Origin of the sequence: Bacillus sp. DX4.1 (assembly GCF_030348195.1) — a bacterium.
In the GTDB taxonomy this organism is placed as follows: Bacteria; Bacillota; Bacilli; order Bacillales; family Bacillaceae_G; genus Bacillus_A.
In genome coordinates, this window is record NZ_JAUCFT010000008.1 from 2,117,490 (window position 1) to 2,175,160 (window position 57,671).

Annotated in this window: 57 protein-coding genes and 11 pseudogenes (1 of these 68 only partly in view); 62 read left to right on the forward strand and 6 right to left on the reverse strand. The window is 34.4% G+C overall.

Annotated features, from left to right (window positions below; translation table 11 throughout):
• On the reverse strand, positions 1–69 hold the start of the coding sequence (locus QUF99_RS13695; RefSeq protein ID WP_289370742.1) for an ABC transporter permease subunit. 828 nt of this gene lie to the left of the window's left edge; the window shows 69 of its 897 coding nt (coding positions 1–69); it begins with the start codon at positions 67–69; the stop codon falls past the left edge of the window.
• Between the two features lie 154 nt (positions 70–223).
• Between QUF99_RS13695 and QUF99_RS13700 the strand changes: the two genes are divergently transcribed.
• From QUF99_RS13700 to tnpC, 34 genes and pseudogenes are all read left to right on the forward strand, one after another.
• Complete coding sequence (locus tag QUF99_RS13700; protein WP_289370743.1) at positions 224–790, forward strand: GNAT family N-acetyltransferase; 567 nt, start codon at positions 224–226, stop codon at positions 788–790.
• Between the two features lie 65 nt (positions 791–855).
• Positions 856–957, forward strand: a pseudogene (locus QUF99_RS13705) (2'-5' RNA ligase family protein); the annotation flags it as partial.
• The gene (locus QUF99_RS13710; protein WP_289370745.1) at positions 954–1,439 is read left to right on the forward strand and encodes a GNAT family N-acetyltransferase; all 486 of its coding nucleotides are present in this window, start codon (positions 954–956) and stop codon (positions 1,437–1,439) included. The pseudogene QUF99_RS13705 and the gene QUF99_RS13710, both read left to right, overlap by 4 nt.
• Before the next feature lie 16 nt (positions 1,440–1,455).
• Positions 1,456–1,893: a GNAT family N-acetyltransferase gene (locus tag QUF99_RS13715; RefSeq protein ID WP_289374644.1), complete on the forward strand. Its 438-nt coding sequence runs from the start codon at positions 1,456–1,458 to the stop codon at positions 1,891–1,893.
• A gap of 249 nt (positions 1,894–2,142) precedes the next feature.
• The gene (locus QUF99_RS13720) at positions 2,143–2,439 is read left to right on the forward strand and encodes a WXG100 family type VII secretion target (protein ID WP_289370747.1); all 297 of its coding nucleotides are present in this window, start codon (positions 2,143–2,145) and stop codon (positions 2,437–2,439) included.
• A gap of 155 nt (positions 2,440–2,594) precedes the next feature.
• Complete coding sequence (gene esaA, locus QUF99_RS13725) at positions 2,595–6,260, forward strand: type VII secretion protein EsaA (RefSeq protein WP_289370748.1); 3,666 nt, start codon at positions 2,595–2,597, stop codon at positions 6,258–6,260.
• Complete coding sequence (gene essA, locus QUF99_RS13730; RefSeq protein WP_289370749.1) at positions 6,232–6,735, forward strand: type VII secretion protein EssA; 504 nt, start codon at positions 6,232–6,234, stop codon at positions 6,733–6,735. The genes esaA and essA overlap by 29 nt, the downstream gene beginning before the upstream one ends.
• Before the next feature lie 12 nt (positions 6,736–6,747).
• Entirely contained in the window at positions 6,748–6,999 is a 252-nt protein-coding gene (locus QUF99_RS13735) for an EsaB/YukD family protein (protein WP_289370751.1), read from the forward strand.
• Positions 7,000–7,275: 276 nt separating this feature from the next.
• Positions 7,276–8,478, forward strand: a complete 1,203-nt coding sequence (gene essB, locus QUF99_RS13740) for a type VII secretion protein EssB (RefSeq protein WP_289370752.1) — start codon at positions 7,276–7,278, stop codon at positions 8,476–8,478.
• 103 nt (positions 8,479–8,581) lie between these two features.
• Positions 8,582–8,866: pseudogene (locus QUF99_RS28715) on the forward strand (FtsK/SpoIIIE N-terminal domain-containing protein); the annotation flags it as partial.
• Positions 8,861–13,090: pseudogene (gene essC / locus QUF99_RS13745) on the forward strand (type VII secretion protein EssC); the annotation flags it as partial. The pseudogenes QUF99_RS28715 and essC, both read left to right, overlap by 6 nt.
• The gene (locus QUF99_RS13750; protein ID WP_289370756.1) at positions 13,087–13,932 is read left to right on the forward strand and encodes a DUF3952 domain-containing protein; all 846 of its coding nucleotides are present in this window, start codon (positions 13,087–13,089) and stop codon (positions 13,930–13,932) included. The pseudogene essC and the gene QUF99_RS13750, both read left to right, overlap by 4 nt.
• Positions 13,933–13,953: 21 nt before the next feature.
• A complete protein-coding gene (locus tag QUF99_RS13755) occupies positions 13,954–15,756 on the forward strand; it encodes an alpha/beta hydrolase family protein (RefSeq protein ID WP_289370758.1) in 1,803 nt (600 codons plus the stop codon).
• Positions 15,757–15,820: 64 nt separating this feature from the next.
• The gene (locus QUF99_RS13760; protein ID WP_289370759.1) at positions 15,821–16,081 is read left to right on the forward strand and encodes a hypothetical protein; all 261 of its coding nucleotides are present in this window, start codon (positions 15,821–15,823) and stop codon (positions 16,079–16,081) included.
• Position 16,082: 1 nt separating this feature from the next.
• Positions 16,083–16,421 (forward strand): DUF4176 domain-containing protein, encoded by a 339-nt coding sequence (locus tag QUF99_RS13765; protein ID WP_289370760.1) that lies wholly within the window; start codon positions 16,083–16,085, stop codon positions 16,419–16,421.
• 372 nt (positions 16,422–16,793) lie between these two features.
• Positions 16,794–16,904 (forward strand): annotated as a pseudogene (locus tag QUF99_RS13770) (DUF5085 family protein); the annotation flags it as partial.
• Between the two features lie 68 nt (positions 16,905–16,972).
• The gene (locus QUF99_RS13775; RefSeq protein ID WP_289370762.1) at positions 16,973–17,431 is read left to right on the forward strand and encodes a hypothetical protein; all 459 of its coding nucleotides are present in this window, start codon (positions 16,973–16,975) and stop codon (positions 17,429–17,431) included.
• Between the two features lie 110 nt (positions 17,432–17,541).
• Positions 17,542–18,336, forward strand: a complete 795-nt coding sequence (locus tag QUF99_RS13780) for a hypothetical protein (RefSeq protein WP_289370764.1) — start codon at positions 17,542–17,544, stop codon at positions 18,334–18,336.
• Positions 18,337–18,420: 84 nt separating this feature from the next.
• The gene (locus QUF99_RS13785) at positions 18,421–18,699 is read left to right on the forward strand and encodes a hypothetical protein (protein WP_289370765.1); all 279 of its coding nucleotides are present in this window, start codon (positions 18,421–18,423) and stop codon (positions 18,697–18,699) included.
• A 419-nt stretch (positions 18,700–19,118) separates the two neighbouring features.
• On the forward strand, positions 19,119–19,658 hold the full coding sequence (locus QUF99_RS13790) for an STM3941 family protein (RefSeq protein WP_289370766.1): 540 nt from the start codon (positions 19,119–19,121) through the stop codon (positions 19,656–19,658).
• 423 nt (positions 19,659–20,081) lie between these two features.
• A complete protein-coding gene (locus QUF99_RS13795) occupies positions 20,082–20,927 on the forward strand; it encodes a DUF3952 domain-containing protein (protein ID WP_289370768.1) in 846 nt (281 codons plus the stop codon).
• Positions 20,928–20,948: 21 nt separating this feature from the next.
• Positions 20,949–21,140 (forward strand): hypothetical protein, encoded by a 192-nt coding sequence (locus QUF99_RS13800; RefSeq protein WP_289370770.1) that lies wholly within the window; start codon positions 20,949–20,951, stop codon positions 21,138–21,140.
• A 134-nt stretch (positions 21,141–21,274) separates the two neighbouring features.
• Entirely contained in the window at positions 21,275–22,300 is a 1,026-nt protein-coding gene (locus QUF99_RS13805) for an ADP-ribosylglycohydrolase family protein (protein WP_289370772.1), read from the forward strand.
• A gap of 369 nt (positions 22,301–22,669) precedes the next feature.
• Positions 22,670–22,867: a pre-toxin TG domain-containing protein gene (locus QUF99_RS13810; RefSeq protein ID WP_289370774.1), complete on the forward strand. Its 198-nt coding sequence runs from the start codon at positions 22,670–22,672 to the stop codon at positions 22,865–22,867.
• 153 nt (positions 22,868–23,020) lie between these two features.
• Positions 23,021–23,764: a siderophore biosynthesis protein gene (locus tag QUF99_RS13815; protein ID WP_289370775.1), complete on the forward strand. Its 744-nt coding sequence runs from the start codon at positions 23,021–23,023 to the stop codon at positions 23,762–23,764.
• Positions 23,765–23,955: 191 nt separating this feature from the next.
• Positions 23,956–24,120: pseudogene (locus QUF99_RS13820) on the forward strand (PH domain-containing protein); the annotation flags it as partial.
• 777 nt (positions 24,121–24,897) lie between these two features.
• Complete coding sequence (locus QUF99_RS13825; RefSeq protein ID WP_483298629.1) at positions 24,898–25,212, forward strand: DUF2085 domain-containing protein; 315 nt, start codon at positions 24,898–24,900, stop codon at positions 25,210–25,212.
• Positions 25,213–25,246: 34 nt separating this feature from the next.
• A complete protein-coding gene (locus tag QUF99_RS13830) occupies positions 25,247–25,471 on the forward strand; it encodes a hypothetical protein (protein ID WP_289370777.1) in 225 nt (74 codons plus the stop codon).
• A gap of 43 nt (positions 25,472–25,514) precedes the next feature.
• Positions 25,515–25,877: a hypothetical protein gene (locus QUF99_RS13835; protein WP_289370778.1), complete on the forward strand. Its 363-nt coding sequence runs from the start codon at positions 25,515–25,517 to the stop codon at positions 25,875–25,877.
• Positions 25,878–26,273: 396 nt separating this feature from the next.
• A complete protein-coding gene (locus tag QUF99_RS13840; RefSeq protein ID WP_289370779.1) occupies positions 26,274–26,441 on the forward strand; it encodes a hypothetical protein in 168 nt (55 codons plus the stop codon).
• Between the two features lie 165 nt (positions 26,442–26,606).
• Positions 26,607–27,056: an SUKH-3 domain-containing protein gene (locus QUF99_RS13845; RefSeq protein ID WP_289370780.1), complete on the forward strand. Its 450-nt coding sequence runs from the start codon at positions 26,607–26,609 to the stop codon at positions 27,054–27,056.
• A gap of 452 nt (positions 27,057–27,508) precedes the next feature.
• Complete coding sequence (gene tnpA, locus QUF99_RS13850) at positions 27,509–27,829, forward strand: IS66 family insertion sequence element accessory protein TnpA (protein WP_289370781.1); 321 nt, start codon at positions 27,509–27,511, stop codon at positions 27,827–27,829.
• Entirely contained in the window at positions 27,826–28,182 is a 357-nt protein-coding gene (gene tnpB, locus QUF99_RS13855; protein ID WP_289370783.1) for an IS66 family insertion sequence element accessory protein TnpB, read from the forward strand. The genes tnpA and tnpB overlap by 4 nt, the downstream gene beginning before the upstream one ends.
• A 39-nt stretch (positions 28,183–28,221) precedes the next feature.
• Positions 28,222–29,814: an IS66 family transposase gene (gene tnpC / locus QUF99_RS13860; RefSeq protein WP_289370784.1), complete on the forward strand. Its 1,593-nt coding sequence runs from the start codon at positions 28,222–28,224 to the stop codon at positions 29,812–29,814.
• Positions 29,815–30,301: 487 nt separating this feature from the next.
• Here tnpC and QUF99_RS13865 read toward each other — a convergent pair whose 3' ends face one another.
• Both QUF99_RS13865 and QUF99_RS13870 read right to left on the reverse strand, forming a co-directional pair.
• On the reverse strand, positions 30,302–32,119 hold the full coding sequence (locus QUF99_RS13865; RefSeq protein ID WP_289370786.1) for a hypothetical protein: 1,818 nt from the start codon (positions 32,117–32,119) through the stop codon (positions 30,302–30,304).
• 48 nt (positions 32,120–32,167) lie between these two features.
• A complete protein-coding gene (locus tag QUF99_RS13870) occupies positions 32,168–34,885 on the reverse strand; it encodes a hypothetical protein (RefSeq protein WP_289370787.1) in 2,718 nt (905 codons plus the stop codon).
• Between the two features lie 465 nt (positions 34,886–35,350).
• Here QUF99_RS13870 and QUF99_RS13875 point away from each other — a divergent pair, with 465 nt between their 5' ends.
• Positions 35,351–35,638 carry a hypothetical protein gene (locus QUF99_RS13875; RefSeq protein ID WP_289370789.1) on the forward strand — a complete coding sequence of 96 codons (288 nt, stop codon included), beginning with the start codon at positions 35,351–35,353 and terminating at the stop codon, positions 35,636–35,638.
• Between the two features lie 169 nt (positions 35,639–35,807).
• Here QUF99_RS13875 and QUF99_RS13880 read toward each other — a convergent pair whose 3' ends face one another.
• From QUF99_RS13880 to QUF99_RS13890, 3 genes are all read right to left on the reverse strand, one after another.
• Positions 35,808–36,128, reverse strand: coding sequence for a GrpB family protein (locus QUF99_RS13880; protein WP_289370790.1), 321 nt, complete (start codon positions 36,126–36,128; stop codon positions 35,808–35,810).
• A gap of 764 nt (positions 36,129–36,892) precedes the next feature.
• Positions 36,893–37,345 (reverse strand): CBO0543 family protein, encoded by a 453-nt coding sequence (locus QUF99_RS13885; RefSeq protein ID WP_289370792.1) that lies wholly within the window; start codon positions 37,343–37,345, stop codon positions 36,893–36,895.
• Between the two features lie 314 nt (positions 37,346–37,659).
• Positions 37,660–38,346: an IS6 family transposase gene (locus QUF99_RS13890; RefSeq protein WP_289368069.1), complete on the reverse strand. Its 687-nt coding sequence runs from the start codon at positions 38,344–38,346 to the stop codon at positions 37,660–37,662.
• A 320-nt stretch (positions 38,347–38,666) separates the two neighbouring features.
• Between QUF99_RS13890 and QUF99_RS13895 the strand changes: the two are divergent.
• The 27 genes and pseudogenes from QUF99_RS13895 to QUF99_RS14010 all read left to right on the forward strand — a co-directional run.
• Positions 38,667–39,674 (forward strand): annotated as a pseudogene (locus QUF99_RS13895) (N-acetylmuramoyl-L-alanine amidase); the annotation flags it as partial.
• A 51-nt stretch (positions 39,675–39,725) separates the two neighbouring features.
• Positions 39,726–40,607: a GW domain-containing glycosaminoglycan-binding protein gene (locus QUF99_RS13900; protein ID WP_483298630.1), complete on the forward strand. Its 882-nt coding sequence runs from the start codon at positions 39,726–39,728 to the stop codon at positions 40,605–40,607.
• A gap of 122 nt (positions 40,608–40,729) precedes the next feature.
• Positions 40,730–41,218 (forward strand): annotated as a pseudogene (locus QUF99_RS13905) (N-acetylmuramoyl-L-alanine amidase family protein); the annotation flags it as partial.
• Positions 41,175–41,882: pseudogene (locus QUF99_RS13910) on the forward strand (IS6 family transposase). The pseudogenes QUF99_RS13905 and QUF99_RS13910, both read left to right, overlap by 44 nt.
• A gap of 547 nt (positions 41,883–42,429) precedes the next feature.
• Positions 42,430–42,834 carry a DNA/RNA non-specific endonuclease gene (locus tag QUF99_RS13915; protein WP_289370794.1) on the forward strand — a complete coding sequence of 135 codons (405 nt, stop codon included), beginning with the start codon at positions 42,430–42,432 and terminating at the stop codon, positions 42,832–42,834.
• Entirely contained in the window at positions 42,827–43,288 is a 462-nt protein-coding gene (locus QUF99_RS13920; protein WP_289370796.1) for a DUF600 domain-containing protein, read from the forward strand. Before QUF99_RS13915 ends, QUF99_RS13920 begins: the two co-directional genes overlap by 8 nt.
• Positions 43,289–43,645: 357 nt before the next feature.
• Positions 43,646–43,972: a hypothetical protein gene (locus tag QUF99_RS13925; protein WP_289370798.1), complete on the forward strand. Its 327-nt coding sequence runs from the start codon at positions 43,646–43,648 to the stop codon at positions 43,970–43,972.
• A 429-nt stretch (positions 43,973–44,401) separates the two neighbouring features.
• Positions 44,402–44,560 (forward strand): hypothetical protein, encoded by a 159-nt coding sequence (locus QUF99_RS13930; RefSeq protein ID WP_289370799.1) that lies wholly within the window; start codon positions 44,402–44,404, stop codon positions 44,558–44,560.
• A gap of 79 nt (positions 44,561–44,639) precedes the next feature.
• Positions 44,640–44,837 (forward strand): zincin-like metallopeptidase toxin domain-containing protein, encoded by a 198-nt coding sequence (locus tag QUF99_RS28530; protein ID WP_483298631.1) that lies wholly within the window; start codon positions 44,640–44,642, stop codon positions 44,835–44,837.
• The gene (locus QUF99_RS28535) at positions 44,821–45,042 is read left to right on the forward strand and encodes a zincin-like metallopeptidase toxin domain-containing protein (protein WP_353958425.1); all 222 of its coding nucleotides are present in this window, start codon (positions 44,821–44,823) and stop codon (positions 45,040–45,042) included. The genes QUF99_RS28530 and QUF99_RS28535 overlap by 17 nt, the downstream gene beginning before the upstream one ends.
• Positions 45,043–45,585: 543 nt before the next feature.
• Positions 45,586–45,906: a helix-turn-helix domain-containing protein gene (locus QUF99_RS13935; RefSeq protein ID WP_289368028.1), complete on the forward strand. Its 321-nt coding sequence runs from the start codon at positions 45,586–45,588 to the stop codon at positions 45,904–45,906.
• Entirely contained in the window at positions 45,846–46,769 is a 924-nt protein-coding gene (locus QUF99_RS13940) for an IS3 family transposase (RefSeq protein ID WP_289368369.1), read from the forward strand. Before QUF99_RS13935 ends, QUF99_RS13940 begins: the two co-directional genes overlap by 61 nt.
• Before the next feature lie 454 nt (positions 46,770–47,223).
• On the forward strand, positions 47,224–47,673 hold the full coding sequence (locus QUF99_RS13945; protein WP_289370801.1) for an SUKH-3 domain-containing protein: 450 nt from the start codon (positions 47,224–47,226) through the stop codon (positions 47,671–47,673).
• 117 nt (positions 47,674–47,790) lie between these two features.
• A complete protein-coding gene (locus tag QUF99_RS13950) occupies positions 47,791–48,315 on the forward strand; it encodes a hypothetical protein (protein ID WP_289370803.1) in 525 nt (174 codons plus the stop codon).
• Positions 48,316–48,402: 87 nt separating this feature from the next.
• Entirely contained in the window at positions 48,403–48,633 is a 231-nt protein-coding gene (locus tag QUF99_RS13955; RefSeq protein WP_289370804.1) for a hypothetical protein, read from the forward strand.
• 111 nt (positions 48,634–48,744) lie between these two features.
• Complete coding sequence (locus QUF99_RS13960) at positions 48,745–49,020, forward strand: hypothetical protein (RefSeq protein ID WP_289370805.1); 276 nt, start codon at positions 48,745–48,747, stop codon at positions 49,018–49,020.
• Positions 49,021–49,359: 339 nt separating this feature from the next.
• Positions 49,360–50,157, forward strand: coding sequence for a hypothetical protein (locus tag QUF99_RS13965; RefSeq protein WP_289370806.1), 798 nt, complete (start codon positions 49,360–49,362; stop codon positions 50,155–50,157).
• A gap of 100 nt (positions 50,158–50,257) precedes the next feature.
• A pseudogene (locus QUF99_RS13970) lies at positions 50,258–50,572 on the forward strand (hypothetical protein); the annotation flags it as partial.
• A 64-nt stretch (positions 50,573–50,636) separates the two neighbouring features.
• Positions 50,637–51,407 (forward strand): hypothetical protein, encoded by a 771-nt coding sequence (locus tag QUF99_RS13975; RefSeq protein ID WP_289370808.1) that lies wholly within the window; start codon positions 50,637–50,639, stop codon positions 51,405–51,407.
• An 82-nt stretch (positions 51,408–51,489) separates the two neighbouring features.
• Positions 51,490–51,672: pseudogene (locus tag QUF99_RS28720) on the forward strand (hypothetical protein); the annotation flags it as partial.
• Positions 51,669–52,496 (forward strand): DUF3952 domain-containing protein, encoded by an 828-nt coding sequence (locus QUF99_RS13980; RefSeq protein WP_289370809.1) that lies wholly within the window; start codon positions 51,669–51,671, stop codon positions 52,494–52,496. The pseudogene QUF99_RS28720 and the gene QUF99_RS13980, both read left to right, overlap by 4 nt.
• A gap of 23 nt (positions 52,497–52,519) precedes the next feature.
• A complete protein-coding gene (locus tag QUF99_RS13985; protein WP_289370811.1) occupies positions 52,520–52,672 on the forward strand; it encodes a hypothetical protein in 153 nt (50 codons plus the stop codon).
• 343 nt (positions 52,673–53,015) lie between these two features.
• Positions 53,016–53,198, forward strand: a pseudogene (locus QUF99_RS28725) (hypothetical protein); the annotation flags it as partial.
• Positions 53,195–54,022 carry a DUF3952 domain-containing protein gene (locus tag QUF99_RS13995; protein ID WP_289370813.1) on the forward strand — a complete coding sequence of 276 codons (828 nt, stop codon included), beginning with the start codon at positions 53,195–53,197 and terminating at the stop codon, positions 54,020–54,022. The pseudogene QUF99_RS28725 and the gene QUF99_RS13995, both read left to right, overlap by 4 nt.
• Positions 54,023–54,370: 348 nt before the next feature.
• Positions 54,371–54,928: a hypothetical protein gene (locus QUF99_RS14000; RefSeq protein WP_289370814.1), complete on the forward strand. Its 558-nt coding sequence runs from the start codon at positions 54,371–54,373 to the stop codon at positions 54,926–54,928.
• A gap of 7 nt (positions 54,929–54,935) precedes the next feature.
• Positions 54,936–56,000, forward strand: coding sequence for a hypothetical protein (locus QUF99_RS14005; protein WP_289370815.1), 1,065 nt, complete (start codon positions 54,936–54,938; stop codon positions 55,998–56,000).
• 915 nt (positions 56,001–56,915) lie between these two features.
• A complete protein-coding gene (locus QUF99_RS14010; RefSeq protein ID WP_289370817.1) occupies positions 56,916–57,161 on the forward strand; it encodes a DUF5105 domain-containing protein in 246 nt (81 codons plus the stop codon).
• Positions 57,162–57,671: the final 510 nt, after the last annotated feature.

Genomic DNA, 57,671 nt, shown 5'->3' on the forward strand with positions numbered 1-57,671 from the left:
TAATAATAGTAAGAGTGATAGAACGATTGCGAATAGCTGTAATATAAATTGAGCTGCTTTTTTTAACATCAAACCCCTCCATAAGATGTTTTTTACAATATTATACAACGAATTACAAAGAAGTGTTTTGTTTTTTCAGAAAATATATAATAATAAAATGATAGAGACTGTATGAACGAGGTTTATGAACAAGAATATATGTTTTAACAGTATAGGAGGATATATGAAACAAATGTATTTGCAGAGGAAGAAAGTTGTTGTTAGAACAATAGAAGAGGATGATATGGAGACGTTATGGAAACAAATGTATAAGGAAGAAAAGCCGGAATGGAAAAAATGGGATGCACCATACTTTCCATTTTCCATACAGGAGTATCCAATTTATCAAGAAAATTTAATAATGAGATTGGAGAAAGAACCATATTCTCAATTTCTAATTGAAAGTGACAACGGCATAATTGGAACAATCGGTTACTATTGGGAACATAAACCAACACGTTGGTTAGAAATTGGAATCACGATTTATAATCCAGCGTATTGGAATGGTGGTTACGGTACAGAGGCGTTACGGATGTATGTTGATTTTCTATTTCAGAACATGGAGATTGGTAGAGTAGGATTAACGACATGGTCTGGAAATGAACGGATGATGAAAGTTGCAGAAAAAATCGGCATGAAATTGGAAGGTAGAATGAGAAAATGTCGTTATTATAACGGTGAATATTATGATTCAATCCGCATGGGAATGATTCGTGAAGAGTGGGAAGAGTTAAGGGCAGTGAAGGAGTGAGGAAAGATGTATGCTGTTATCGCTACATTTGATGAGAAGTTTTCGAAGCAAGTGAAAGAGATTTAGAAAGTTTAAAGTTAATCAAAGTGGACTACGAGAACAACAATCCGGTTTCTTGTAACATACTAGCAGAATACAATTTTAAGGGAATGGAGACATCAATATGACGTATGTAGTTAGAAAGATGAATGCAGAGGATATTGCTGCTGTACAAGAAGTGGCAAAATTAGTTTGGCACGATACATATAAAGGGATTATCCCGCAGGACATACAAGATAAATTTTTAGGGCAAGCATATTCCGATGAAATGATGAAGCGGCGCTTAGAGCAATCTCATTTACTCGTAGCGGAGCTAGAGGAGAAAATTGTTGGATTTGCTAATTTTTCTCTTGTTAAACATCAAAATGAAGCGGAATTAGGGGCGATTTATATATTGCCAGAACAACAAGGGAACGGAATCGGGACAACTCTATTACAAAGAGGACTAACAGTTTTAGAGGATGTAAAAAAGTTATATGTATACGTGGAAGCGGCAAATGAAAAAGGAAAATCATTTTATGAAGCAAAAGGATTTGCGATTGTTGAACAGTTTGAAGAAGATTTTGAAGGACATATGATGCAAACGATCAGAATGGTTCTACACATATAAGGTGAAAGGATGAGAGATATTGGAACGGGCTAATGAAGCAGAGGTAAAGCAAATATTATCATATGCGGCACAATCTCTATTCGAAGGAACAAGAGAAACGTGTCAGTTAAGTCAAGAAAGGGCAATCGAAATTACAAAGCCGCTATTAGAAAAAGGGGCGTATTATTTAGTTGTGAAGCGAGAAGGCGTGGTAGTAGGATGGATTCTTATTGGAGGGAATACAGATTACTTTTCAGGAGAAGAGATTGGCTTCATTTATGAGTTGTATGTTTTCCCTGAGTATCGTGGAAAAGGTTTGTCACGAAAATTAATGAAGGCTGGAATTGATGCATTACAGAAACAAGGATATGCAGAGATTCGTTTAAATGTGTTTGCAGGGAACTTTGCGAAAGAGATGTATCAAGAACTGGGATTTGTTGAAAGACAAGTAATTATGACGTTGAAACAAGATTAAAGGATAGGAAGATGTCCCTATATGCACTTTTCTTTTTGGAAAATCTTATAAGGTAAAGTAGTTATTAGCAAAATGCATTTTATGTTCGCCGTTAGTAGATTTTATATTATTAAAATAATGAATATAGTATTTTTTTTAAAAAAATCGACATTTTTCTCTTTCAATTTTTGAAATCATTGGTATAATTGTTTTGTAGAATTGATTTTTGGTTAATTTTACTAATTCGATTATTATTAAGGGGGAATTTTAATGGCAGGACAAATTCGCATGAGTCCAGAGGAGCTTAAAACAAAAGCAAAACGTTATGGAGACAGTGCAGATCAAATCAACGACATACTTACTAGATTACAAAATTTGCAAAATGAATTACGCGGTGAGTGGGAGGGTCGTGCATTTGAAGGTTTTGATAGACAATTTACTGAGTTAAAACCAAAAGTGCAAAACTTCTCTCAATTATTACAGGAAATTAATCAGCAACTTAATAGTACTGCAGAAGCTGTTGCTAGACATGATGAAGATTTGTCTCGTAATTTCGGTTTGAACTAAGAAGTATTAACGCTTTGTACATGAAAAGAAAACTTATAAGTTAGCCATGCGACTTTTGTTGTATGGCTAACTTATTTTAAAGACAAGAAACAATTTAAACTTTAATAATAGGTGGACGATTAGGCATATTTTTTTATTCACAGGAGTGATCAGGGGTGAAAAAGTTTAAGTGGAGTATTTTGTTGTTTATTATTCTAGCTCTTGTGTTATCAACAGGAACTTCCTATTTAGCATTAAATCAAAAATTTAAAAAAGCAGAGGAAAAAAGTACTCCCAAAATGGCTGTTGCTTTAGTAAATGAAGATCAAGGAGCTACATTTGAAGGAAATAAAATAGCATTTGGGGATCAATTCATAAAAAACGTCGGTAAAAATAATAATCAAGAATGGTACGTAGTAAGTCGCGGAGTAGCAGAAAATGGATTGAAGAATAATAACTACAATATGATGATTGTAATTCCAAATGACTTTTCTAAGAAGGCGGTTTCTATTGATTCTGAATTCCCGGAAAAATTAACGTTAAGTTATAAGGTAAATGCTACTGGTAATGAGGATTTAAAGGCAGAAGCAGAAAATACCGCGTCTTCGATTTTAGAAGACTTTAATCGACGTATAATAGATGTTTATTTTGCTAGCATCATTGGGCAATTACAAGGTGCACAAGATAATATAGGGAAAATCGTAAATAAAGAACAAGCTAATATGAAAGCGTATAAAACGGATGTACATAGTCCTTTAGCGAACTATACGAACCAATTTAAAACTGTGCAAGATTATACGGGAGTTTCAGTTAATAGTTTTAAAGGATTTCAGGACGTTTTGAACAGATTTGAACAAACAATTGATGAAGGCGCCAAGTCCAACATGTCTTATCTAAATGGTTTCGGTGACTTTCAAAAGACACAAACAAACAATAATTTACTCGCAAACAATTTTTCAAATCAACTCAATCAGTTTACAAGTGAAATAAATACAGAGGATGTATTAAAGCAATTAAGTGCATTAGAGTTGGCAAATAAAGTAATATCGAATCAATTTAATCTTGTAGATAACCAGCCTAATATTTTAGCAGATGCAACAGCTATTCAAACATACTTAACAGATGTTACTAGCCAAATTCGAGACTACGATACAGAGCTAGCAGAGAAATTGCAAGCTGATATTGAAAAAACGATTAATGAAAAGTTAAAAAAATCTATGTCAAAGGATGGTCAACAAGAAGTATACGTAAACACACTCATGGACCAACCAGACAAGCAAATTAAGAAGAAAATCGAAAGTTTAATTAATCAATTAGCAAGCATGAATATGGAAGAAATAGATCAGCTTGCTATACCAGATGATACGAAGTTACAACTGAAAAATGTCATTCAAGTTACTGATCAGTATAACAAAGAGAATGACTTTATTTATGAAGGTACAAACGATATCCCGTTAGCAAGTACAATCAAAAATATGAAAGAGAGCCTTGCTACAGATGGATTGATTTTTAAAGATACAGAAAAAACACCTAAAATGGATTCTACTCAAACCTTTACTCTAAATATTCCTGATGGTTTTGGACTGTATGCAGATACAGGGGCTCTTGTCATTGATGATAAAGACTATACGGAGGAATTTTTGGGAAATGGGACTGTCACGCTACCAGCGCGGGATGAAGGAGATTTAACTGTCAGTGTACATGTTAAATTGTTAGATGCAAATGCAGATATAGACGTATTTTCACCGGTAACGTGGAAATGGAATTTGCAGCATAACGATGAAAAGATAACAACGCCTACAGATCCAGAAACACCACCTCCAGTTGATCAGAAGGTAGAGAATAGTAAAGAAAAAAATAAGGTTATAAAACTAGTCAATAAAGCGCAGCCCGTAGTTGTTCCAATAGTACAAACGACTGATAACAAAACAAATAATGGAACGAACGAACCGAATAAAGATGGGGATAAAACTCCAGGTGATGGGTCTAAAGAACCAAATAAAGATGGAGAAACAAAGCCAGGTGATGGGTCTAAAGAACCAAATAAAGATGGAGAAACAAAGCCAGGTGAAGGTGGAGAAACAAAGCCAGGTGAAGGTGGAGAAACAAAGCCAGGTGAAGGTGGAGAAACAAAGCCAGGTGAAGGTGGAGAAACAAAGCCAGGTGAAGGTGGAGAAACAAAGCCAGGTGAAGGTGGAGAAACAAAGCCAGGTGAAGGTGGAGAAACAAAGCCAGGTGAAGGTGGAGAAACAAAGCCAGGTGAAGGTGGAGAAACAAAGCCAGGTGAAGGTGGAGAAACAAAGCCAGGTGAAGGCGGGGAAACAAAGCCAGGTGAAGGTGATAATAACGGACAAACAACTGAACGTACAAGTAACCAAATTACACATCAAAAATCGGAAAGCTTATATCCAGATTCATCAAATGTATTAATTAAAGATGCTATACAAACGGTACAAAGTTATCAAGAACTGTTAAGCCTGTATCAATTATATTATGGGTTTGATATGAAGGAAGCAGATATAAAAGAAACGTTGGAACAAGGGACATTAGATGCTATTGCCACAGAGAAATCCCTGTACTACATGTTAAACAAACAAAATGTAATCGATATGATTGCGAATCTTGTTTCATCTGACATTCATGAAGAAGTTAAATCTGATATGAATGAGTTAAAACAAAAAATAAGTGCATATCATCAATTAGTGAATCAGGCTAACCAAAATTCAGCTCATTTAGCAGAAATGCTAAATCAAACAACAGAACACGCTAACATAATGAATCAAAGCTTAGGCAAGTATTTAAATACTTTAGCAAACTGGCGTGAGAATAGTTTGAAATTATTGGATGAACAAAAAACAATTGTAGGCAGTCGAGATGGAGAACAGACGGCTATATTAGCATTAGATTCTGGATTTAAATCATTGTTAACACAGAGTCAATCATTGGCTGAGAGTTCAAAAGGCAATCTGGTAGTATCCGATGGGGTATATAAAACGTTTGATCAAATTAATAATCAAGCAAAAGAAATTCAAGATAGTGGCGTAACAATTGTATCAAAAGCGGATAATCTATTAGCTGATTTTACGAAGAAGATTGAGGATGACAAATCCTTTTCGAAAAACTTTACAAAAGTGTTGGCAAATAGCCGCGTTGGAGAACGTCAAAATGAAAATTTATATCAATTTCTAGCAAATCCAGTTCAAAAGCAAAATGATGGCACTATTACAGCTGGAAATGCATTTACACCATATTTAATCGTGTTAGTATGCTTTATTGTTTCTTTATTTACGTCATATGCAATTGCGAATCAAGAAAGAAAACGCAGTCAAACAGATGAGTTCAAAGAAGAATTATCCATGATAGATTTAAATTTACCAATTACAGTAGTTGCCTTTGGTATTGCCATTGTAGAAGGAATCAGCATTGGTATGATTTCTGGGCATCTATTGGAATTTAGTGATACTCGAAATCTAATTTGGATTTCTTTCATAACAGTAATAATGGCGGCATTTGTCTTTGTTTCAACATACTTATTACGTCAAGTGAAAATGATAGGAATGTTTGTTTTATTGGTGTTCTTAAGTATGTATTTATTTTTAACAGATGCAGTAGGAATGAATGTAAACAAAATGTCATACGTCGGTAAAATACGTGAGTTTTCACCACTTCAGTATATTGAAGGATTTTTAAACAACTATATAAGTGGTAAAAATGATGGACATGTTATTTTCGCTGTACTTCTTGTTATAGCTATCGCTGGGTTAATTATTAATCTATTTGTATGGCATAGAAGGTGGGAGGAAAAAGAGTTAGATGATCAAACAGTGGAGAATATTAGCTAAATTATCATTTGTTTTTTTCCTTTTCTTGTTTGTCGCGCTACCAATAAGGTGCGCGGCAGACAGTTACCTTGATGATGATGGAAAGATAGAGTTTAAAGTAGATCGTGTGGAACAAACGGATCAAGAAATAAATAAAAAGGGACAACAAGAAACGGAACTAGACAAAGCGGCAATAGAATTATTTAATCCAACAGTAGAAAAAGAGATTGACGAAAAACAAAAGAAAGAAAAGAAAGAGATGAAAGAGTTGAATGATTCTTTGTTTCTAGATACAAAGAAAGTTAATGATGTGAAGGAAGCGAAGAAAAGTTTATTTGATAAAAACTATATAGTGAAAGAAAGTTCTGGTGAAATAGATAGTAATCAGTCAACAAGTGGAGAATCAATAAGTAAAACGATGACAGGTCTATTCATTGGGGGAATTGTGTTTATTTGTATCGGGATTTATATCATTCTTCGAAAAACATGGGCATAAGGGGAAATACGAATGGTTATTCAAACGCATATTAATGTCACTGTAGATTTTAATAAATGGAACGGAAATACATATGATTTACGCATTCCAAATCATCAATCCGTTAAATATTTATTAAAAAATTTAATGGAAACATTGAAGGTTGAAAATCACGATAAGTCACATTATGTAATAAAGGTTGTAAATAAATCAATCGTATTAACAGATGACGATCGGCTAGTAGACTATCAAGTAACAGATGGAGATGTATTGCAAGTACTGTAAGCGATGTCTTATATAAATACAAATTAAAAAACCGACATAACCCCCTTCTTTTTAGGTGGGAGAGAGCATCCGGCCATGCATAGAAGCGATAAGATCCTTTTCCTGCCCAGACATAGTGAAAACAAAGAGAGAAAATGAGTGCAGGTCACCTTTTGTTATCCATAGCCGTGGCTTATATGTCGAAAAATCAAAATGGATTTACATAGTAGAATAGAAGAATATTTAAGATTCATAGGACAAAATTTAGCTTATGATTAAAAGGAGTAGAGGACGAAAATGACGGAGAAAATGATTCAGATTGATTCGATGGATTATCGATTTGAAATAGATGAAAATACTTGGAAATTAGAACTTGCTAAATCACAAACTCAAGTAAAAGATTTCCGTCAATTAGATGTATTAACGGAAAAATCATCGATCTTTATACCAGTAATAATAGAGGAACGAGATGATGCATTTACTTTTACATTTTCAGTAGATAAAAAATTGAATAAATGGGATGACTTAAAGGGACTAGGAAGAAATGAAAAATTACGGTTACTTCGAAATATAGCTCGTTTTAAAGAGTATTTACATAGAAGAATCACTTTCTTTTTACATCCTGAAAATTTAGTATTTGATGCGAATTATATGCCCTACATTGTTCATCGGGGAATTCGAGATATTGTTCCGCCTAAACCATTAACAGAAGAGCAGTTTTTAACGCAATATAAATGTTTAATTATCGCGTTGTTCTCAAAAAAGTATAGCTATGATGATTTATATACTGGTTTATTGGAAAATGCAAAAGAAACAACATTTGAACAAAATGTCGGTAGCATGAACAGTTTCGATGACTTACTACATCTTCTTGATGATAGTTTTGAAAAAGAGCAAGCAAAAACAGAAAAAACGATGCAATTAGTTCCGAAAAAACGGTTTAAATTATTTAAACAATTAGCATTTTCTTTTATAGCAGCTACAGTCATTTTAGCGGCACCCCTAATATATTACACCTTTATAAAAGTACCTTATCAAAATACATTACTAGAATCTAACACACATTTCTTAGCAACTGATTATGACAAAGTAATTAGTAATTTGAGTAGTGAAGATTCGGAAGCATTGCCGTTAGCATCTAAATATGAGCTAGCGTTTTCTTACATTAAAGTAGAAAAATTATCCGAACAGCAAAAGTCGCAAATTATGAAAAATGTTAGCTTAAAGAGTGACGAAAGGTATTTGCTGTATTGGATTTATAACGGTAAAGGGAATTTTGATAAATCTTTAGATGTAGCGAAGCACGTTGATGATCCACAATTAATTATGTATGGCCTAATTAAACAAATAGAAGCAGTGAAAAACAATCCAGATTTGTCAGGAAAAGATCGAGATGAAAAGTTAAAAACATATGAACAACAATTAGATGAATATAAGAAGAAATATAGCGACAAATCCGATGGAAAGGATTTATTGAATGCTGATAACGCAAAAGATTAAACAGAGATTTGTTTAAAGCAGCATCGAAGGATATCTATTCAGTCTACGGCAGTAAAACTTTTCTTTCTGAATGATAGAGCGAATAAAGGGGAAGTGGAGAAGTATGGAGCAGCAATTACTAGCATTGAGTTATGGCAACCAATTACATAAATATCGCCTAAATCCATCTGAACGTCCTACAGTGACGATTGGGAAAGAATGGTCAAATAACATTACTAATCTTGATTTAGAAGAGTCAATTACGATGAATTGGGATCGTGAAACAGGTGTTTGGAAGATAGATGATCAGACGTTATCTTTTAATCAGGCGCATAGTATCGAACTAAAAAATCAAAGAACGTTACGTATTTGGATCACAATTGTTGAGGAAGTAGCTGTATATGATACGGCAACGAAGTATTCAATAGCAATAAGCAAAAATGACTATGATGATGTTTCGATTCGTGGAACGGAAGTAGATCTTTTGCTGATCCGTGAAACATTAGATGAACCTTTCAAAGTAAATGTATATGACGGGAATGTATACCATAATTTTTCAAAGTTAGAGAGTACGACTACGTTAGAAGATGGAGATCAATTATATTTTGATGGCGTGACAATTCAGATGGGGAACGAAGATATTCAAATTATTACAGCGAAAAATAAAGTGGAATCAACATTGCCTCGTTTGTTAGAAGGCAATAATGTCTATCATGATGGCTATCCAGATTATCATCGTTCACCACGTATTATTTACCGAGAGCCCGTTGAAAAAATGACAATCGCTAAACCATCAAGTAAACCAACGAAACCGACAGAACATCTTGCACGAATCATTGCCCCTTCACTTGTTATGATTGTGGTGACAGTGCTACTGGCAATCTTTATGCGTTATGGATTATTTATAGTAGCATCTTTGGCGATGACTTTAGTGACGATCATTGTTTCCGTTACATCCTATATTAAAAACTTAAAACAATACAAAATTGATATTATGGAACGAGACAAAAGTTATAGAGCGTACATAAAACAAAAAACGAAAGACTTATATGTGGAAATTGAAAAACAACGACATGCGCTTCACTATCATTATCCAGATGTTGTAGAAATCCGTAATATGGCGGTCAAAGTAAACTCGCGCATATACGAAAAGACAATGCTGCACCACGATTTCTTAACGTACCGGGTTGGAACAGGCCATACGGATACTAGCTTTGAAATTCAGTTTAACGAAGAAGAGTTTAGTCAAACAAAAGATGAGCTTGTTGATATGGCACGTGAATTAAGACAGCAATACATCTCACTGCAACAAGTTCCAGTCGTAACGGATTTAATGAATGGACCAGTCGGCTATATCGGACAGCGTTCATTAGTGTTAGAGCAGTTGCAGCTCTTAGTGGTACAAACAACTTTATTTCACAGTTACTATGACCTGCAGTTTATTACGATTTTCCCTGAAGAGGAAAAAAATAAGTGGGATTGGATGCGCTGGTTACCACATGCAAGTGTACGCGATATTAATGTGCGTGGTTTCGTATACCATGATCGGAGTCGGGACCAAGTATTGAATAGTCTGTATCAAATATTAAAAGACCGCAAAATGAAAGTAGATGAAAAAGGTTCTTCAAATGAAAAAATATATTTTGCACCGCATTATGTTGTACTCATTACAGACGAAAAACTAATCTTAGATCATGTTGTCATGGAATTCTTTAATGAAGATCCAACTGAATTAGGTGTATCACTCATATTTGTTCAAGATGTCATGCAAAGTTTACCGGAACATGTGAAAACAGTAATTGATATAAGAGATGCAAAAAAAGGAAATATCATCTTAGAACAAGGTGAACTTGTAAATCGTCAGTTCGCACTGGATCATTTTCCAAAAGAATTTAACTTGGAGGATATCACTCGTGCATTAGCACCGCTTAATCATTTACAAAACTTGAAAAATAGTATTCCGGAAAGTGTAACATTTTTAGAAATGTATGGTGTCGAAAAGGTCACCGAATTAAATATTACAGGGCGCTGGTCACAAAATGCAGCTCATAAATCATTAGCTGTACCACTTGGTCTGCGCGGCAAAGAAGATATTGTGAATTTGAACTTACATGAAAAAGCGCACGGGCCACATGGATTAGTAGCCGGTACGACAGGATCTGGTAAATCAGAGATTATTCAATCCTATATTTTATCTCTTGCTGTTAATTTCCACCCATATGAAGTAGCATTTCTACTCATTGACTATAAGGGCGGTGGAATGGCGAATCTATTTAAAAACTTACCTCACTTACTGGGGACTATTACGAATTTAGATGGCGCACAAAGTATGCGCGCACTCGCTTCCATTAAAGCGGAATTGCAAAAACGACAACGCTTATTTGGCGAAAACGATGTGAACCATATTAACCAATATCAAAAGCTATACAAAGAAGGTTTAGTGAAAGAACCGATGCCGCATTTATTCTTAATCAGTGATGAATTCGCGGAACTTAAGTCAGAACAGCCTGAATTCATGAAAGAATTAGTTTCAACAGCACGTATCGGGCGTTCCTTAGGAATCCATTTAATACTAGCTACACAAAAACCAAGTGGGGTCGTAGATGATCAAATTTGGAGTAACTCGAAATTTAAATTAGCGCTCAAAGTTCAAAATACGTCAGATAGTAACGAAATTTTAAAAACACCTGACGCTGCAGAAATTACATTACCAGGACGCGCATACTTACAAGTCGGAAATAATGAAATCTATGAATTATTCCAATCCGCATGGAGCGGTGCCGACTATATCGAAAACAAAGATGACCAAGAGCATCTTGACGCAACCATATATGCGATCAATGATTTAGGACAATATGAAATTTTAAGTGAAGACTTAAGTGGACTTGGGAATAACAAAGAAATCACAAGCGTTCCTTCTGAACTTGATGCAGTTATCGATTATATTCATGATTACACAGAAGACAGACAAATTGAAGCGCTCGCAAGACCATGGTTACCACCGCTTCCAGAAAAAATATTCCTGCAAGACTTACATCCAGTTCACTTTAAAGAAGCGTGGAATGAAGCGAAGAAACCACTGCAAGCAACAATTGGTTTACTAGACCAACCTGAATTACAAGCACAAACACCACTAACATTAGACATAAGTAAAGATGGACATGTTGCCGTCTTCTCAAGCCCAGGGTACGGAAAATCTACTTTCTTACAATCAGTGATTATGGATGTAGCACGTCAGAATAGTCCGGAGCACTTACATGTATACTTAGTCGACCTTGGTACGAATGGTCTCTTACCACTGAAAGGATTACCACATGTTGCGGATACGATTACGATTGACGAAGCAGAAAAATGCTTAAAGTTAGTTGAAAGATTAACGCAAGAGATGAAAAAACGTAAACGTATGTTAAGTGAATATGATGTTGCCAGCATGGAAATGTACGAGAAAGCTAGCGGCAAAGAAATGCCGAATATTATCGTTGCAATTGATAATTACGATGCGGTAAAAGAAGCTAGATTTTACGAAGACTTTGAAATGTTCATTATGCAAATTGTCAGAGAAGGTGCTAGTGTAGGTATTCACGCATTAATTAGTGCAGGACGACAAAATGCACTGCGCATTCAGTTATACAGTAACATTAAGCTACAAACATGTCTATATATGATTGATCAAAGTGAAATCTCAAGCATTGTAGGTCGATCTGATCTGAAAGTAGAAGAAATGGCAGGAAGAGCAATTATAAAACTAGATTCACCGACAGTATTCCAGTCAGCATTACCGACAAAAGCAGAAGACGAACTACAACAAATTCAATTATTACAACAAGAAGCAAGTGAAATGGATCAAGGATGGGATGGAGAACGTCCGAAGGCAATTCCAATGATGCCAGAAGTCATTGACCTCCTAACATATCGTAAAAACAAGGACGTTGCCAAAGCACTACAAGCAGGACAAGTTCCACTGGGCCTTGACTTCACAAATGTAGAAGTCGTTGCGCATGATATTGCGGTTAACGATCATTTAATGGTTTACAGTGTAGATGATAGTATTAGAAAACAAATCGTATCAAGTATACTCTCCCAAATGAATAAAGACTATTTTGAGAGGGTAACATTAGTAGATACAGCCGAGTATAGCTTCGTTCAGTATAAAGAGAATGTGACTCATTACATCGTAGATGAAAATGAAGTAAACGTTCATGTGAAATACTGGATGGAAGTCATTCGCGAACGATCTCTCGAACTATCACAAGCAAGACAAGAAGGTAGAGAAATACCAGTGTTTACAAAACAGCTCATCATTATGACAAACGTTGAAGAATTTAGCAGACTCGTTTACCTAGAAACAGACGACGCAACGACTTTAATCGATCTATCTCGTGCAGTTGGTATTTACTTCGTCCTAGCAGGACATCATGACTATATCGATCGAAATAGAGATGCTTTCCCAATGAAAATACGAAGTAAATTAACATCAGGAATCATCGCGATGGCATTAAACGATCAAAGCATCTTTAGTATCAAATACGTAAGTAACGAACCAGCTTTAGGGAAAGATGAAGTCTATTACTACCAAAAAGGAAGCATTATGAAACTCAAAATGCCAAGAGTAACTAACGAGGTGACAGTATGAAGAAGAAAAAGAAAGTTAAGGGGATGATTATTATGACGATAGTAGCGTCTTTATTAGGCGGATGTGGTTCATCTAAACCAGAAGCTCTAAAGGGAACGAAAATAGAGTATGAAAGATTAGTAAAGGCGTTAGATGAAGGGGATATGCAGATGGTAATGACTCAGAGTGATGATGGGTATGCGTATGTAGAAGAACAAGGTATATATAGCACGGATGAGAAAAAAGGAGATGAAGAACACACAAAAGTAATCTATCAAACTACAGAAGGTGTGTATTATACGAAAGATAAAAGTTTATATGGAAATACAGGACAGCGGGTTGTTACTAAAATAGAGAATGAAAAAGAAAAAGGACCATTAAAAAGTTATAAGGAAGAAGATGTATATAATACAAATATTATGTATAAAAAGGGGCAAGGGATAAATTCGAATCAAAGTCTAGATGTTTCAAATGTGAAATTAATTATAGATCGTTTACAAGGAATTGGAAAATTAAAACCTAAAAATGATAGAGCAGGATTTGATGAGCCAAAAGGGGTTTATTATAGCTTAACAGAATCACAATTTCAGGAAATTATTAATGATAAACTGCAATTGCAATATGATAAATTTGGAGATGCAACAATTAGTTTGTATTTTACTCAAGCTAAAGATTACAAAGAAAATCCTATGCAAATAAGTAGCATAGAAATGGGAATTAGTTATGACAAACAAAATGAAGAAGGTATGATGTTACAGCATAGGCAACAAATAATAGTAAATTTTAGGGATAAAGAATACAATACTGAAAATGCGAAAACAAAGTACCTAGAGTATGAAAAAAGTTTTAATAGCAATAAATAAATTTGAAGGGTGTGATGATGTATGGCGGATGGACAAGTCTTTCAATTATCCAATGCAGTGGGAAAGCTACAACTAGCAGGGAAGGATATTTATAACTTTGATGAGGGAACAGGAAGATACGCGGATAAATCGAAAGCAAAAAAAAACTTACAAGACCGATTCAATGCTACACTTGTAGATTCTCTGACGGATAAAGTCACTGGATTTGGAGGTTATGCTCTCCAAGATAATAAAACAGGTGAAATTATAATAGTATATGTAGGAACGAAACCAGATCAAATCTCCACCATTTTGACGGATGCTGGAATTGGTATTCATAACTTGACTAATTCACCAATAATTGGGGCATCTATAGCATATTATGATTTAGGAAATCATTTTTACAAAAGAGTTAAGAACAATCCGGACTTAGCAGGTAAACACATAACTGTAATTGGACATTCATTAGGTGGAGGAACAGCTAATACAGTTAAAATAAGAAATCAAAAGGATAATCTCTCTGTATTAACTTTAAATCCAGCTCCTCTTTTGCATAAGGACGTTGGGATATACGGTGATGGTTCTAATCTGAAGGATGCTTGGAATTTGATAAATCAGTATGATCCTTTGTACAAGGGCAATAGCATTGGAGATTTTAGAATTCCTGGACAGGTATTTATGATGGAGAATGGGGCAGACCATTCCTATGCTCCGGAGAAGAGCGCTAAATATTTTGATAGAGATGGACAGCCAATTTGGGACGAGTTTAAAGTTGGGAATAATACAGGAGCTGATAGGACTCCCGGTTATATTGAGTTGTCAAAATTAGCAGCAGCGGTGTATACGGGTATTACCGGGAAAAAAGCCCCTAGTGCTCTGGAAGAAGATGCAGTCCGCTCGATGCTAAATGTTCAACCAGTTGGTAAAGTAATATATGGAATAACATACCTTGCAGATGTTAATGCAGCCGTGACTAAGAGAATAAGCACGTCCGTAGCTAGCCACCCAAATTTAGGTGCAGCCTTAAGAGCCATGGACACGCTTAGAGGAGAGAGTGTGGCATCTAGTTTAGTAGCTATAAATGAAAGCGGTAAAGCAGTAGATAAAGCAATAGACTTGATTGAAACAAAAATAGATGCGGCTAGAGAAGAGGTTGTGGAATTTAGTACACAAGCTATAAGTAAAATCGGTGATGCAGTAGATGCAGCTAGAGAAGAGGTTGTGGAATTTAGTACACAAGCTATAAGTAAAACCGGTGATGTAGTAGATGCAGTTAGAGAAGAGGTTGTGGAATTTAGTACACAAGCTATAAGTAAAACCGGTGATGCAGTAGATGCAGCTAGAGAAGAGGTTGTGGAATTTAGTACACAAGCTATAAGTAAAATCGGTGATGCGGTAGATGCAGCAATAGACTTGATTGAAACAAAATTAGCTAAATGTAAAGAGAAAGTGTTAGAAGTATTAAAAGCAGCCTTTAATGCAGCGATAGATGTTTTTGTGGGAGCTCTTATGGTGTATTTGAACCCAGGTGAAATTATAGCAATCGCGAGAGAAGTAGCACCATCTCTTTTTAAAGATTTTTTAGATATGTTTAAAGGTGATTTTGTCATTGATACAAATATTACTGCAGTCGTAGAAAGTCATATAAGAAGCCATCGTCAATCACTTCTTAATCTCTTTATGAACGATAGCAGAAAAGGCATAGATCGTTCATTGCTTGGTGAAATTTCTAAAGATGTGAAGGAGCTAGCAAAAGATTTAGGGGAATTAAAGGAGGATGTTTCCTCTGCAGTTACTTCCATGATGGCAAAAGATGAAGAGTTAGGGACGGTAGCATATTATTGATAGGTTCTAAAAGTAGTTTGAAAGTTTCAGATATTTATAGAACATATAAGTAAGGAGAAATGTTATGGATTTGCATTTGATTATGAGTAAAGTTCATAGTACATTTTCGGATAATGGTGGACGAGATCAAATATTGGGTGTAGTGAAACAACTTGAAAATGCAGCAACTTCTTTAACAACAGATATTAGAAGTTTAGAGAGCGGCATTGATACACATATGAAAGGGAAAACACGAGATGCATTCACTGATCGGATTCGTCAGTTAGAAAAAAAACGGCAAAAGATAGAAGAGAAAATTAATGCATTAAAAGGGACGGTTAATTAATATGAAAGATTATATGGAGACGGTATTACCATTAGGAAGTGTAGTAAGATTAAGTTCTGATGAAGATGCAGATTATGTTATTACAACAAGAGGTGTGTTATTTGATGATACAACATTCTATGATTATGGAGGAGTGTTACATCCATTAGGTTTGACGGGAGAAACATATAAACTCTTTAATCATTCAGATATTGTACAAGTTCAATTTGAAGGATACCGAAACAAAATTGAAGGCCAATTTGCATCTGGATTTAAAACATGGCGTAATGAGTTTGTTGAAAAGGTAATGGAAACAAAGAAAAAAGAGCAGACAGATCAGTTAGCTGAAACGAAGGAATAAAAATGATAAGCCTTCCTCTTTCTAAATGGAGAAAGGGGAAGGCTTATTTAAATTGTTCGGAAATAACTTTATCGCAAACTGACATATAAATGAATTGCAGCAATTAACAATAGCGTGAAACAATATATGAGAGATTACGAAAAATTAATAGGGTATGTATGCGATGAGATGATGCAGTACATATATAAATAAAAATTAAAAAAACGACATAAAAGCCCTCTTTCTTTTTAGGAGGGCGAGAGCATCTGGCCATGCATAGAAACGGTTAGGACCTTTTTCTGCCACATACAAGATTTAAAACAAAAGGAGCAAGCGAGTGCAGATCATGTTGTATTCTGCATAGCAGCGACTTACATGTCGAAAAATTAAAATGAATATATAGAAGATAATCAACTTGATATGATTTCGCCTATGTATCATATATTTAGTGGTAATGAAGATCTACAGTATGTTGATATTAAAATTGCAGTAGATATTCAATAATATATGAAGATTATGGTTTTAATTTTCATAATAATGGTTCTGCTATTATCTTGATTCGGAGGGATTTCATGGGATTATTTTCGCGGGAAAGAAAGGTGTTCTTCAAGCACAAGTGTGCAGATGAAAATGGTGAGCTTGTCAAGCGAAAAATATTGAACAAAGTGTCAGAATCTGATTGTGTAATAACTGCTGAAATGATTGAGGGTTTGCTTTCATACCCTGAACTTGAGAAAGAAATTACAAAGATTTTATCCGTCAGTAGCCAAGATTTATTACACATGATTATTATTGATTTTGGTACATTTACATTTCCCGTTAAAGTATCAAAAACGACGAAAGTGATTATTCATATTGTCCCAGTTGATGAAATAAGAGATTCACCATTTTCTGATATTAAAGTGATTGGTTTTATATATAAGAAAAAATCTACTGATCAAGAGATAGAAAGAATATCAGAGTGGATGTTAGAATTTAAAGCACTATGTGATCAAATGTCAAAACATAATGAGTTGCTTCAAAAGGGATAGTTTTGAATATGATGAATAGCAAGAAAGCCTTCTCTTTTCGTTAAAATGAGGAGGTTTTTATTATTAATCTAAATGATTTAAGAGAATGTAGTCAAAGGTGGGACAATTAGATGTGGAAAATACAAGAGGAAGATTTAGATGAATTTAAAATGACATGTAGATGGCGCTTAAGTCCTGAAGGTGCTACGGGATTTATGATAGGAACGATAATTTTTGTTTCATTAATAATGTTTTTTCTTATTGGTACTTTAGTAACGTTTGGTTGGAACTACTATACTACTTTCTTTGAGAAAATAATCGTTAAAACTGAACTTGTTCTATATGGCTTGCAAATAATCTTTTTAATTCCATATTCATTTCCAAAAGCGCGTTTTAAATTTCAAAGGTTACAAACGCTTGTTGTATTATTATATGCATTTCAATTAGGAACGATAGTATTTACAATGTTAATACTTCCTGGAATGTCGGATTATTCAATTGACCAAATTACATTAACGTATGTAGGATTATTAGTTCTAGGAGCAGTGATTATTCATATTGTGACCACGCTTGATACTTTTAAACAGGCTAGTGAAGGTGCGTTTAGTATGGATGAAAGATCCGCTTCGTTTTTTAGCAACACAAAATGGAATGTGATGATGGGGAGTATAATATATGCACTAGTTCTTCTTGTTTTGATTTATTTTCACAATGATTATGAATTTGATACGTTAGCTATGTATGTGGTAGGGACTATTATAATGTATACAATAGCAATCGGTGCAGCTGAATTTCAACTATTAGCCTATTGTAGATTTAAATTTAAATCATTTAACATAACGTGGGAAGAAAATGAGAGAGCACGTCAGAAAAGAATAGAATTTTATGAAGAAATGGAAAACGAAAAGGATGAAGAAGTACACTGAGTCAAGCATGTATCAAATTCTAATTTCATACATGCTATAAACTTCTAATTCATAAGTAACCTCTGTAGAAAGGAATGTAGTATCTTGGATAAAAATCCCGAAACTATAAAAACAGAAAAAGGTTTTTTTGAAAGTATAATAGCACCTATCATTGTAGGGATTATGCTTATCTTTTTAATCCTATATAAAGTAGCAGAGTTTTTAGGGAAATGGATTATTATATTAGGAATACTATTTTTTATTGTTGCTATATTTCTTTGTATATACCTGAAAGAATATGAAGGTATATTGGGTGGTGTAATAGGCTTAATAGTAATGTTACTGCCATATTTTGTGTTTATTAGAAAAAGTAAAAAGGGTTAATTCAATATTGAATACTAAAAAACGCTCCTTTTGCTCTACTTTCAATTTATCTACAAAAATATAGTTATTACATGAATGAAGTGAAAATAACAAAAGAGTCTCATAAATCTGAGGGCATTAAAAAAGTCCATTGAAAGAGAAAAAAAGATATGGTTGATTATCTTCTGTTGCTCTCTGTATATGAGTGTGGTTTTCAATCATTATTTAAAGTAGGTACTACGCTCTACTGTCCAAGTATGCGTATTCGTAATGGTTAATCCGTTTCTCATCTTAATCTGTTCCTTCATTTTTCACCTTAGGAATAGAAAGGATGATAGTTTAAACGTACCGAGAAGTACTGTGGTGAATTAAGAACATGTTTTGATGTAGAAACATAAATCAAAATAGATTTATAATGCCGAAATTAATAGGAGAATCGTATGGAGAAATATTATATTTATGAATCAAAAGTCAAAGTAATTGGATTCTTTTTTTTCATTGTTGCAGTTGAAGTCTTGTTGTTGCTTTTTGTTATGTACGCTTTTTCGTCTGAGGAACCTTACTATATAAGTGGATCTATAGTTGGAGTCGGTACATTAATCACGTTAGCTGCTTTTTGGAAAATATTTAAGAAGATTATTAATAGAAAACCAGCTGTCATTTTAGAGTCAGAATATATTACCATTAATAATGATTCTAAAAATCCTGTAAAAATTGCTTTAAAAGATGTAAATGGTATTTTACCCTATAAAGTTCACAGGTATTGGTACCTCGGAATTCTGATGGATGATAATGTTGAAGAACAATATATCGCTTCTATACCATCAAAGGGACAACGGATGTACCGAATTAATAAGCGTACCGGATTTATACCATTCAATATTCAAATGTTATTATTAAGGATCGATAGGGAAACGTTACTTGCTAAGTTAGAAGAGTATCATATGAACGTTTTAGTTCCAGAAGATGAAGCACAGTAATATAACGGAAGCAGCAGCTTGAGTTCATTTTTGAGCTTTTTTCATTTGTTATAAGATAAGGGCATCTTGATGAAACAGGGAATATAATAGAGCAAAAAAGTTGGCGTAGCTGAATTTTAACTATTAGTCTATTGCGGATTTAAATTTCCGTCATTTAATATGACTTGGGAAGAAAATAAGAGAGAACGTAAGAGATTTCGAAAACAAAATAAAAAACATAAATCGAAAAGTAGGTAATGAAGGAAGACAGAAATAGAAACAGATTATATTTTTTTGTAAACGTTTTCTGCGAAGTGGATATATAAGTAAATTGAAATATTGATGAAAAGACGAAGTAAACGAATAGGAGAAAACATCACGATATCATGAAATGATCAAAGTATCTTTCGTATCAAATATGTAAGTAACGAACGAGGTGACAGTATGAAAAAGAAAAAGAAAGTTAAGGGAATGATTATTATGACGATAGTTGCGTCTTTATTAGGCGGATGTGGTTCATCTAAACCAGAAACTCTAAAAGGAACGAAAATAGAGTATGAAAGATTAGTAAAGGCGTTAGATGAAGGGGGTATGCAGACGGTAATGACTCCGAGTGATGATGGGTATGCGTATGTGCAAGAACAAGGTATATACAGTACGTATGAAGAAAAAGAAGATGGAGAACACAGTAAAATAATCTATCAAACTACAGAAGGTGTGTATAATACGAAAGATAAAAGTCTATATGGAGACACAACGCAAAGCATTGTTACTGATATAAATAATGAAAAGGAAGCATGGACAAATAAAAATTATAAAAAAGAAAATGTTTATAGTACAAATATTATGTATAAAAAGGGACAAGGGATAAGTTCGAATCAAAATCTAGATGTTTCAAATGTAAAATTAATTATAGATCGTTTACAAGGAATTGGAAAACTAAAACCTAAAGATGATAGACAAGGATATGATGAGCCAAAGAGAATTTATTACAGCTTAACAGAATCACAATTTCAAGAAATAATTAATAATAAACTGCAATTACAATATGATAAATTTAGAAATGCAACGATTAGTTTATATTTTACTCAAGCTAAAGATTATAAAGAAAATCCTATGGAAATAGATAACATAAACATAGTAATTAATTATGACAAAAAAAATGAAGAGGGGAAGATGTTATCACATATTCAACAAATAATAGTAAATTTTAGAGATAAAGAATACAATACTCAAAATGCGAAAACAAAGTACTTAGAGTATGAAAAAAGTTTTAATAGCAATAAATAAAATTGAAGGGGATGATAATGTATGGCGGATGGACAAGTCTTTCAATTATCCAATGCAGTGGGAAAGCTACAATTAGCGGGGAAGGATATTTATGATTTTGATCAGGGGAAGAAGCGCTACAGCGATAAATCGGTAGCGCAAGATAGATTACAAGAAAGATTCAATGCTACACTTGTAGATTCTCTGACGGATAAAGTCACTGGGCTTCAGTAGGTAAAATTAGCCATTTCCCTACTGGAGCAGAATTACTTTTAAATTCAGGACAAGAGATGGTTATAAAAAGTGCAAATGTTGATAGCGATGGAAAGATACATTTGATTTTAGATTTAATAAAGTAGGTGATAGAAATGGTTGGTAGAAGAATGATTGATAGATGGGAAGATGATAATAAGTCTTTTCTTAGTTTGAGCATTAAACAAAGAGTTTTCCCCACAATATATGGTGGGATTATTGGGGATCTTTTAGGTGTTCCAGTTGAATTTAAGCAAAGAGACACATTTTATATAGATGATGTGAGTGGATATGGAACCTATAACCAACCACCTGGAACGTGGTCAGATGATACCTCCTTGACTTTGTGTCTAATCGAAAATCTGCTAAAAGAAGAAAGCATAAGTATTTTAATGGATAAATTTATTAAGTATAAAAAGGAGGGATATTGGACTCCGTTTGGAAAAATGTTCGATATTGGAAGAGCTACAAATGATGCTATTATTCGTTTTGAAGAAGGATATTCACCAGAAAAATGTGGTGGAAAAGCTGAGTTCGACAATGGAAATGGTGCAATAATGAGAATAGCACCATTGGCTTTTATGCTATATAATGAGTTTGACTTTATAAAAAAAGTAGAAATGATAAAAAAATATACTGAAATTACTCATGCTCATCCTCGTGCTATAGTAGGTTCCGTTATTTATATTGAATGTTTGATAAGGCTTTACCATAATGATAATCCTCAAGAAGCATTAGAAGTAGTTAAAAGGCTATTTGATAAAAATTTTGATAAAGGTCATAAATACCAAGATGAATTGAAACATTATTCAAGGCTTTTTGAAAATGATTTTTTTAGTATACCTAGAAATGAAATCTTATCAGATGGATATATAGTGCATACTTTAGAGGCTGCCATTTGGTGTTTAGGAAATTCAACATCATTTAAAGAAGCGGTTTTAAGGGCAGTGAACTTGGGCGGAGATACAGACACGGTAGCTGCTATAACAGGTACATTAGCAGGAATGTATTATAAGATGGATGGAATTCCAGAAGAATGGTTAGAAAAAATCGTAAGAAAACAAGATATTGATGAATTGATAAAAAATTTCTATAAGTTTTGCGTGGATAAAGCGATTATAGAAGAATACGGTAGTCTCTAAAATAAAAAGAAGTAAGGAAAAAGCATTAAATAAGGATTTATAATCTAAATATTTAATGCTTTTTGTTTATTACGAGTTACCTTTTTAATTCTAAGAACCTATTAAAGCCCGAGGTAAGATATGCTGATAAAGTAAAACTTGTAGGATAAGTTTGAGACATATACGAAAGAACATCCAGAAGAGAACGTATCGTATACTACCTATCAAAAGGCAGTATTAAATGGCCGAGCATTCACCTATGATTCCATTAAAGATCAACAACAAAACAAAGAATTTTGGCGTGATATAGCGATACTAGGTACAACAATCGTACTAGCTGTTGCCACTCCGTTCTTTCCTCCAGCCGGTATTGCATTAGGTGCTCTTGTAATGAGTGTTGGTGCGATGGAAGTTTCCAGTGCAGCAACAGGAAAAGACTGGATGACAGAACGAAAACTCGATACATCTGAACGTTGGCTACGCGGTGTGTTATCATTCGCCGATCTATTTCCAGTCGCAAAAGGATTACATGCGTTTGGGAATGTCACAACAGGCTTAAAAGCAGGTGCTAGTACTACTACAATGTAAGCGTAAAGTAACTCCAAAAAATACAATAAAATTTAATGTTGGAATTACTTTATGTTTACCTATTGAAGCAGTATAGTTGAAGAAGAAAATTCCAAGAGTATTAGATGAAATGATAAAATTAAACAAAAAACTCGTATAAGGGTGGGAAAAACGATGAACATTCCTAAACAATTCATTAAACCGTTTCCTGCATATGAAGAAGTATTTTATGATAATTTGGAACAGCATAAGAAACACTTTTTGCCTATATGTTCTATCAACTTACAATGTATTGAACCAGAATGGAACCAATGGTTACATGTTGTATCAGCAAAGGAAATTCACGAAGGGTGCGTTGGTGATTTTACCCAACCGTTTCACACGAATTTTACGAAAGAAGATACGTTAGGTTTTGATGTCGTAGACGGAAAGTATAAATTTGAAGCAGATTGGAATTACTTTGAAATTGAGCAGAACCCTTCCGAGATTGTAGAGAAAGCCTATGTACATAATGAAAAAGACTACCAAATCCGTAAAGAATTTTTCCAACGTAATCAGAAGATTTATCCCTATTCTAGCTTCGGAAAAGAATTTACATCCGTAGAAGCAGTAGAAGCAGAGTTTGTCGAAAAGCAGACAAGTGGCTGGGGATTAGATTATCCCGAGGTAAATGAAATTCTGGATGATATACGTTTTATGACAGAAGAAGGCCAAGAATTATTGGAAGATTGCACTAGCGAAGACGAAATTTTTGACTATACCAATCTACTGTATGTGCCGAAAGATGAAGATGGTCATCTATTTACATATATCGGATTTACTACAGGCTATTTTTTTCAAGCTTATGGTGCGGATCGTATATACTTATTTTTCAATAAAGAATTAAGAAAAGCAGTAATTTGTTTTGAGTATACATAAAATACAAGAAGCAAGAGAAGCGGGAAAGAGCTGTCGGCAAGTATTTGATAGGTAAAGCTCTCAAAGAAAATACTAATTTCACCAATACTATTATTGAAGACAATAGAAAAACATAATTTTGAACAAAATTAACCATAGATTTTGATATACTTAACAAATATTTAACTAATTACATATACTAGAGTGCATTTTTGATGGGAAGTAAATATACGAAACTCAATGAACGTTATGGAGTTTTAAAATACCCAGTAACACTTACGGAAATGGTAGAGACTTCGAAGGGGTTGCCAAAGACCGAGCTTAAATTTTATGAATATGCTTTTGATGCGTTAAAGAAAACTATGAAGCAAGGAGAAAAGTATGGGCAAAAGAAAAGTTAAATATTAAATAATAATATAACTAATGTTTCATTAAAAAAATATTTTAGACTATAGAAAAAGGTATTAAACTGTTAAAAAATAGTTGTAGACTGAAAAGGTGTTTTCTATATGTGAAAACACCTTTTGTCACTATAATTCCCGTAAGTAGAAGTTATTTTTTTTATACTAAATCTTGATATAGAAACAATATATATGCCTTACCAACCCATTTCTGTTACTAAAGGTTCGAAAAATTTACCAGATATATCTTGTTTAGAATCTAAGAGCTAAAAATATATATTAGTAGCTACATCTCTTGGACTCATATCTGCATCATATGCGCCAGAGGTTGTTTGTAACTTTCCTGGATGAATAGCTGTAACTGAAATAGGAATATTCTCTAATTCTTGACTTAAACAGTGATAAGAGTTGGAGCAATTCTGTTAAACTACGGAATTTGCGATTCTCCCACATTTCATCATCCGAATACTCATGTGAATATGAATACTCCTTAATACTGTATGAATAAACCACATTACCTACTACATTGGACGCTGGTTTGTTTATTATCATGTCAATTTAACTCCCTCTTAGATATATAATTTAACCCTCATACAATTAATTCTAGCAAAAGTAGTCCCTACCCATTAGCTGATTTCAGCTACACCTCATCTTATTTATGATTGCTACAAAATACATAGTGAACTGTAAGCATTTCTTATATACTAAAGGCAGGATAAAGAGAAAGGGTGTTCATTATTGTTACATAGATATATTTCACAAATTCCTTGTCACAGAAAGCCCGAAAGGAGCTCTCATTCACTACAAAAATATATACCTTTATGTGCACGTTGTACTGGTATACTTTTAGGTTTTCTTTTGTTTCCGATTTATTTTTTGATCTCACCTACTTTTATTCTCGTATTAGCTTTATCTTTCTTTGCTCAAGTTCCATTGTTAATCGATGGGTTCACCCAAAAATGGGAATGGAGAAGCAGCACAAACGTACTAAGAGTTTCAACTGGATTTCTAAGTGGAAATGGCATGGCATTACTAATCTCATCAAGTATTAGTTGGATAATCTCTTAGAATCGTTTTATTTTAATAGTTGGAGGTATTTTATATGTTTTGGATCTACTCCCTTCTCATTGTCATATCCGGTGGCAGCGGTATCGGTTTTATCATTCATGAAAAATATGTAGAAGCTATAATAGCTTTTATTGTTTGCTTTATATTCATAGTATTATTACGTATTTATCTCAGAAGAAAGCCTCAAAAAAAACATTCAGGTGATGGTCCTTTAGACTGTGGCGATTGCTCAGACTTAGACTGCGATTGTAATGATTAATCCTTTGCTCAATTAGATTTTTATAATTTATAGGAGAATGTTTATGAACGAGAAAAAGATTATGGATGATGAATGGAATAGGAATTTTATTAGAGGGATTTTTATTAATAAATCAAGAATAATAAAATGTATAAATGTAATTTTAACAAAAGAAGAAGTTATTTTTGATGATGTTTGTATGATAGCTACTTACAGTACCTATGATGATTCTGAAAGATGTGAGATGGATGAAGTTGTATTAAGCATGGAATTTTCTGGTTATCCAGAAGAGATATCATGTTTAAAATATAAAGAGTTTTTTAAATTAATAGAGTATGGTTTAGAAGAGAAGATTTCTAGATTTGAGGAGTCAGAAAAAGAAGAAATCTTAAAAGAACTTGAAAAAGCAAGGAGTTTAATTGGATAGTTTTTAGTTTAGATTAAAATATTAAAGTTAGAAATTTCAATGCAAAAGTTTAATCAAATTAACTACAATATACTAAAAATTTGGGTTCAAATGTATAAATACTTTGAATTGAATATTTCTAGATAAATTAGAACTATTCAAACACTCCCTGCATAATTGTAATTAAGCAGGGAGTAGGGGAAAAGGGAGCAGAGTGATAGATAAAATTAAAAAGTGATTTTAAGCTGATGAAACTAAAAAATAGTTTTAAAATACTCTGCTACTTAATCACCTTTTGATCTAAATTAAAGATGTAATAAAAAAAATTTATATTATAAATAAGAATAGAACCAATGTTTTTAATGGAAGAAGCGTTGGCTCTATTTTTATGCAAAGAAATTGAGAGGAGTAATAACAATGTATCAAATAATTGAAGATTTCAAGATAAGTCTAATTGAGGATGGTAAGAGTCCTAAACCAATTGAAAGCTATCCTGATGACACTAAAGCTTTCATAGAATTTTTAGCAACTAAAGGAGTTGATTTCAATGATAATCTACAAAGATTCTACGTAACTACTCAATAATTGTGCAGAAGTTTGGAGCGCAAGAGATGCAATATTAAAAGACGTAAGATATGATAATTTTATGATTAGAACAGAAAACTTACCAGGTGGATTTGCTGAACCTTGTGATAATTGTAGTAGAACGTTTTCTGGATTCTATAACATTGATTACTAGGAGGAATGAAAATGGAAATATCAAATAAGACAATAGAAGAATTAAAAAAAGCGGGATGGTACGAGGGTAGAAAAATAGATATATCAGAAAATGTAAAGTTCCTTGAAGAAAGAGGATTTGAGGTTTTTGAAAGTGCAAAAAAATTTATGGAGGAGTTTGGAGAATTACGAATCAATGTTGAAAAGATTCGTTCAGATGGGTCTAAGAAAATATCTAAACATACCACTTGCATTAAGGAAGTGATAGGTGTGTTAGATAGTTCGTGTTTTGGTTTAGAAGATTTTATTGATGATAAAGTTATTCCTATAGGTTCACTCTATAATTTTGAGATAAATTTATACATATCAGAATCAGGAAGAATATTTGAATCAACAGGTTGGGCAGGAGAGAATGCTTTAGAAGCATTGGATAATATTATTCTTGAAAAAGGAACAATGATTTGGGATAAATTTAAAGGGTAATATTGTTTTCCCAATTCAAAATTATGTCCTAACCTACTGCATAATTGTAATTAAACAGTGAGTAGGGGGAAGAGTGGTAGATAAAATTAAAAAGTGATTTTAAGTTGATGAAACTAAAAAATAGTTTTAAAATATTCTGCTACTAAACCACTTGTTGCTCTAAATTAAAGATGTAATGAAAAGAAAAAATAATTTTATATTAGAACTAAGAATAGAACCAATGTTTCTAATTGAAGAAGCGTTGGCTCTATTTTTATGCAAAGAAATTGAGAGGAGTAATAACAATGTATCTGAATGTAGCAAGAAACATAGATACGATCCACACAAATATAAAAATAACTGCAGAAAATCTGAATTCAAAGCTGTAACGTAAGCGTCAAATATTCCCCACCTACAATTTGTAAATAACCCATGAGATAATCTCCTTACATACTACATGTGGAGGTTTTTTTATGAAAAGACACCTATTAAAGAAAGAATGGGAAACTTATATTCAAGACTATAAAAACAGTGGATTATCCAAAGTTGCCTGGTGTCAAAAACAGAACCTACCGGTTCATCGGCTATATTACTGGTTGAAAAAATTATCACCTGAAACTGAAGAGCAAAATAAAAATGAGCGTGTGAATTGGATTTCTATGAATGTCCCTGTCGTGGAAGAAAACATACATGCCACCATTCGAATTCACATTCAAGAAGCAACCATTGAATTAGATGTACCTTTTACTCCACAAGTGCTCCTACAAGTGATGCAAGCGGTGAAACAACAATGATATCAGAAATCGCAATTGAAAAAGTATATCTTGCACAAGGAGCAACAGATTTACGTAAATCAATTGATGGACTAGCGGCTGTTGTAAAAGAAGAATTTGAGTTAGACCCCTTTTCTTCTTGTTTATTTGTTTTTTGTAATCGCTCACGCGATAAACTTAAAATTCTTGTTTGGGAGCATAATGGTTTCTGGTTGCACTATCGCAGATTGGAAAAGGGAACGTTTTATTGGCCAACTGGGCATCCAAGTGTGCCACTTACCATATCAAGACGACAATTGAGATGGCTTCTTGATGGATTGGCATTTCAACAAAAACGAGGGCATCAAGCTGTACACGCGAGAACCATTCTATAAAAACCATATATATAAAAGGAATTTGAATGATTTTGTCGAATGGATTTACCTATGAAAACAACACTTTCACATTCAAACCAACCCACAATTGAATCACTTCAAGCTCAAGTAGAGGAACTCACGGCAAAAGTGAGATGGTATGAAGAACAGTTTCGTCTTAGTCAACAAAAACGGTTTGGTACGTCTAGCGAAAAAACACCTAATAATCAACTCGCTTTAGAACTGTTTAATGAGGCTGAGAAAGAAAGTGATTCTGAAACACCCGAACCAGCTGTTGAAACGATCACCTATCGTCGCAAAAAGAAACGCGGTCATAGGGATGAGTCTGTCCAAAACCTCACTGTTGAAACGGTTGAATATCGTTTACCGAATGAGGAACAGGTTTGTTCGTGCTGTGGTGGTGCTTTGCATGAGATGAGTATAGAAGTCCGTAAGGAACTGACGATTGTTCCTGTGGAAGTAAAGGTGACGGAACATAAGCGATATGTATACGCTTGTCGTAAATGTGAATTAGATGAGGTATCCACACCGATTGTAACAGCCAAGATGCCAGCTCCTGCCTTTCCTAAAAGTATCGCTTCCCCATCAATTATGGCGTATATTATGACACAAAAATATGTGAAAGGATTGCCTCTTTATCGTCAGGAAAAGCATTTTGAACAGATGGGGATCTTCTTATCACGACAAACGATGGGAAATTGGTTATTATATGGGGCTGATCGATGGTTAGCGGTTTTGTATGAAAGGATGCATGAATATCTACTTACTCGAACCATCCTTCATGCGGATGAAACAACCTTCCAAGTCTTACGTGAACCTGGTCGGGCCGCAGCAACCAAGTCCTATCTGTGGTTATACCGTACGGGGCGAGAGGATATCCCTATTGTTCTCTATGACTATCAGCCCACAAGAGCAGGGGAACATCCGAAGCGTTTTTTAACTGGTTTTCAAGGGTATTTACAAGTAGATGGATATAGTGGTTATCATCAAGTACCGGATGTCACTCTTGTGGGATGTTGGGCGCATGCCAGACGGAAGTTTGATGAAGCCTTAAAAGCTTTACCTGATTCACAGAAGGGGAAAAAAGTGAAGGCAAGTGATGAAGGTTTACACTTCTGTAATCAACTATATTCGATTGAAAGGAAGCTCAAACATGTCAACCCTACCGAGCGATATGAGCAGCGTCTAAAAAAAAGCAGGCCCATTCTGGACCTTTTTTCGGCATGGCTTCATGAACAGAAAGATCTTGTTTTGCCAAAAAGTGCTCTAGGAAAAGCTATCACTTATTGTTTGAATCAATGGAATCATCTTGAAGCTTTTTTATTAGACGGTCATTTAGAAATCGATAACAACAGAAGTGAACGTTCTATTAAACCGTTTGTAATTGGGAGAAAAAATTGGATGTTCTCAAATACACCGCGAGGTGCTAGAGGAAGTGCCATCATGTATAGTGTGGTTGAAACCGCAAAAGAGAATAATTTAAGTCCCTATCATTATCTTCTTTATTTGTTTGAAACACTCCCCAATATCGATTTAAACAATAAAGAAGAAATTGATAAAATCTTGCCGTGGTCAACGGATTTACCTTCTAGATGCAGAGTGCCGAAAAAAAGTGAAGTAAACAAAAAATAACTCCAAAATCAACTTTTATTGTATATTTTGGAGTTTCTTTACGTTTACGTTCCTGGTCCCATTTTTCGAATGATACCAACTCCAGTTCCTAGATCACTTGTTTTATGACCACCAGGGTCTTTCGTGAATTCTCCCATATTCTCCCCTCCTTTATTTAATATATAGATATTGTAGCTCACCTGTTTTATATCTGTAAATTTCCTTTTACAGAAATCAGCATAATCTGCTATAACTCCTTCATTTTGTATTTACAAATAAAAAAAGCACTCATAATGAGCGCCTTTTTTACATGTTATAACCAATCCATTTTTCTCCTAAAGATGTACTAATTAAGTACCATGCTTGTTTTACTGTAACAGTTAAATTCTCATAAATAACTATAAAAACAATATAATTTTTCTTGTGATCATCTTGATGGATATACCATCGTACCCACTTTCAGACAGCAAAATATTTCATCATATGGAATTATTGGTCATTTTTCACATCATCGCCTAAATCTTGCTGCATATCCTACTCCAAATTCATATATCTTGTCATGAATCTGCTTCCCATCGCTATTAAAATCACCAAATTGAGGAAGAATACCTTTTGGTTCTAATGGATTTTGTACTTTTAGGTAGGAGTAGGAAATTCGGAGCCAACTCACTTTTTTATTATAACCTTCCTCAATCCAACCAGCCTTTCCTTTTATACGAGGATTGGTCAAACGGACTAATTCTGGTGGTGCTTCAACATTTTCACCCAATCCAGCTTCAGTATACACACAAACAATTCGTCTATCATCTCTAGAATTAAGCCAATTTTTCCATGTTTTAACTGTGGTACTCCCTGGAGCAGGAACACCAATACTACCTGGGTTTCCAACTCCATCTATCACCCAGAGATTCTTCCAACATTGGTCACAATATTCATTAGGTCCACCCCATAAACTGGCTGGAAATTCTTTTATAGTTTTTTTGTTTTGTTTAAGACTTGGTATTGCATTACTTGAAGCGTGACCTGCAAGTTGCAGCACTGGTCCGACCGCTGCGCTATGACATAAGACAGTGGTCAGTGTTCTTTTTGGAAATCCGTTAGGACCTGCGTCAGGACGAATAACTTGTCCTATTTTTACGTCTGATCCTTGAAAACGAAGTCTTGTCAAACCTACCATATCTATGGTGAGTTGACGGCTCCATAAGAAGCGGAGGACTTCGGCTATTAACCGCCCTATCGCTTCTCGATGAGTAAACGGTTCACGTAAGATGCTCCCATCGCGAAGTACTGCAGGTGACAATGTAATCACAATAGGACCAAGACCTTCTTTCGTAAAAATGTCAGGTCGGGCGGCGTATAGTTGATAGACGATTTTATATTGTCCGAACGAACGGTTAGAGGTTAACTCTACATAAGATTGTCCGCAATCATGTAGAGCTATTTTACCTGTTTTATCATCGGTTTTTTTTCCTGGTCTAGTTGTGCATCCATAAGGGTATATTCCGGAAAAGGGCAACCCGTCATTTGGGTAATTCGGTGGATGAGTGTTCGGAGTTATTTGCACCACGACTGGTGGATTCATACCAGGATAACTATTTGGAGCCCAAACTCCGATTAGATGACGAAGGCTATCTTGGTGGTTGTCTGGGTCGCCATACTCCAGCATAAGCCAGTTCCCAAGATTGGAGAGTTGGATTTCTTGTGGATCCCAATGAAAACGATCCCAGCCAGCATTATTAGGGTCCTTAATAGCTGGGTTCTGAACTGTACGAATTTTTTCCTTTCGTTCAAGGCCTAAAGTTCGATATTGATTTCCTGAAACCAATACCCCTCCAGGATTGTATGGTACTTGAACCTGTAAATCTTCAGGCTTTATCACAATAGGTGCGAATCGGATCCGTCCTAATGCTACTTTTAAAACTACTATTCCATTTTCCTCGCTTAATAACCACGCTGGGTTGGTACATGCCCATCGTAAAGTAGTTACACCAAAAGTTATTATTCCTTTCTCTGCATAGTAATCAGGAGCCTTCGCATCTACTTCGACCTGGATAAATCCAGGTCGAAGATCATGCGTAACTGGTGTAATGGCATCCGGTTTTTCCTCAATCCATTCACTCCCTCGGCGGATAACTAATTTTACAGTTGCGTTAGGAATTAATTGACCTACTGCGTTGACAACTAAGATTTGAATTTTATTTGGATTCTCCAAATTCTTTTCCCCCAATGTCATAGATTGATGACGCAATTTAGTATTGTTTCGCTGTTCAATTTGAGTCACTTTGAAATAATAAATCAAAATGAAGATTGAATTTGTATAAGCCATTTCATCATGGTTAAAAGGGCAATGTCATAGAGGCATCGCCCTTTTCTCTTAAATTTGCTGACCAGTCTTAGGGTCGTAGCGAACAGGTACGGCAGCCACTTGGTCAGTTGGTAGGATCTCAATCCATTGGTCAAAGACCTCGTAGAGTTCGGCTGGCCGAAAGCCGCCAGCTAAGGGGTCAAAGCCGGTTTCGAAAACCTTTTCCGATTCCAAAGTCTTGGATACATCCGTGTTGGCCGCCTGAAGCTGCTCCGCGAGGATTTTCAGAACCTCACCAATCTTCTTTCCTTGGAAAATGGTAGGGTCTCCCGGTTGATACGGGTACGGAAGGTCAAGTGCGGCTTCGCCTTCAACTTTAGTAAGCCAGGCGAGAGCGGCCACCTCTTGTCCGGGCCGAATTGGAAGAATCGCCTTTACCCATGCAGAGTTGAGAAATTCATTTCGACGCTCATCGCCGTCCATTTGAATCAGCCACCCAAGCGAACTTCCCATCGGCGCAGGCTGTGTTTGCTCGGTGATGAGGTAGTCCACCCGCCATTCAGATGAAGGCGGCTCCTGCCCATTTACCACCTTGTACTCCTCTGCTCTGGAGAACCATCCCGCCACGGTTTGTCCAGTAAGAGGCAGCGGTTTAGTTCCTGCCGGCAGCTCTGCCTCCAAAGGTGGAACCGGATATCTGCCTACGCTGTTTTGAGTAGGTGGAGAAGAGGGTATCGGGTCAGGCCGCCAAAAATCAGGGGCAACGAAATAAAGCATCTCGTCCACATCAAAAAACTGTTGAATCTGCTCTGATTCCAGGAAAGGAAGCTGCTGAGGATTCTGCGGATAATGCCCAAGTTCCTCCAGCCTTCGGATAAGATTTCGAAACACGGATCGGCGCTCTTCACTGCGCAGGTCTTCGGGAGAACGAGTGCGCATTGAACTTACCAGCCGAAGTCGTTCGCGAACAGCCTTACCATAAGCTTCGTGCTGCAGCCGTGCAACCTCCTTCTTATAAGCAGTCTCCGCTTCAGCGTTGAGATCATTAACCTTCTTCTTGAGCGCTTCCGTCGGTTCGTAGAGCAAGACAATGTCAAGGGGTAAAGACTTCCTGCCTTGGAAATTGACGAAAGTTAGCTGCACCGTGATGGTGTTCTTCGATGGGTCGAGAGTCGGTTGCAGAAGATCCACTTGAGCGCCTTGACGGTCCACAGAAAAGACCTTGCTGAGCTGATAGTCCCGCGGAGGGGGCGGCAGCGGCTCCTCAAAGCAGAATTGGATGGTGTCGTCGATGCCAGGAAAAGATGGATTCACTCCGCGGCACGCATTTTGAGGATGTGGCGTATACGTTAGTTTGGCTTCCTCGTCTGTTCCTGGCTTAGGTTTAAACGGCACGTTAAAGCGGAAGGTCACTTGTTTGGGCTCCGGATCTGGCAACTTCTCGGGTTTCTTGATTGCGGTAAGGTCCGGACCTTCCACCACATGAACCATGTCCCCAAGCCCAAGGCCTTTACCTGGGTCGCCAATATACACCTGCCAACACAACCGTGTACCGACATGCTGCAGCTGCACGCCGACCTTGCGCATCTTACGTCTGAGTTCGTAGTTGACCAGATCGTCGGTTTTGTTCTGGAGGACATAGCGCCGGCTGGAGGTATCCGTAGTTTCAGTAACAGTTTTGAAACTGGTCCTGAAGTTTCGCTTGATTTCACTGGTAACTTTGGCAGTCTGTGTCCGAGTTTGTTTGTGCATTGCCTCCGAGGCCCGCTTTACGGTGTTTTGGGTACTAAAACTTGCACTCACATCAGCATGGTAGATCTTAGCGTTCACACCGCCGGTAGCGCTGACACCAAGTTTAGTATCGTTGGAGTTTTCCTCTTTGATTGCGTCTGCAACATCGTCCTGTTCTGTGAGGCTCTCCTCTGTCTTACGAGAAATTTCCTCTGACTGTTCGGCCAACTTTTCAACAAGCGTCCGTCGGGTACTAGTTTCGACCACCTCTACGGTGCCACCTGGGCTGACCCAGATATGACCCGCAGGTTTACCAAGGAAGGTATCAAACTCGAAAAAGTACTCCCGGAAAAGATTTACTAATCCCACTGGAGACAGTACACCGGTGGGAGCGGCCTCGTAGCGCTCCGCAAGTGTAGACAGGGCTTCATCACCCAGAGTACGGGCGCTTTCTCCATGAAACTGCTCGGGACTTAGCTTCCCTAATACAGACTCAGGATGCGATGCAGCAGTCGAAAGTGCTGATTGCAAGCTGAACCAGCCAGCTAGAGGCTGGTAGACGCCGAATAGTTCACTGGCATACGGAAGGGTGCCAGTGAAGTCATAAACGGGTCGGCCGGTGTGTACCGGGGCACCAGGAGCAGGAAGTGGCATGATTTGTTCATGGCTGGGCGTACCGTTCGGCACAGTAGAGAAGGGTACAGATACCCAATTTTCGCTGGGAGTGGATTTGTAAAGGAGCACTTTCCCAGAGGATGTCCGGGCCGGGGCAACAAACGCAATAGTTAGACTGCCGGTAGAACTCGCTGTACGCCCCACGTACTGAATGCCTAACTCTGGATTAGGTGTAACAAATGTTCCAGCCAGTTCGGACACGTCAGGGAAGAGGCTTGGATCTTGTACATTCAGTTTATCCGGCAGCGCGAGAGCCAACCGGAGCCCCGTCGGTATCTCTGATCCGGTACCCTCGATTTTGTATGACCAAATCTTGTATGAAGCACTAGCCCCTGGAGTTGGAATTGGCGAAGTGCCAACGAATGTGACTGAAAGCGCCATAAAAATTCCTCCTTACATATAGATAGAAATATTAAAATAGCTTTTCTATTTCGTTAATAAACTGCTCGTTAAACATAAAATTATTCTAAAAGACTGCTCCTTTCTTTTAGTAAAGAGATTACATGCTTTAGGGAGGTAATAAATTAGTTGGTTGCGGGACACTTAAATAAGTTAAGAGAATCACTGGCTATATATTGTCCAATTTAAATGAAAAAGTTGAGAACTCTTGTCTTTCAAATTTTCTCTTTCGTTTTACAAACCTAACTTCTTTTGCGAGCGTCTGCAGTGTATCCAATGTGAAATGTCGTTGTAATCTCGTGCTAATTTTATTTGTTCACAATACTCTATTGTATTTAATGAACAAAGACATGGTTCAAGATATAAAAAATAATGAATAAGATTACTATTTTTGTGTCAAGATACATTTTGATGTTTAAGAATATATGTTGAAAGGAAGGGATTTTGATGTCTAACAATAAGGAAGAAAAAATCCATACGTCAGATTCGTGCGTTAAGGGACTTGGTATTGCTTTAAAAGATGAGAGGGTTATAAAAGCGATTAATCATAAAATTAATCAGCGATATGTTTTCCGTGGTTATAAATGTGAAGGAATTACAATTCCAGAAGTAGTTAAAGTTCATCTTGATTTTGATTGTCAACCTGAAGAACCTTGTACTATTGAACCATCTTTATATGTAACAGTAAATTTAATCAAAGGATATGTTGAACATATAGAAGGTGAAAATACATAATTTTGATACTTGTAAAATTTGTGTGTTATGTAGTCCTTTGAGAAAAAAGGACCAGTTCCTTTACGAAAAATAATTCCCTACTTTTTAAATAAAAGTAGGGAATTATTCAATCTTAATAGACCTAGGGGACTGAATAAACTATTGTTGCGTATTCAAGAAACAATCCCTATTAGATATTATATCTGTGTTTTAATTCCATCCCATTCGTAGCTCTATTATCTATTTCTTTTATGTAATCATTTTTGCCTTCTATATACTTTTCAATATTCATCGGGAATTTTTTAGCCAACGTTTGTTTTAAATTGCTATATTGTTGTGCTTCTTTAGGATGAGCAATCATATAGTCTCTAAATGCTAGGTAACGTATTATTTCTTCGTTTCCTGTCTCGAAAACATGAATATGGTGGCTCCTATTATCTCCACCCTTGATAAAAAATCTTCTTCCCAATATTCCAAATTCACCTTTGCACTCATAACCAATTTGTTCCATACCATTTATAAATCCATCTCAAATCCCCTGTTACAGTAGGAATAAAATCATAGTTACTATCCCTATATAAGTTTTATCTTTATACTTTTAATATATATAAGATTTTAATAACCAATAAGAATATGCTAAAAAACGACAGCTATACAGTCAAAAAAAGGTTGCTCTGAAGTTTTATTTATACATAATTTGTTTTAAATTACTGATTAGTCACATGACCTTTGAAATTCTTTGCAAGACAGTTGGAGGGGTCATTCCTCTAGTACTTTCTAGTCTACAGTTCTCAACAGATTCTCCAATTCGTCCGTTTGAAGAAGACTAGCATGGGCCAGCGGATCAATCTGATAACTCCGACAGCATCTTTCACGTCGTATGTCCGCGGGTAGAACACCCACAGGCTCTTTAAGGAGCTACTACTGAAGGTTACTGGGCGACAAGGACATCAATCCTATTCTGATGCGTTAGCAGAAATGCAGACACATGGACATGCCGAGGCTTTTGTCGCTCGCAAAAGAACTTGTAGAAATACTACAAGTTCTTTTTATTTTTCATGCAAAATGAATGTAAACTTTTATATATTAGTTTACATTCATTTCCTTGATTTTATTGGCTTTATCGCAACTTACCCATTTTCCTCAAAAATGACTAGAAAAGTATACATTCAAAACACTGTAAATAAACAAGTTACGGGTACATACTACTAGTTCACATAAATCTCGTTATCGGCAATCAAAAACATTCGAATTCTATTATGTTGCCTTCAGGATTTAGCTCATGACTTGTAACTTTCTTAAATAGAGGTAATACCAGTACACCCACATATAAGGGATGATATAGGAGAAAAATGTCCAAATAATATTCCAGCCGTTACCATATACGATTTTCCCACTTAAAACTAATGTCATTTCAAGAAGAGTAGTAAATAGCGATATGAAAAAGACCATCAAGTAAGGTCTTTTGGTTTTCTTTATAAAGAATATCAAGTAACTTGCCAAAATCGGATAAAGTCCTATATTAAAAGGTAAGGCAGACAAGTTTTTTTGATCAAGGAAAGGAGCAATTCTCCAAAAACCACAATAAAAGCCGAATTCATTTACGACAAAAGCAACGACACAAAAAAATGAGCCAATCAGAGGTATAATTCTTCTCTCTTTTTTGTAAAGGTGAAGAATTCCAACAGCCCAAGGTAACACAAATGCAATTAGAATATTAAATAACATCTTGGCTCTACCTTCCTTTCCTTATAACCATCTTCACCTTACTCCTTATAATTTAAACTAAAAAAGTTTTCCAAACCAACGCAACATGATAATTACAATCAGCTGAGTTATGATTAAATTATAAGACTGCTTAACTCTTATTTTGTTTTCAAAAATACATCCCATATACAAATCTAGTTTACATAACCCCACTTATCAGTAGTCAATGTATCTAGAAATCTATAAAAATCCCTTCAGAAAATCTGAAGGGATTTTTCGGTTCTGTTGCAAAGTTACCCAAAACATAGAGAATCTAGGGTTGCATCGTTAAATGGTTATGCAACCATTAATAATTCCTGTAATTCGTTATACACCGAAAAGGCGGAGCCTATTTGAAGACTTCGCCTTTGTTTGTATAGGGCATGAATGGTTTCAATGCCTTTTATTGTACGAGAAGCATGCCGGAGAGTTTGAAATCCCGATGACCTAGCAAAACGACGTTTCACATGTCGGTGGTCTTGTTCTATACGATTATTCATATGTTTAACGGTACAATGAACGGTGCTTTTGTAAAAGCCTTTCTCCTTTAACTTTTTGAATGCACAAAGTAACGCTGGCGCCTTATCTGTTGTCAGAACCGTTGGTTCCCCAAAAGTTTTTACCAATCTTTTCATAAAGGCATATGCCGCCTGATTATCTCGCTTTTTACGAAGTTGAATATCAAGCGTATGGCCTTCTTTATCAATCGCACGATATAAATAACACCATTTTCCTTTGACTTTTATATAGGTTTCATCCAGTTTCCAAGATAAGTGTACGTTCTTCTTTTTCTTCTTCCATATTTGATAGATCAAGTTACCATATTCATGAACCCAGCGCATGATGGTTGTTGGGTGAACAGACACCCCACGTTCCTTCAGTATTTCAGTTACATCACGATAGCTTAAAGAAAAACGACAATAGTAGCCGACGGCTACTAAAATAATAGCTTGTTTGAATTGTTTTCCTTTAAAATATCCCATTTGTTACGCACCCGTTCATCTTTTTCCAAAGTGTACTTGAGTTTCGAAAACTTTGCAACAGAACCCACTAAGGACATTAAATACCTCAAAACGAAGACAAGGTTGGGAGCACATTGAAACAGTTCTATCTGAAAAGGTTGAAAAGTTATTTACACAAAAATATTGACGCTACCTATTTTTATGTTATTCTATGGAGTGGTATTTACATATTTAGAATGATAGATCAGGTCAGTTTTCGAAGAAGCAAAATGCTATTTTAATAGAAAGGGAGGGAATTTAGCACGAAGTATTTTATATATGATACGTGTTAAACAGATACTATGAAAAAAACAATCTATAAAGTTTTAGCTATGTCACTTGCATTGGAGGTATTTGCGGTTCCGACGTCCTCTTTTGCGGAGCAACTGAAACAAAAGGAACAAATAGAGTTACAGTCAATAGATGAACAAGCTTTGAAAAGCATTGAGGAACATATGAAAAACGAGGATGGACGAGGTGATAATGAAAGAGCAATTGTTGAAGATCCAGGGGAGTCTGAAGTTGGAAAAGCTTCTCTTATTCAAGGTAAATCTTCTCCAACATTGAAGCAAAGTATGATTAATGATGTTCCGTTTACGGAATGGATTGTTCCAAAAGGAAATCCGAATATTCGCCCTGGTTACTGGATGGAACCAAAGTATATTACCATTCATGAGACTGATAATACGAGTGTTGGTGCAGGTGCGAAAAGTCACGCGCAATATTTATATAATCAAGCAATAGGGAATACAGATCGAAGCGCATCCTGGCATTTCACAGTAGATGATAAAGAGATTTATCAATCTCTTCCGTTAAATGAAAATGGCTGGCATGCAGGAGATGGAACGAATGGTACAGGAAATAGACAATCTATTGCGATTGAAATCGCTGTAAACGAAGATGGAAACTATGATAAAGCTGTAGATAATGCTCGTAAATTAACAGCATATTTAATGAAGGAACTTAATATACCCTTGGATAATGTGAAAAAACACCAAAATTGGAGTGGGAAGAACTGTCCAAGAATTATGATTCAACGTGGGGCGTGGGGCGATTTCCTACAAGGGACGAAAGATTACTATGAAGCGGAGAATCCTCCTACGACTAGCGTGAATGAGAATCAAATCGTGAAATGGACGGATGGAAATTCTGTTTGGACACGTCCCTATGGGTTATCGGGTGCTAGTTATATAGGATCTACTAATAATTATGTTGGGAAAAATATTAAGTTGGTTCAGCAAATGACTTTGAAGCAAGTTACATGGTATCAATTCAGCATAAATGATCAAGTAGTCGGCTGGCTGGATAGCCGAGCATTAAGTGATTTAAAGGATATCCAAATGATTAATCAGAACGTTGTGATGGGAGCGACGGCAGTTAATGGTATATGGTCAATACCGTACGGTGTACCGGGTGCAAATTATATAGGCTCATCGGACCTTTACGCTTATAGTGATATTAAATTAGTGGAAAGTGCTATCAATGGAAGTGTGAAGTGGTATAAATTCAGTGTAGATGGAAAGGTAATCGGTTGGATCGATCAGAAAGCATTAGACAATGCTGGGGAAGCGAAAAATGCCAATTTTAAGGTTATAATCGAAAAAACCAATAATAATGGTATATGGACTACACCTTATGGGATTACAGGTGCTCGGTATCTAGGGAGTACCAATGATTATGCCTACCAAACGGTACAGGTAGTGAAGACTGTCAAAAGAGGAAATACAACCTGGTATCAAGTGGAGAAAGATGGCAAACTATTAGGTTGGATTGATGGGGAGAAAGCAGTTTCAGATTCAATTGTCCTAATTGGAGATACGGATGGCCATGGAGTATGGAGTGTACCTTTTGGTGAAAATGGTGCATCTTACGTTGGTTCCGCAAGTAATTATGATAAGAAACCGATTCAGATTATCCGTAGTTTAGATAAAGATGGCGTACATTGGTATTATTTTGAAGTAGATGGTCATGAAAAAGGATGGATTGATGCACGAGCGATATCGAATGCAACGAATATTCAATCTTTAAATAAAGTTGGACACGTGAGCAATCCAAAGGGACATACAGTATGGACGAAGCCTTACGGCATGCAGCATGCTGAATATGTTGGTTCTGCAGAAGATTTTTCTCGTAGTAATTTGAATTTGTTATATTCTGCAACTTATAACGGAGTTACATGGTATCAAATTGAACAAAACGGTCGCGTGGGTTGGATTGATAGCCGAGCTGTTAGTCTTGGATAAGGCGTATTTGAGAAAAAATGATTTTCATTGATTTAGGGCATCAAAAGAAAGGTGATTTATCTAAAGAGCCGGTATCACCATCTTCTAATTAAACAAAATATAAGGTTACATATGGGGCAACTGGTGTTGCGACAAAGAAACGAGAATATCAATTAACCTTAGAAGCGAGTTTTGTTTTAAAAGAAGAATTAAAAAAACGTGGGTTCCATGTCATGATGAGTCGTACAACAAATGATGTAAATATCAGTAATATCCAACGTACTGAAAAAGCAAATAATGCGAATGCAAGTTTAACAGTTCGTGTGCATGCGGATGGTAACGACAGTCCAAATTCAAGAGGATTTTCGATTTTAACACCGGCAAATACGAACAATACGAAATCTATCTATCAAGATAGTTTGCGAGCCTCGCAGACTATTATAAATACAGTTAAATCTAATGGAATACGTATTCATGGAAGTGGGATGTATAAACGGTTCTGGTGCAAAAATTTCAAGAAAATTGTAATTCAATCTCTAAATCTTGGACATACTGATACTATTACTCTCACAAAGGTGTGTGATCGGTATGGAAAAGGAAATTTTGTTCAAGTGGAAACATTATCAATCTGACATTATTTTGTTAACAGTGAGATGGTACCTGCGGTACAACCTAAGCTTTCGTAATTTAGTGGAGATGATGGAAGAACGAGGCTTATCGATAGCTCACACAACGATTATGCGTTGGGTTCATCAATATGGACCAGAATTAGATACACGAATTCGCAAATACTTGAAGCAAACTAATGATTCCTGGAGAGTCGATGAAACGTATATCAAAGTAAAAGGTAAATGGATATATCTGTATCGTGCAGTGGATTCCGAAGGAAACACGATTGATTTTTATCTCAGTAAAACAAGAGACAACAAGGCTGCAAAGCGATTCTTCAAGAAAGCTTTGCGGTCTTTTCACGTTTCTAAGCCTCGTGTCATAACAGTCGATAAGAATCCTGCTTATCCAATAGCAATAGAAGAGTTAAAGGAAGAGAAAAAGATGCCAGCAGGCATCTAAATCAGACAAGTGAAATATCTAAATAATATAGTCGAGCAAGATCATCGATTTATTAAAAAGCGAGTTCGTTCTATGTTAGGATTAAAATCTTTTTACACAGCAAAGTCCATTATTTCTGGAATAGAAGCGATGCATATGGTGAAAAAACAGCAACTTATTTTACGGGATAAGTCTGTTCAAAATCAGAAAGAATTCATCCATAAATTATTTGGAATTATTGCGTAAACCTTGATTCCGTTAGGAATCTGTATGAGTTTTTCAAGAAGATAGCATATTTGCACCAGAACCCTATATTTGTCCAATAGACCAACTACTTGCATAAGAGTTCCCTGACTAACCTGTTCTTTAGGTACCGCCAGCACTTTGGAAAAAAACCACGTTAAGCAAATTTCAACATGAACTGATATGAATTTTGTCCCGTTAAGAATATTTTTAATACAACACAACATCATTTGTGTTGCATTAGAAAAGTAAAAAAGATCTATTTATTGCTCTAACGCAACACAATTTAAAATCTCTTAGCGGGGGGAATTTTCAAAATGCTGGCGATGCCCCTCTTCATAGATACATTCCTCTTCTTTGCGCTAACGCTGTAACCAGTAGAAGCTTGGGACGTACCTGTAGAAAATAACCAGTTACTTGAGAAAAAAACGGAACAGTTTCTTGAGAACTTGAATTTGAAGAGTGGGCAGAACGTACTTATAGAGAGGATTACACAAGCCAAAGTTTTAGTAGATAAAGAGGAACAGTTTACCAATGGGAGAAAAATAAGTTGAAACCGAATATTAGGTATAAAACAGGAGAGTTTGACTATTTTTATGAAACAGATAAGTTACCATTAACTAAAAGAAGTGACAGATTATCACATAGCAAAAATACACCAGGAAAAATAAAGGGAGAAGATAATGCAGGGCACTTAGCAGGTGATAGATTTGGTGGTTCACCTAAGATAGATAATTTAGTTTCTCAATTAGAGAAAGTTAACAAAAGCGAATATAAGAAAATAGAAAATCAATGGGCTACAGCGTTAGAAGAAGGGAAACAAGTTAAAGTAAATGTTGAAATTAAATATGATGGAGATAATTTACGACCATCAGAATCTTATATAGAATACGAAATAGATGGAAAATATTTTGAGCGTGATATTTTAAATTCAAAAGGAGATTCATATGAATAAAGTATTTGAAGATTATTTTAGTGAATTACAGGCAGATATGGTTTCTATATGTTTAGAATATGTAGAGAATAGAGCAAATAAAATATATATTTATTGCTCTTTTGAAGATAATGTTATAGCAAGTGACTATTTCTATAATATAAATGGAGAAATAGTAGAACGCCATAAAATAAATGACATTATAAGTAGTAATGAAGAAAAATATGATACCTCTATAGAACGACAAAAAGGTGTTGTTAGAATATTAAATAGTGACATAAAGAATATGATTAGCCTATGTAAAGAATATAAAAGAGAAATGCCAACAGAAATAAAATTAGTATATGATGTATTAAAAAATAGCTTGAAAGCAGAATACAAATATGATTTGGTATATTCTAATGACCCAATTAAAGAAGCAGATGATATAGCTATGGAATGGTTTAATACAATAAATGCAGAAAATGGAAAGTGATAATATCCTATTGTTTTTGTAACCGCTAAATAAGATTGGGCACTTTACTGCTTGATAAGGCTGAACACTTTTTTCCAGTTCAAAGCATCCGCTTTACATGGAGAGGCTACATGTAAAGTGATCCTAGTTGTGCACAAATTTTTAGAAAGATGTTTACTCTTATTTAGCAAAAAGTGTTCATTTCTGTCAGACGGTCACAGTTTTAATAAGGGGGTCTCTTTTTTACTTGAAATATTATATTGTAATTTTGTTAATATCACGATGATGTACTAGAAGGAAGATTTCTGTTTCAGAATCATAGAAGATTAATGGAGTAGAACCTTTAAGTCAAGTGCCAATCAAATAGGAGATATGACAATGAGTTCAAGTAAGTTAGTTATAGATAAATTAGAAAAACTTTTTAGTGAATTGAGTGTAATATTAGAGGAAAATAGTAAAGGTGATATAGATTATCAGATATCTGAAGTTAGATATGTAATTAATATTTTAAATGAATGCCAAAATAATAATTATATTGATTCTGATGACGTTATAAAGGAAATAAAATTAATTCATAATAATTTGTATCCACCAAGAGGAGGATTATCTGATTTCTTTATATGGAAGGCAGATTTTAATGAACGTGTTAAAGCGAATGAATCTTTAGAAAGAATTGGGGATGCATTGTGGGGAATGTTAAAATAATTAATTATAAAGGAATAGAAAATAATTAGTCGCTTAAAAACTGCAGATAATCATCTAAAGAAATTTCTAATGAGAATTGTTACGGAAAGTATGAGAAATCTTACGGGAATTCTTCAGATGATGAATAGATATTTTTGATGAAACTCTAGTGGATGCAAATAATGTATCTGTTGGAGTTTTTCTTTCTAAATTCTAAATAGAGGTAACGATTGCTGATATTGATGTCAGAGAACTTTTAACGCAGCAATGAAAAAAGAATGGCTGACACAAGGAACGTTGGCTACGCGGTGTGCTGGGATTCGTAGATGTGGCACCTGTAGCCAAAGGATTGCATGCTTTTGGAAATGTAATAACTGGCTTAAAAGCAGGTGTTAGTACTACTACAATTAAAAATGCTTCCAAAGTAGGGTTGAAGAAGGCGGATCCCGTTTGAAGCAGGCTGAGAATCTTCTTAAAGAACGAGCGCAAAATGTGAACCGGTTATTTGGAGAGAAACTCGGCAATCTTTCTCTAAATATAGAGAAGAAAACACCTGTGGAAATGCGTCAGCGTTTGAGAAGAAATCGGCGCAGTTTTTTGAGGGGTTGAATATGAAGAGTGGGCAGGTAATGCTGAAAATTATGATTACAAGGAATGGGAATATTATCTAGATAGTGGGGGTTATCAACTGACTCCAGGGGGATTAAGAATTGCAAAAGTAAAAGAAATAAAGAAAGTTAAATCCTACATAGAAGATAATAACATAAAATTTATCATAGGTAGGAAAGGCAGAATATCACCGGATAAAACAGCAGGAGGATTTAATTATAACACTGGAGAAATTGTCTTAAGGAGTAATCTAATCTTTTCTGAGTCTAAAACATGAAAGTTATCATGCAGAACAATATATACAGCTTAGGAAAGAAAAATACTTAGAGCAAACAGTATTAGAAAGAGAAGAGTATGTTTATAATCAAATCATGAAAAATAAAGAACTTTTTAATTCCAGTGAGGTATTAGAAACACAAAGATATATTTATAATTTGAGAAAGGGACAATGGCCTCAAATAGATTGGAAATATTTTACATAAAGAAAGAGGAATGAATAATGAAAACTAATATTACAGCTAGTGAAGCTTTAAAAATAGCTCAGAAATATTAAGAAAGTTATAAAATACCAGGAGTTATTAACGATGATATTAATAAATCAGTTAAATTTTATGCGAGTTTTTATCGTGTAAAAGGATTTGCATGGCTGGTTCTTTCGGATTTAAAAGATAAGTGTTATGAAGGTTCTGATGAGTTTACGATTGTAATTTCAGATGAAAAATCAGAAGTTGAATTTGTGATAGATCATAATGGTATATCACAACGTCCTCATATTCCTGTAGAATCCGAAATGACTGATGAAGAATTTGAAGAAATATTCGGTGATGATGAAAAAGAAAATTAAAAACCAAGAAAATAAATATATTATTTTGAAGGTATAAATACTATCATTAATAAAATTAATAAATAAAAAGATTTTTAAGAGTAGGTGTTAAAAAGATGACTTCGGTATTATGGTATTATCCCCTCATAGTAGACAGTTGAAAGAAAGTTACTGTACTGTTTATTATGGAGGGGATTTTTTTATGGGGAAAATTAGAAGAACTTTTTCGATTGATTTTAAAATGAAAGCTATTGAAATGTACTTACATAGAGGAATGGGTAGTAAATTAATTGGAAGGGAATTAGGAGTTACATATTCAGTTATAGACAGATGGATTAAAAACTACAATAGTGAGGGTATTCTTGGCCTACAAGAAAAACGAGGGAGATCTAGACAAACAAATGCAAGTTCAATAAAAACAAGTCATGATGATAGAATAGAACGATTAGAAGTAGAAAATGCATACTTAAAAAAGCTCTTAGCTGCGAAAAAGGAGATGAGGTCAAAAGAGACAAATCAATAGAATACGAGATCATTCATACATTAAAGCATAGCTTTCCAATTGTGTTTCTTTGTGAAATTGCGGGGGTCTCAAGAAGTGGATATTACAAATGGGAAAAAAGAAGAACTAATCCCTCTGAAAAGATGAAGGAAGACCAATTTATTATGTCCAAAATAGTGGAATGCGAACTAGATCCAGATATAAATGGTAGTTTTGGTTATCCAAGAGTTTGTACATGGCTCAAAAAGTATTGTGGTTTACAGATAAATCATAAAAGAGTGTACCGTTTAATGAAGAAAATGGGGATACAAGCTAAGATTCGAAAGAAAAAGTGGAGGCATTTTGGCTTAAAAGAACAATGTGTCGTATCAAAAAATCGTTTAAACAGGGAATTTTCAGCCAGCAAGCCAAATGAAAAATGGGTTACAGATATAACCTATCTCACTTTTAACGGTAAGCGTATGTATCTTTCAGTGATAATGGATCTTTATAATAACGAAATTGTAGCCTACCAAGTAAGCGAAAGCAACAATTTAAAATTAGTTATAGACACAGTGAATAAGGCCTTAAGAAAAAGAAATGTCCACGGAACAGTATTACATAGCGATCAAGGGTATCAATACACGTCCAAAAAATACAACCTATTACTTAAAAAATACAAAATGAATGTAAGTATGTCTAGGAAGGGCAATTGTTATGATAATGCATGTGTAGAGAGTTTTTTTAGTCATTTTAAGACAGAATGTTTTTACAGAAATGAGTTTCATGAAAAAGAGCAAGTTTTCAAAGCCATTAGAAGATATATGAGGTATTACAATAACAAACGATTCCAAAAAAAATTAAACAACCTTAGTCCTGCTGAATTTGGAACTAAGGCTGCTTAATGAAAAGGCATCTAATCTTTTACTGTCTACTTGACAGGGGTAAGACCATTATTCCGACGTTATTTTTTGCATTTACGCAATATGAAGATTACAAGGTGCTCCATGATTTTAGCAGCAAAGTAGGAAATTCATCGACATTGAAATGGACCAGCCGTTTTATGAAGATATGGATGCCTTCGCACAAGCAATGCGAGATTTAACGATTAATAAATATGAAACTCGAAACACCATCGGCGCTAAAGGAACAATTGCCGTGCCTATGTCCAAACGACAGAGCACGTCAAAGACAAAATCAAAATAAATGATACCTTTACTTCCAACAATGTGTTTACGACCACTATGATAATTTTATGATTAGAACAGAAAACTTACCAGGTGGTTTTGCTGAACCTTGTGAGAATTGTAGTAGAACGTTTTTAGATTTCTATAACATTGATTACTAGGAGGAATGAAAATGGAAATATCAAATAAGACAATAGAAGAATTAAAAAAAGCGGGATGGTATGAGGGTAGAAAAATAGACATATCAGAAAATGTAAAGTTCCTTGAAGAAAGAGGATTTGAGGTTTTTGAAAGTGCAAAAAAATTTATGGAGGAGTTTGGAGAATTACGAATCAGTGTTGAAAAGATTTGGTCAGATGGGTCTAAGGCAATATCTAAACATACCACTTGCATTAAGGAAGTGATAGGTGTGTTAGATAGTTCGTGTTTTGGTTTAGAAGATTTTATTGATGATAAAGTTATTCCTATAGGTTCACTCTATAATTTTGAGATAGATTTATTCATATCAGAATCAGGAAGAATATTTGAATCAACAGGTTGGGCAGGAGAGAATGCTTTAGAAGCATTTGATCATATTATTCTTGAAAAAGGAACAATGATTTGGGATAAATTTAAAGGGTAATAATATTTTTTAAATGCAAAATTATCTCCTAATCTCCTACAATGATAAATCCAATTTCCAAAAGAATATTACCCTCTTTTTGTTATTTATGTATAATAATAGAAGGGGGGTATTTGTATGAATTATAAAAAAACAATAGCAAGCACAATGCTAGTAGCTTCATTATTTACATTATCTGCTTGCAAGGAAAAAGAAGTAGTAAAGCCAGTAGAGAAGAAAGAAGAGTCTCAAAAGGAACATATAACACCTGATAAAACAGAGGAAGTCACTACAGAAAAAGAAAAGCAAGATGTACAAAAGAAGGAAGAAGGACAAATTGGTATACAAACAACAGTAGAAGAACTTCGGCAACATATTGATAAACGCGGTTACATACTTTACACGGATCATCCGATTCGCCGTGTTACAAGTGAAAATAATCGAGTTACCGATATATCTAATTATGGTGATTCGGTTATTAATATTCGTACAGAAGAACCACTTGAAAATTTATCGTCAGATTTGGTGAAAGAAGGATATGCATTTATGACAGTACAACAAGATCCTTCTTTTCAATATAAATCATGGGATGAAATAACAAATTTAGAAAGGGCACTTGTAAAAGCAGCATATGCATCAGTTCCTGTACTTCGTGTGCTATAGGCTCCTGCAAGAAAGGGAGATTTCTCAAATACTGCTGAGATTACAGAGGCATTTACATACCTCCGAAAAGGTGGAGAATTCGATTATATGGCTCCTGTCGCCCAAGGCGAAGTAGACCAAGGGCTATTTCAAAAGAATGATAAACTGAAAAAAAGTTGGAGTAAGTTAGCAAACATAGAAAACCCTAAAGAGAATAAAATAGCCTTTTCCCAAGCATATGAAGAGGCGCGACAAGAGACAAATAATATGATAGGCCTTCTAAATATTTTATTGTCTAAAAATTATAAGGAACGTCTGTCGCAGCTTCCTAGTAAATAAGATGATAAGGCATCCAAATAAGGCAAGTGAAATATCTGAACAACATGATGAAACAGAATCATTAATTCATTAAGAGGAAATATTCCAAGTAAGTTGGAGAGTAAAAACATAATGGATGAAAGAAAACAATTAATTGAACAAATAAAAATTGTGATAACTAGCCTTGAAGAAAAGTATTTTAAAGAAATACAGAGAGGAGGGGTTCTACAACTTATATACATAAGATATAAAAATGCATTAGAGATACTTGAGAATGATAAAGATATTGCTAGAATTACTATTATCGGTGGTATAAGAGCATATCTAGATAGTTATAGTGACTATGAAAATTCTATATTAGGAGAGTTATATAAAGCTGAAAAATTGAATAAAGAATTATTAAATTAAATAGATTGTTATAATTAGCTGTTATTTTTTATGTGTAAGGTAAATAGCCACAAAAATAGGTACTCAAGTGAGTATCTATTTTCTTATTCATTAGATTCAAAAAATTAATACATAAAAACATTTAGGGAGGCGAGAGCACCTAGCTATGCATAAAAGCGGTCGGGACCTTTGCCTATTACATGCAAAGGTTAAAACAAAGGGAGAAAGTAAGTGCAGTTTATGTTTTGTTCCGCATAGCAGCTACTTATATGTTGAAAAACTAAAACAGATTTATATGCTTTAACCGTACTTTTAAATTGAATTAATAGCACTCAAAATTAGGAAGTAGGTAGTAAATAAATGTTAAAAATAAAAGAAGAAGATTTAGGCTTTTTCGAAGTTGCAAATAGAAACCGATTAAGTCCTGATAATATACGAATCTTTTTTGGGGGAGTTTTTGCATATACCTCTATACCAATGTTTATCATATTTTTAGCTTTTTTGCTGAATGGCGATAAGATTTTTTTAAGTCCTTTTGAGAAAATAGTTTTACGAACTGAGGTAAAGTTATACATTTTGGAGTTCATTTTTTTAATGTTATACATGTCTACAAAGGTTGCTTTTAAATTACAGAAACTCCAAACCATCGTGACTTTATTTTATTCTTTTCAGTTAGCAACATTACCATTTATGGTTATGGTGGTTGAAGAGATATTTGAGTTTCCATATAACAATAAAACACTGGTTTATATTGGTTTAATACTGTTGGGGGCAATCTGTACTCATATTATAGCTACAATTGATGTTTTTAAACAGGCAAAACATGGAGGATATAAATTGAAAGGAGCGGCTGTCTCGTTTTTTACTAACACGAAATTATTTTTATTGATTGGAATGATAATCTGTGTAATGGTTCTGCTTGTATTAATTTTTATAAACCTTAATTATACATTTAATCAAATGGCAATTTATGTTGGACAAACAATAATATTATATATATTCGCTGTTGCATCAGCAGAATTCGTTTTATTGGTGTATTGTCGATTCAAATTCCCATCATTCAATATTACATGGGAACAGCACGAAAAGGAACGTCAAGAATTTATAGCAAATAGAAAAAGAATAAGAGAGCAAGAACAAAAGCGAAACAAAAACTGAAATGAGATTTGTAAATGATAATCGTAAACTGATTTTTTATCTATGTAGAAGAATCTATTTATGACGAAAGAAATAAATCACTGTATAAGAGGTAGAGTTTATGAAAGTTCACTATAAAGCATTATCACTTTTAAATTTAATTAGCATCACTCAAATTGTGAAAAAAGCCGATTGGTTGTTACCAGCTATCGCGCTTAGAAATCAGGTGGTTCACAACGATATATATCCAATAAGACCAATTCTTTTTACATATTCACCATTAGAGAATGAAACAAAATATGGTTAATATATGTATTGCGTTCCAGTGAATGAACGGGTGAATATGGAAGAGGGTTCACCATATGAGTATATTGACGCTATTCTTATTGAAGAAGCGCTTTGTGTTAGATTTTCAGATGAAGATGGTGATGTAGATAGTAGAACAATTTGGTTCTCGATGTTGGTAATCTACTAAATCATATAGAAGGTGGAGCAATTGAATGTGGAACATAAAAGAAGAAGATCTAGATGAATTTAAAATCACATGTAGAAGTCGTTTAAGTCCTGAAGGTGCTACAGGGTTTATGATGGGAGCGATAGTTTATATTTCATTATTCATGTTTATTATTTTTGTAGGAGGTTTGGATTACTATACTACTTTTTTTGATAAAACTATTGTTACAATTGAAATTGTGTTATACAGTCTTCAAATTATATTTTTAATTCTATATCTATTTCCAAAAGCTCGTTTTAAATTTCAAAAGTTACAAACACTTGTCGTATTATTATACGCATTTCAACTGGCAACTATAGGATTCACGATGTTGGTTCTTCCAGGGATGGTTGATTATTCAATTGATCGGATTACATTAATGTATGTAGGTTTATTATTTTTAGGAGCAGTGATTGTTCATATTGTGACAACGATTGATACGTTTAAACAGGCGAGTAAAGGTGCGTTTAGTATGGATGAAAGATCCGCTTCATTTTTTAGTAAAACAAAAGGGAATGTGATAACTGGAGGTGCAATATATGCACTAATTCTTCTTATTTTGATTTATTTTCATAATGATTATACGTTAGATACTTTTTTGGGGTATGTAATAGGGACTATTGTAATGTATGCAGTAGCCATCGGTGCAGCTGAATTTCAACTATTAGTCTATTGTCGATTTAAATTTAAATCATTTAATATAACGTGGGAAGAAAATGAGAGAGCACGTAAGAGATTTTTGAAGAAAAATAAAAAATATAGATCGAAAAGTAGGTAATGAAGGAAGATAGAAATGGAAACAAATTATATTTTTACATACGCTTACTATTAATTGAATATATAAGTAAATTGAAATACGAATGAAAATACGAAGTAAATGAACATCAGGAATCATCGCGATGACATGAAACGATCAAAGCATCTTTCGTATCAAATATGTAAGTAACGAATCAGCTTTAGGAAAAGATGAAGTCTATTACTATCTAAAAGGAAACATTATGAAACTCAAAATGCCGAGAGGAACGAACGAGGTGACAGTATGAAAAAGAAAAAGCAAGTTAAGGTGATGATTGTTATGACGATACTTGCGACTTTATTTAGTGGGTGTAGTTTTGGAGAAACGAAAATTGAATATGAACGGTTGGTAAAGGCACTGGATGAAGGGGATACGAAGACGATTATGTCTGCGAGTGATGATGGGTATGCCAGTGTAAAAGAAGCAGCTAGCTATAGCACTTTTGAAGAAAAGGAAGATGGTAAACATATTAGAACAATATATCAAACAACTAGTGGAGTATATAATATAAAAGAAAAAAATTTATATGGAACAACAACACAAAAAGTTACTACTGACATAAAAAATGAGAAAAACATTGGTAATAATAAAAATTACAAGAAAGAGAACGTTTATAGTAAAAGTGTAAGATATGCAAATAATCAATTGAAAACTCCAAGTCAAAACTTAGATGTTTCGTACGTAAAACTAATGTTTGAGAGATTACAAGGAATCAGCAAACTAAAGCCGAGTGAGGATAAAAAAAGATTTAGCGAACCAAGTATAATAAGTTATGATTTAACAGAATCACAATTTCAACAAGTGATTAATGATAAGTTAAAATTAGAATATGATAAATTTGATTCCGCAACGTTATTGATTGAATTTAATTCCGCTAAAGATACAAAAGAAAATCCGATGGAAATAACTGAAATAACTATTTCGATAGGTTACGAACAAAAGAATGAAGAAGGTAAGATGATAAGACACGATCAAGAAATAACAGCATACTTGCGTACTAAGGAAAGTAATAACCAGAAATCCCAAAAAGAATATGAAGAGTATGAAAAACAATATAAGAATAATCAGTAATACATGAAAGAAGAGAATACAGCATGGAGGAAAATGTAAAGGATGAAGAAGATTTTAAAATAGATAGTGATGTAGGGAAGTTGAGGTTAGCTGCTAGAGATATTTATCAACATAATGCAAAAGAAAAAAATATAATAATCCGGACCCAGAGAAGAATAAGGAAAGATTGGAAATAAAGTTCGACGCTGAGCTTATAGTTTCGGATGATGATCACTCAATTTAATTTGTGTAAGTAATGATTATCTATTAGATGTAATATTTGGTTATTTTATATTTACTGTCATTATGTATGCTGTTGTCGTCGGTGCAGCTGAATTTCAACTATTAGCCTATTGTGGATTTAAATTTCCGTCATTTAATATAACGTGGGAAGAAAATGGGAGAGCACGTAAGAGATTTCGAAAAAAGCATAAAAAATATAGATCGAAAAGTAGGTAATGAAGGAAGAAAGAAATAAAAACAGATTATATTTTTGTAAACGTTTCTATAAACTTAATATATAAGTAAATTGAAATGCGAATGAAAATACGAAGTGAATTAACATCAGGCATCATCGCGATGGCATGAAACGATCAAAGCATCTTTCGTATCAAATATGTAAGTAACGAACCAGCTTTAGGAAAAGATGAAGTCTATTACTACCCAAAAGGAAGCATTGTGAAACTCAAAATGCCAAGAGTAACCAACGAGGTGACGGTATGAAATTGAAAAAGAAAGCTAATGGGATGATTGTTATGACGATACTTGCGACTTTATTTGGAGGGTGTAGTTTTGGAGAAACGAAAATTGAATATGAACGACTAGTAAAGGCATTGGATGAAGGGGATATGAAGACGGTTATATCTGCTAGTGATGATGAGTATGCAAGCATAAAAGAACAAGCTAGATATAGCACTTTTGAAGAAAAGGAAGATGGTGAACATACTCGAACAATATATCAAGCAACGAGTGGAATATATAATACAAAAGAAAAAAGTTTCTATGGAGCAACAACACAAAGAATCGCTACTGACATAGAAAATGAGAAAAATATTGGTGATAATAAGAATTACAAGAAAGAAATTGTTTATAGTACAAATATAAGATATGAAAATAATCAATTAAAAACTCCAAATCAAAGTTTAGATATTTTGCATGTGAAACTAATATTTGATAGGTTACAAGGAATCAGCAAATTAAAGCCAAGTGAGGATAAAAAAAGTTTTAGCGAACCAAGCATAATAAGCTATGATTTAACCGAATCGCAATTTAAACAACTGATTAATGATAAGTTGAAGTTAGAATATGATAAATTTGATTCCGCAATATTATTAATTGAGTTTAATTCCGCGAAAGATACAAAAGAAAATCCGATGGAAATAACGGTGATGAGCATAACAATAGGTTATGAAGAAAAGAATGAAGAAGGTAAGATGATAAGTCATGATCAAAAAATAGAAGCATACTTGCATACTAAGGAAGATAATAATCAGACTGCTAAAAATAAATATGAAGAGTATAAGAAGGAATATCAGGATAATAAATGAAGGGGAATGTTATAGGGGTTATTTTTTTCTATACCTAGGAATGTGTAATAGGAATACATAGTAAGACAGAATCTTTATTTATTGAGTCAATTTTTGTAGAAAAGATAAACAGTAAGGAACCTTTCTAATAAGTATTTATGAGATAAATAAGATAAATCGTTAAAATGAGAATGTTTCAAGTTGCAGAATAGGTACTCAAATGAGTATCTATTTTTTATTCGTCAAAATACGACAATTAATGATGTTGTTATTTGCTATAATTTGGTCGGAGAAATAAATGTTTTATATATTAAGAAATAAAATTCAATTTCTTTATTTGGTATTTATCTAGAAGGGATGAGATGAAATTTGAAAGGGTGTTTAACTGTATTATTGTGTTTGTTTTTCATTACAGGTTGTTCGAATACGGAAGTAAATCCAATTGAGTATGAATCGAAAGATATTTCGTTTAAATCTCCATCAAAAGATGCACCTGTTGAATTAAACATTTCGTTTTCAATGAATTATGTATATCGTGGAGAAAATGCAAATAAATTCATTCATCAAGAGAATGTATATAATCCAAAGTCTGAAGAAGGGTATGAGTGGGTTGTTGTGAATGTAGAAATTAATACTTCAGATCCTAAGGAACCTAAAAATAATGATGAAAAAGAGCGTATGAAGTATCATGAGCCATACTATTATGCTTCTGAGCACTTGTTCTCTTTTGTTGATAAAAATAAGAAGGAATTCACTAACACTGGAAAGGCCGTGTTAGATGGAGCTTTGAATGAAATGGTACCTACTTATAGTAATGAAACCGGGCTGATAGCAGGACAAGTGAAGAAAGGGGAACCTTTCTACATTAAGTTTCATCCGTATAAAGGAGAAGATTTATATATTCCGTCAAAGGAGATAAAGGAGTAGAGAAACCGTGTTGAAAAGAAGTCGATGGGTATACATATTTTTTGCAATTTTTTTGCTAACAGGTTGTTCTGAATCAAAACAAGAGACAGATGATACTATTCGGCAATATACGAAAGAAAAATTAGGGTTTGATGTGAAAATTGTTTCACGTGATAGTGTTGATTCAGGAAATATGGGTAACCGTAGTTATGGTGTGCAATCGAAGGAACCACCTTATATTAATTTTGATGTGCATGTAACAGGTTTCTTTTCTTCTACTGCAGAAGAAGATGATTATGCTACTCAAAAGAAGATTTATGGTGTATGGAAGTCTTATGAAAAAATGTGTGAACGTCCAATTAAAGAGTTTGGCGGAACGTTAGAAAGAGTAGAAGACGGTATTGGGGGAACGGACATTTTTGAGAAAGAAGAAAAGAGTAACCCTGAAAATTTATATATATCGCTAAAAACGCCTTTTTTTGTAGATACAAAAAATCCAAAACAATTGGAGCAATTATTAACAGTCGTACAATGTGCGAAAGCGTATAATCAGCAAATTGAATTACCATATATGCTGAAAAGTATCAATATAGAAATGGAAGGATACAAAAATGATATTGAAGATTTAGATGTCACTTCTATAGAAACGATCGAACAATTATCACAACAAATGATTGGCAATAGACTGAATGATTTTTATTTATTAGACCAAATGTATTTTAAGCATAGAGAACATATTGATAAAATGATATACGATATTAGACAACAAGATTATATATATACCGAAACTAAATATGACTCCCCGCCAATTTCGTGTATCGATAAGGAAGTGGAAGATGCAACATGTAAAAAAGGGTTTGTTATGAAATTAACAGATACAATATATAATCATAGTAATCAACCTGATATGAATCGTGTATGGCAACTGGTACAGTATTTACAATCAGCACCTATTAAAATTCAAGAGTTAAACATTCACTACCCTAGCTATAAAATTAAGCTTTCCAATCTAATGGATATTTCATTTGAAGAAGTAGAGAATCAATTCGTTCAACAGGTGCGGGGATATAAAAAGAAGGAACAAGAACAATAGGATAATTCATTATTACCATAATGAAAATATTTAGTCTTATTAAGAAAAATGAGTAACGATGAAAAGCTTTGCTATAAGAATCCCTCTTAGGAGCGGTCTTTTAGCAAGGCTTTATTGGTCTCTAGCCCTTGGTTTTGAATAGAGAATGCTAAGTGCAATGAAAAAGATTGGTGGTATAAGTAGAATCGGTAGACTGATTGCAGAGTCCTCAGTAAAGAGGTAGTGAATCATAGGTATATTCCAATTTTTCTACATATTTCAACTATCACACCACCTATATATTTTAATTACATTATAAAGTGAACGAGGTAATTGATTTCATTGAAAAATATGACATAATCAGTAAACTCATTAGATGTGATAGGAATTTGATTGCTCGCAGATCGTACCATTTAGTACTATAAAAACCAATATTTATTTCTGTATCATCCAAAAGCCGGGTTGCTTAAAACAACCCGGCTTTTGGATGATTTTATGACTGTGAAAATAAGAATTCAGGAAATTTATCTGAGTTTGATGAATTTCTGACATGTTTTTGTATAGCACCAACTGCTTTAAGAAAATAATAGTTTGCACCTGCACCTTCACCTTTAGCTGGTTCTAATTCTATAGATCTTTTTTCTAGTTTATTAAATTGAATTTTCCCTGCGTTTTTTTCATCTTCACAAGGAAAATTAGTATTAGCTTGTTGTGTAAATAAAATAAATAATATAACTTATGGTATTTGTATGATTGTATTAAGTATAATATCGTTGTTTTTAGCATTATTTATGTTATTTATTCCAGTGGTTTTACAAATCATTTCAGGTGCATTAGCATTTAGAACAATAAAAGAATAGTAGCCCCCCTTCATATTTATATTGTGAAGGGGGTTTTTTATTTTCTCTTTTCCTCTCCCAGTATTAGCGAATAATTGTGTTTTCTAGTATAAGAACCAAAGTTGAAGAGGAGCAAAAAAGAATACAAAGTGAAAATCCTGGCATAGCTTATCCTGAACTAGTGAAAAAAGGATTTGATTATATGTCTTCTTTATTGCCTGAAGCAGAAGTCTCTTCTATTGAAGAAAGTGCGACAATTCGAATGCATAGTAATGGTGACAATAAATGGCGTATAGGTGAAGATGGAATAAGAGGCCTTTCAAGAATTTTATATAGATATTAATTTATAATAGGCTACTGTATAATAAGGATATTTTCAATTTAGTATGTTTAGTGCCGATTTGAAATAAAGTCACGATGTTTATAAAAAAGATACTAACGATAGAGAATTGAGCTATTTATAGTTGAGTAATAAGCAAATCATAATAAAAAAGCACTTGTAGCAATTACTACAAGTGCTTTTTTGTGAGAATACCATTAAAAGAGCAAAACAAATAGGATAGTACAAACCCCTAAGTTAATGGGAGTGTGGTGCTATCCAACATCCATCAACTTAAGAAATTTATTGTTCCCCAATACAAAAAAATGAGCTGAATTCTCATAAATAACTGTAGAGGGATAAAAATTTCATTTTTGGGGTACTTCAAAACATTAGCTTGATGGACATGGGAACCCGCCAACATTGTAACGAAAATATACGCTAAGCAAAATTTGACATGAAACAACGCTGATTTTACTACTCTAAGTTATATCACCAATCTCAAAAACGAAGGTATATGAGACAACGAAAGCT

What these genes read in the sequence shown, in the direction of transcription:
- QUF99_RS13700 (WP_289370743.1), top strand. Translation starts at nt 224, where the DNA reads ATGAAACAAATGTATTTGCAGAGGAAGAAAGTTGTTGTTAGAACAATA.
- QUF99_RS13710 (WP_289370745.1), top strand. Translation starts at nt 954, where the DNA reads ATGACGTATGTAGTTAGAAAGATGAATGCAGAGGATATTGCTGCTGTA.
- QUF99_RS13720 (WP_289370747.1), top strand. Translation starts at nt 2,143, where the DNA reads ATGGCAGGACAAATTCGCATGAGTCCAGAGGAGCTTAAAACAAAAGCA.
- essA (WP_289370749.1), top strand. Translation starts at nt 6,232, where the DNA reads ATGATCAAACAGTGGAGAATATTAGCTAAATTATCATTTGTTTTTTTC.
- QUF99_RS13735 (WP_289370751.1), top strand. Translation starts at nt 6,748, where the DNA reads ATGGTTATTCAAACGCATATTAATGTCACTGTAGATTTTAATAAATGG.
- essB (WP_289370752.1), top strand. Translation starts at nt 7,276, where the DNA reads ATGACGGAGAAAATGATTCAGATTGATTCGATGGATTATCGATTTGAA.
- QUF99_RS13750 (WP_289370756.1), top strand. Translation starts at nt 13,087, where the DNA reads ATGAAGAAGAAAAAGAAAGTTAAGGGGATGATTATTATGACGATAGTA.
- QUF99_RS13755 (WP_289370758.1), top strand. Translation starts at nt 13,954, where the DNA reads ATGGCGGATGGACAAGTCTTTCAATTATCCAATGCAGTGGGAAAGCTA.
- QUF99_RS13760 (WP_289370759.1), top strand. Translation starts at nt 15,821, where the DNA reads ATGGATTTGCATTTGATTATGAGTAAAGTTCATAGTACATTTTCGGAT.
- QUF99_RS13765 (WP_289370760.1), top strand. Translation starts at nt 16,083, where the DNA reads ATGAAAGATTATATGGAGACGGTATTACCATTAGGAAGTGTAGTAAGA.
- QUF99_RS13775 (WP_289370762.1), top strand. Translation starts at nt 16,973, where the DNA reads ATGGGATTATTTTCGCGGGAAAGAAAGGTGTTCTTCAAGCACAAGTGT.
- QUF99_RS13780 (WP_289370764.1), top strand. Translation starts at nt 17,542, where the DNA reads ATGTGGAAAATACAAGAGGAAGATTTAGATGAATTTAAAATGACATGT.
- QUF99_RS13790 (WP_289370766.1), top strand. Translation starts at nt 19,119, where the DNA reads ATGGAGAAATATTATATTTATGAATCAAAAGTCAAAGTAATTGGATTC.
- QUF99_RS13795 (WP_289370768.1), top strand. Translation starts at nt 20,082, where the DNA reads ATGAAAAAGAAAAAGAAAGTTAAGGGAATGATTATTATGACGATAGTT.
- QUF99_RS13800 (WP_289370770.1), top strand. Translation starts at nt 20,949, where the DNA reads ATGGCGGATGGACAAGTCTTTCAATTATCCAATGCAGTGGGAAAGCTA.
- QUF99_RS13805 (WP_289370772.1), top strand. Translation starts at nt 21,275, where the DNA reads ATGGTTGGTAGAAGAATGATTGATAGATGGGAAGATGATAATAAGTCT.
- QUF99_RS13810 (WP_289370774.1), top strand. Translation starts at nt 22,670, where the DNA reads ATGAGTGTTGGTGCGATGGAAGTTTCCAGTGCAGCAACAGGAAAAGAC.
- QUF99_RS13815 (WP_289370775.1), top strand. Translation starts at nt 23,021, where the DNA reads ATGAACATTCCTAAACAATTCATTAAACCGTTTCCTGCATATGAAGAA.
- QUF99_RS13830 (WP_289370777.1), top strand. Translation starts at nt 25,247, where the DNA reads ATGTTTTGGATCTACTCCCTTCTCATTGTCATATCCGGTGGCAGCGGT.
- QUF99_RS13835 (WP_289370778.1), top strand. Translation starts at nt 25,515, where the DNA reads ATGAACGAGAAAAAGATTATGGATGATGAATGGAATAGGAATTTTATT.
- QUF99_RS13840 (WP_289370779.1), top strand. Translation starts at nt 26,274, where the DNA reads ATGTATCAAATAATTGAAGATTTCAAGATAAGTCTAATTGAGGATGGT.
- QUF99_RS13845 (WP_289370780.1), top strand. Translation starts at nt 26,607, where the DNA reads ATGGAAATATCAAATAAGACAATAGAAGAATTAAAAAAAGCGGGATGG.
- tnpA (WP_289370781.1), top strand. Translation starts at nt 27,509, where the DNA reads ATGAAAAGACACCTATTAAAGAAAGAATGGGAAACTTATATTCAAGAC.
- tnpB (WP_289370783.1), top strand. Translation starts at nt 27,826, where the DNA reads ATGATATCAGAAATCGCAATTGAAAAAGTATATCTTGCACAAGGAGCA.
- tnpC (WP_289370784.1), top strand. Translation starts at nt 28,222, where the DNA reads ATGGATTTACCTATGAAAACAACACTTTCACATTCAAACCAACCCACA.
- QUF99_RS13865 (WP_289370786.1), bottom strand. Translation starts at nt 32,119, where the DNA reads ATGGCTTATACAAATTCAATCTTCATTTTGATTTATTATTTCAAAGTG.
- QUF99_RS13870 (WP_289370787.1), bottom strand. Translation starts at nt 34,885, where the DNA reads ATGGCGCTTTCAGTCACATTCGTTGGCACTTCGCCAATTCCAACTCCA.
- QUF99_RS13875 (WP_289370789.1), top strand. Translation starts at nt 35,351, where the DNA reads ATGTCTAACAATAAGGAAGAAAAAATCCATACGTCAGATTCGTGCGTT.
- QUF99_RS13880 (WP_289370790.1), bottom strand. Translation starts at nt 36,128, where the DNA reads ATGGAACAAATTGGTTATGAGTGCAAAGGTGAATTTGGAATATTGGGA.
- QUF99_RS13885 (WP_289370792.1), bottom strand. Translation starts at nt 37,345, where the DNA reads ATGTTATTTAATATTCTAATTGCATTTGTGTTACCTTGGGCTGTTGGA.
- QUF99_RS13890 (WP_289368069.1), bottom strand. Translation starts at nt 38,346, where the DNA reads ATGGGATATTTTAAAGGAAAACAATTCAAACAAGCTATTATTTTAGTA.
- QUF99_RS13900 (WP_483298630.1), top strand. Translation starts at nt 39,726, where the DNA reads ATGGGAGCGACGGCAGTTAATGGTATATGGTCAATACCGTACGGTGTA.
- QUF99_RS13920 (WP_289370796.1), top strand. Translation starts at nt 42,827, where the DNA reads ATGAATAAAGTATTTGAAGATTATTTTAGTGAATTACAGGCAGATATG.
- QUF99_RS13925 (WP_289370798.1), top strand. Translation starts at nt 43,646, where the DNA reads ATGAGTTCAAGTAAGTTAGTTATAGATAAATTAGAAAAACTTTTTAGT.
- QUF99_RS13935 (WP_289368028.1), top strand. Translation starts at nt 45,586, where the DNA reads ATGGGGAAAATTAGAAGAACTTTTTCGATTGATTTTAAAATGAAAGCT.
- QUF99_RS13945 (WP_289370801.1), top strand. Translation starts at nt 47,224, where the DNA reads ATGGAAATATCAAATAAGACAATAGAAGAATTAAAAAAAGCGGGATGG.
- QUF99_RS13950 (WP_289370803.1), top strand. Translation starts at nt 47,791, where the DNA reads ATGAATTATAAAAAAACAATAGCAAGCACAATGCTAGTAGCTTCATTA.
- QUF99_RS13955 (WP_289370804.1), top strand. Translation starts at nt 48,403, where the DNA reads ATGGCTCCTGTCGCCCAAGGCGAAGTAGACCAAGGGCTATTTCAAAAG.
- QUF99_RS13960 (WP_289370805.1), top strand. Translation starts at nt 48,745, where the DNA reads ATGGATGAAAGAAAACAATTAATTGAACAAATAAAAATTGTGATAACT.
- QUF99_RS13965 (WP_289370806.1), top strand. Translation starts at nt 49,360, where the DNA reads ATGTTAAAAATAAAAGAAGAAGATTTAGGCTTTTTCGAAGTTGCAAAT.
- QUF99_RS13975 (WP_289370808.1), top strand. Translation starts at nt 50,637, where the DNA reads ATGTGGAACATAAAAGAAGAAGATCTAGATGAATTTAAAATCACATGT.
- QUF99_RS13980 (WP_289370809.1), top strand. Translation starts at nt 51,669, where the DNA reads ATGAAAAAGAAAAAGCAAGTTAAGGTGATGATTGTTATGACGATACTT.
- QUF99_RS13985 (WP_289370811.1), top strand. Translation starts at nt 52,520, where the DNA reads ATGGAGGAAAATGTAAAGGATGAAGAAGATTTTAAAATAGATAGTGAT.
- QUF99_RS13995 (WP_289370813.1), top strand. Translation starts at nt 53,195, where the DNA reads ATGAAATTGAAAAAGAAAGCTAATGGGATGATTGTTATGACGATACTT.